The sequence below is a fragment of the Stieleria sedimenti genome (assembly GCF_025060895.1).
In the GTDB taxonomy this organism is placed as follows: Bacteria; Planctomycetota; Planctomycetia; order Pirellulales; family Pirellulaceae; genus Stieleria; species Stieleria sedimenti.
The window spans coordinates 16,196-71,088 of the sequence record NZ_JANZKV010000013.1; the positions used below are offsets into that span (position 1 = coordinate 16,196).

Genomic DNA, 54,893 nt, shown 5'->3' on the forward strand with positions numbered 1-54,893 from the left:
ACCCCACGAGATCCTCGCGGTGTTGATCCGAGATCCTCGGATCCACGGGGACAGACCCCATGATCCTCGCGCGCTGGGGACAGACCCCGGTGGTGATGCAGAGCGGTTGATATCAATTGAATCTCGGCAACTCGCCACCGGGGGAACAGCGCGCGGGGAAAGGTAGGAAAATTTTGGGGGTAGGAAAATTGGGGTGCTGGTCGGGGGAGGTGCTGATCCTCGTAACGTGCAGGGGATCCGCTGGCCCGGATCGGATGTCGCAAGCTGGAAGCTTAGGTGGTGATGCTGGGGACAGACCCCGGTGGTGATGCAGACCCCGGTGGTGATGCAGAGCGGTTGATATCAATTGAATCTCGGCAACTCGCCACCGGGGGAACAGCGCGCGGGGAAAGGTAGGAAAATTTTTGGGGTAGGAAAATTGGGGTGCTGGTCGGGGGAGGTGCTGATCCTCGTAACGTGCAGGGGATCCGCTGGCCCGGATCGGATGTCGCAAGCTGGAAGCTTACGCCACGTCGGACGATTCCTGCTCGACGTCGTCGCGACTTCGTGTTGACATCTGCGCCGGCATTTTGCGAGGTTTGCGTGTGCTGTGCGCTTGCGCGGCCGGGGATCCGCTGGCGCGGATTCGGATCTCGCAAGCGGGAAGCTTACGTCACTTCGTTCCCAATCGGATGTTTCATGGACGACACGTGCCCGACGATTTCGGTGATGATGCCGTGCTGCAACAATGCCCGATACATCGAAGCGGCGGTCGAATCGGTGCTGTCACAGCAGATCGACGTCCCGTTGGAATTGCTGATCATCGACGACGCCTCCACCGATGGCTCCGTCGACCGCATCAAGGCGATCGGTGATTCGCGAATCCGGTTGATCCAAAACAAAAACAACTGCGGCATCTCGCGAGTACGCAATCAGCTGCTCGAAGCGGCTAACGGCCGGTTCTTGACATCGCTCGACGGAGACGACTTGTATGTTGATCCGCAAAAGCTGGCCCGCGAGTGGGAATGGTTGCACACGTGTCCGGATCCCGAACGAACGATCGTCTACAGTGACGTGAGGTGGATCGATGGCAACGGCGAAACGATGCTGCAATCAAGCGCGATCGCGCCGCCAATGGAAGGCATCTTGTACCAGGCGATCTTGGACCGTCGCGTGATGATCCCGCGCGACTTTTTGCTGGCGGCTGAATTGGCTCGCAGCGTCGGCGGATTTGACGTCGATCTGCCGATCTATGAGGACTGGGATTACAAGCTGCGGCTCGCACAGAAAGCGGTTTTCAAATACACCGGTGCGGTCGGGATCGGCTACCGTCGACACGGCAGCGGTCTGTCTGCCGCAGCCGCACCGTTGCATCAACAATGCCAAGCGGTGATCCGAAAGAAACATGGCGTCGAAGGCTGCGACGGCGATCCGATGCGATTGCTCTCCCTGGCCGGGCGACTGCATGGCATCTTGACCCGCAATCGACTACGGGACCGCAAAGCCGCCTAATGCGTTGCTGGGAAATGAATCGTAGGGTTAATCGAGCGCTCGCCTCTCCCGCTTTCGAAGAGTGATTTTGTTGTGACATCTTCAGTCGTTTTTATTGTCTCGCAGCCGCGTGCGGGTTCGACGCTGTTGCAAACCATGTTATCCCGGCACGACGATGTTCATGCCCCCGGTGAAGCTTGGTTGATGTTGCCGCTGGTCCACGCGATTTCTGGATCACGCCGTGACGTCCAATCTCCCTATGACCAGTGTTTGGCCGACGACGCGGTTGGCGAGTTTGTTCGCGAAAACCTGAGCGGCGGATGGAGTGAAATGCAGGCCGAGATCGGTCGTGCGGCGGCGCGGATCTACGAAGCAGCTCGCGTCCGTGCCGGCGCAAGCGTTCTGATCGACAAGACACCCCGCTACTACTGGATCATCGAAGACTTGCTCAGTCTGATCCCCGATTGTCGCATCATCTTGCTGCGGCGCAACCCGCTGGCGGTATTATCATCGATCATGGAAACATGGACACGTCGCACGCGAGTCGGTTTCTTGAAAGATTACCGTGGCGACTTGCTGGAAGCACCGGCGCGGATCGCCGCAGCGATGTCGATCCAGGACGATCGGATCCACTCGCTTCGATACGAAGATTTGGTGCGTGATCCCGCGCAGCACTTGGCGCAACTGCAATCCTTCATCGGCCTCCGCCCCGTCGACGGTCTGCAGCACTACGGCAGTGCCGAGCGACGCACGTACGGCGATCCCAAGGGGGTTCATCAGCATGCTGCGGCGCAACTCGATTCGATCGAAAAGTACCTGCGGGGGGCGGCGACACGAGCGACCGACTGGAGATTGATGGATGACTACCGACGTCATCTCGGCCGCGATCTGCTGCATCGATTGGGATACGACGACGACGTGTTGAAACGACAACTCGATGCCGTCAAACCGCTCGGGACGACGCTGGCCCCGACGCTGTCGTCGCAGGTCAGTCCACGGCCGGCGGAACCGCGACGCAGCGCGATCCGATTGCGACGCATGGCGGCGGATGTCGTGACGAAGTGGGGTAAGGCGGCGTGAGGGTCTCGCTTGCGAATCGCCGCGTTTGGAGATGGGAAGCAAGACGCTGAGCCCGATGCTCGCAGCCACCGTTCAAATCATGACGAACCGTCCGATCGATCCGGACACGATGTCGACGTAGTAGAGCAATCCATCGGGGCCTTGTTGGATGTCGACGGCAAAGTTGGCTCCGGTTGCGAACACCCCAACGGACGTCAAATTGCCTGCCGCGTCGACGTTGCCGTGTCGCACAATGCCGCTGGCAAAATCCGCGTAGAACACGTCGTTGTTGTACTGTGGGCCATAACTCAGGTTCCAGCCGACGCTGCCCAATACGATCACGTCGGTCCCCTCGGTGTGTGGCTGGGCGATGAAGGCGGGGCTGGCGGGTTGGCCCGAATTGTAAAACGCTTGGGCCTGCGGCAATCCCTGATACGACGGCGTGCGGCGATTGACCCCTTGGCCGCCCTCGTAATATGGCCAGCCAAAGTTGGTTCCCGACGGTCCGGTGTTGATCTCTTCAAAACTGACCAGCCCGGTTTCGCCGATGTAGAGTCGTCCGTTGTTTGGGTTCACCGAAAGTCGCCAGGGATTTCTCAACCCGAGCTGATAGACCTTGCTACGGTTGGAATTGACGTCCCCGTCGAAGAACGGGTTGTCGGTGAATCCTTGGCCGGTATTGGGATCGATACGAAGGATCTTGCCCGACAGGCTGTTGGGGTCTTGGACGCGCAAGGCGCGGGGATCGGTTTGATTGAAACTGGCGCCGTCGCCGATTCCGACATACAACGCGCCGTCGCCACCGAATGCCAGTCCGCCGACGGTGTGAGAGCGGCTGTCGCTGTTGATGAAGTCTTGGAGGTAGCTGCCGTCGGGGTTGAGTCCCGCCGGTGGCTCGTTGAAGTTCAAGGTGCTGTCGACGAACGCGTTAAAGTTCTGCCACGTGCTGTTGGCACCCAGCAACGTGATGCCGCTGTCGGGAATGATCGTGGTGTAGTTGGTTGACGCATCCAATGTCAGTCGAATCAGCCGGCCGGCTCGGTTGCCCGCACCGTCGGGACCGGCCAGCGGGTTGCCGACGTGGTTGTATACTTCTGGCGGATCGACCGTGTAGTTGATGTAGAGGTAGGGATTGTTGAACAAATCCGGGTGGAGTTCGAAATCGACCAGCCCCCGATCTTGAACGTTGTTGGTGATCCCGGAGAGATCCATGACTTCGGTCAGCGGTCCGCCGTCGCGGGAGACACGAATGATGCCGGCTTTTTCACCGACGTACAGGTTGCGTCCATCGGGTGACCATTCGACGTTCAGCGGTTGATTCAGTCCCGTGATGATGTCCTCTCGGATGATTTCGCCGGTCGGCACGGTGGGCGGATCAGCCGCCGGCGTATCTAGCGTCACACTCCAGGACCGAATGTAAGTGTTGTTGTAGGCGTTCCCGGTCGAGGCCGCGAACCCGACATACGCCTGATTGCCGACGATGCCATCGAGCTGCAGCGTCGTTTTCATCAACGCAAATTCGGGCTTTTCATTGGTATCGGAAATGTAGACTGACAGGCTGTCACTTTGCCCGTTGTAGTCGACCCAGGTGTAGTAGGTTCGCCCGTCGTTGAGATCGTAGGGTGATTGAATCGTGCGGACCGGAGTGACCAGCACACCGTTGACGGTGATGGTGATTTCGTCGGCGAATTGTTCGTAGCTGTTTTGGAACGTATCCAGTTCGATACCGATGGTGTTTTGTTGGGCATTGTAGCCCAGGCCGCCGGAATAGTTGCCGATGTCTTGCCCGGCGGTACCACCGGGAGAATTCTGGATGATGAAGGCCAATCCTTCACCGCCGGCGGAGCCCTGTCCGCCATCGAATTGCGCGGCAAAGACCGCTTGGAACGAGGTGTCGGCGTTCACGCTGATCGGCGTGGTGTAGTATGCCGAGCCTCGTTGCTGTGAGGCTGCGGCGGTCAGTTGTAGCTTCCCGTTGTTGAGCGTGGCGTTGCGGTTGAGCTGCAGATTGGCGGCGGAGTCAAATGAGGCGTAGGTCGGCAAGCCCTGATCGATGTCCAGGATGTTGATGGTTGCCGTGCGTGGAGCGAGCAGACTGGCGTTTTCCGATCCCGTCAATCGAAAACTGAACGACTCCGTCCCTTCGGCGATGCCGTCTTGCAACAGAACGACGGTGACCGACTTGCTCGTTTCACCGTCGGCGAAGACCAGCGTTCCGGAATTCGCGATGAAGTCGCTACCCGCGGTGGCGGTCTCCGAAGCCGTGGCATACTGGACCGACGCCGTCCCGTCGCTTCCGCCGACACGCGCGATCGTCAGCGTGACCGATGCATCGGATTCGAACACCGATGCAAAATCCTCTGCCAAGACAAAGCTGCCAGCTTCGCCATTGTTTGGAGGGTCGACCGGTGGCGGAGGGGCGTCGGCTAAGTATTGAAAGCGACCATTTCCGTACAACGTTTCGCTTTGATGGAACCCGGACACAATGCCTTGGCCTTCGATGAAAAACCCGGTGGTGTAGGTCGATGGGGCTTCGGTTTCGAAGACCTGGGCTCCGATTCGAATTCGGTCGACTTTCAAGTTGCGATCGATGTCGTTGTCGGGATCATAAAAGTCATTGGTAAATGCGATCTCGATGCGATCGGCAGTGACCGTCTGGTTCGCCGTGTACGAATATGTCGACTGGTTGGTCGAAACATTGTCAAAGGTTTGAACGACGTTCCCGTCGATGAGCAGTTCCATGCGCTCCTGCCCCGTTTTCCCCGACGCATCGATGGAGATCACAGATCCGCTGCCGTTGCCGGTGGACGCGAATTGGAAGTAGCCGTTTGCGTTCAGGTATTCCGATTGACGAAAGCCCGGAACCACGCCGTCCTCGGGTCGCCAAGATCCCGTTGAAAACACCGTCGGATCTTCCGTTTGGTAGGTCACTCCGTCGACGACGATCCGATCGATGCGGAGGTTTCGATCGAATCGGGTTGCGGGGTTCCAAAGGTCGTTGGTGAAGTTGATTCGGATGTCATCGATGGAGGCGTTGTCGATGCCTACGTTGAACTCGCCGAATAACCGATTGCGGGCGTCGGTGCCCGTCATGGTCCACGTGCCGACGACTTCGCTGCCGATTTGCAGCTGCATTTCCTCCTCACCGATTTGACCGGCGGCGTAGATCTGGATCGACAGCTCACCAGGGAACTGCGCCAGGACGGATCGGTCCAGGTCGTCGGCGTGTGTCACCGATCCGATCGTTTGCTCAAGGTCCCAGTCGGCTTCGTGACCGGTGTTGCCGGTGCGATCAACCGACGCGGCAACGTCGAGGCCGGTGACGGTAGCGATCTGGCGCAAGAACGTTTGGCCTTCGGCACTCGCGGCAACGTCACAGCCGTAGATCAGCAAGTCGCCGCCGGGGGCAAACGAGGCTTTCCAACGCATCAATTCGGCGGCCCGATTGGCGACCGTGTCCGCGTCCACCCGAGCATGCCCCAATTGCAATCGACCGGGTTGTCCGTGACTGATCAGGTGCACGCTGTGGAGCCCGGATCGGTTGGAAAGGATCTCAGAGATCTGTGAAACGGCATCGACGGACTGATCGAGCAAGACCAACTCGGCACCGGCGGGGATCGCCTCTGAAAAATCAAAGTCGTCTGCGACGCTGGGATCGATGATCACCAACGCCGTCGCTGGATTGAGGGTCTCCGCTGGGATCTGAAGCGAATCAGCCACGGGGCCGTCGGTGGCAACTTCTGCCGGCTCGGCGACCGGTACCGCGGCGACTGCCGCGCCGGCGTCGGCGGCCAGCATGATCCGCGGCTCCATCGGACCGGCGGTCCATCGGGGGGATCGACGTGTTTGACGGCGTTTGATGCCCGTGGCGGCGCGTGAGCGAACCATTGCAGCGACCGAGCTTTGTGGCTGAGAGAACGTGACAGAAAGATGAGCTTCTGACGTTACTTCCCGAGTCAAGCAAAGCAAGACAGACCCGCTTCATCATCGTGTGAATTGCAACGTCTGGTCCGATCGTATCGGTTTCGCGGCGCGGTTCGTCGCCACACGGATCACACCCGCCGGAAAGACGCGTCAGATTGACGCGGGCGGTGGCGTTTAGGATCCAACGGTAGAACACGTGTCGGATCATGCGAGTGGAATCGGCTTCCAGACGCGACATTCCAGCGTCGACAGTCTGGACGCCAATCCGCAGGTCGTGCTTGGTCAGGCGGCGTGGCGTTTCCAAAACACTCGTTTACTGTTTCGTCGCATCTGCCGCCAATAGTGCTTGGACGTCAACAATCCCGGCTCGTCGGCGGCGAGTGCCAGCAGTGAAAGGAGTCGTCGTTCGGGAGCCGAGTCCGCCGATTCGATGACACGTCGCGTCATCCGACTGTGGCGGAGCAGTCGCTGTCGATGTGCGGCCGAAATTCGATCGTCGTGCGACGTCAGGTAGGGCGCGATTCGGTCGAGCAGCTCCAAAACGCTGGCGTTGCGGGCCGACGTTTTTTGACCGGCGTGAATGCGGAACGCGGCGAGAGGCTGATCGGTCTTGGCGACCTTCATCCCCGTGTCGAAGCCCCGCAACCAATAGTCAAAATCCATCGTGTAGTAGAGCGATTCGTTGAACGTTCCGATTCGGTCGCTCAGTCGTTTGGTCCAGAAGACTTCGGGTTGGATGAAATTTCGATTCGGATTCGGATGAAGCCAGTGGTTCCACAAATCGATGATCTCAGCCAAGCATGAAATGTCCGAGCATTGGTCTCGTAGCGGCTTTCCCTGCGCGTTCACTTTTCGGCAGACACCCGAAAAAAGATCCGCATCGGAGTTTTCATTCCAAAGTGCGACGATTCGTTGAAAGGCCCCCGGCAGGTAATAATCGTCGCTGTTGATGTAGGCGCAGATGTCGCCATCGACTCGATCGAATCCTTTGTTGATCGCATGGGATTGACCGCGATCTTTTTCGCTACACCAGTAGGTCAGTTCGCCGTCGTACTTTTTGATGATGTCGACGGATCCATCCGCGCTGCCTCCGTCTACGACTGCGTATTGCAAGTGAAAGTCGCTGCCACGACCTGCTTGCGTCAAGACGCTCAGGATCGTTTGCTCCAAGTACTCCGCCTGATTGTACGATGGGGTGACGATTCGCAACGTGGGACGGCGATGATTTGACGATGACATGATGACTTACCAGCAGATCGTTAGGCAGCGCGTCGCTGTGTTTGGTTTTCGGATCCGATCAGATTTCGATAAAGTTCCATGTAGCATTGCGCTTGGGTATCCGATTGAAACTGGTCCATGATCAGATCCCTGGCATGGGCACCCATCGTTCGCATGGCTTCCGGGTTGGCGATCGCGCTCTGCAAGCGTCGGGCGAGTTGGTCGGCGTCACCCTTGTCGGCGAGCAGTCCTGTCTTGCCAGGAATCACGTAGTCGGGAATTCCGCCGGCATCGAATCCGATCACCGGAGTACCGCACGCCATCGCTTCCAGACCGGTCAACGGAAGATTGTCTTCGGTCGATGGAAGCACAAAAACGTCGGCCGCGCTATACACCAGACGGCGCGTGCGATCATCTTGAACGTTGCCGACGTGGATCATCTCCGGCAACGTTTTGGTCGCATCGGAAAGCCTTCCGCTGCCGAAGACCAAACCACGGACGTTGGGATTGGATCCCACGCGTTCCAACGCCGTGAGCAATTCGGTCGCGCCCTTGCGGCGGCTGCCCAAGTTCATCGCACCAAAGCCGATGATGAAGCCATCGGGCTCAACGCCGAGCGCTTCACGGGCAAAGTTTTTCTGCATCGGATAGAGCTTGTCGGTCGGCATTCCGTAGGGAATTCGGGTGAACGATTTCGCGTCGGCCAGCAACGGACTCGATTGTGCCAACCCCAACAACCAACGACTCGGCGCGACGATGTGCAGATTGATGTCTTTCAAGGCGCGGCGTTTGGTTTCGAACGCTTGAAAACTGACATCGGTTTGACCGGACCGTTTGACTTGGGGGCAATTTCCGCAGCCGACACGAAACCGTTGGCAGCCACCGGCGAAGTGGCAACCGCCGGTCAGGGCGTTCATGTCGTGGAGCGTCCAGACGACGGGTTGGTCTGGGTGCAGTGAACCGAAGAAGCTGGGAAAGTCGATGAACTTGGAGATCCAGTGCAGATGGATGAGATGCGGCCGGGCTGGGTCGGCGGCCGCGGGGTGATCCAGCGGAGGCCAAGGAGTGAACGGCTGACCGTGTGGCGAGGTAAAGATTTCAGCTCCATCTTTCGCACCACGAGTGGCACGCTTGAACGCTTGTCGATGCACACGAAACCGGACGCGATCGAGGGCATGTTGTAGCGTCCGCCGGCGCGCCCATTGGGTGCTGTAGAACTCGTCGGTGTCGATCTCAGAGCGCTCTTGATCGCTAAAGGACTGACCGGCAAGGTATTGAAACCGGCTTTGGATTCCGCGGTTGCGCAGCGCGGCGTGCAATTGTCGCGCTGCCGTCGCGGCTCCGCCGCGAAGGAAGCTGTTGAAATGACTGACAAACACTGGATCCCACCGGAAAACGAAGCTTAAGAGAGTGTCGGACTCTTTTCACTTCAATCGCCGGAAAGCGTGGCAAACGATGAGTGGTCTGCCGGCGGATTCAGCTGGTCGGGTCTGGCAAACTATGGCGGTCGGGATGGGCCGATCGTAGCAATTAGCGGGGCCGGAGAACGGTCACATCGGTTCGCCCTGATTGACCTTCGTCACCCTCGTTCCCAGGCTCCGCCTGGGCTGTGCCCTGCCGGTGTGGCTCTGCCACACGCGGTCGTCGGGCGGAAGGGCGGAGCCCGGGAACGAGCACGACGGGCCTTACGAATCGAGCAATTTTGCCAGCGTCGTGGCGAGACCACGGAGGGCATCGGTGTCGCTCAGCGTGATCGTCAGTTGTGGCCGTCCCTGTTCGTCTTTGTCGACACACTGAGACAAACGCTCGGTCAGGGTGGCGACCGTTTCATCGCTGGGTGCTTTGTCGCCAGCCGATGGAATCAGTTCGCCGGCCAAGGAGAGTGCCGCGGTGATCAGCCCGCTGGTCGCGGCGGCGACTTTCTCTCGTTTCGCTTGCAAGGCTTGAGCTTCGGCCTCGACCCTTCGCTGTTGGCTTTCGTCGACCGGCGCGGCGGGCAACGGATCCAAGATGACTTCCAATCGGCGTCGCAAGTCTTCCATCCCGCTGACCATCGCGACCTCGGACACGTCGCTGTCCATATCGATCGATGCGTCGGCGAGTTCTTGTTTGGACGCTAGTGTTTCTAGCAACCGTTCTTCGATGGTGTCGCCGACGGTGACCAACTTGTAAATGTGGACGGGGTTCTTTTGGCCCATCCGGTAGGCGCGCGCGATGCGTTGTTCCAGAACGGCGGGGTTCCAGGGCAAATCGACGTTGATGACCGTGTTGGCCGCTTGCAGGTTCAATCCCGTCGACCCGGCGTTGGTCATGCAAATCACGCGGCACTGGGGATCGTTTTGGAAACGCGACACCAGTTCGCCACGTTTCTTTTGCGGCACTTGTCCGTCCAGACGGACGTAATCGCAGGCCATCGTGTCCAACCGTCGTTCGATGCGGTCCAGCATGCGTCGCCATTCACTGAACAACACGATCTTCCGCGTCGGGTCTTCGATCAACCCTTCCAATAATTCGGTCAATCGTTCCAGCTTGCTGCTGTACTCGGTTTCCTCCTGGTCGATCAGATACGTGCTGTCACAGGACATCCGCGCCATCAGCAACGATTTTTGCATCCGCAGCAAGTCCATTTCGGTCATGAACTTTTTGTTGACGATTTGGGCCACGATGGCGACATGGGAATCGTTGATCTCTTTCTGTTCGGCCGTCGGTTCGATACGGATCACTTCATCGATCCGTTCGGGAAGCTGCTTGGCGACCTCGCTGCGCGTGCGGCGGAGCAGGATCGGTTTGAGCGATTCACGCAGTTGGTCCAAGCGGTGGTAGCCCAGCGTCTTGCCGCGCTCATCGACCACGTGGTGTTTGTGAAAGAACTCGTACGCCGGTCCCAAACGGTCTTCATCCACGAACCGCGTGACGGTGAACAAATCGCCGAGTCGGTTCTCGAGCGGTGTTCCCGACAACACCAGTCGGAACGGGCTTTCCAACTGCCGGATCACGTTGCTGGTTTTCGATTCCCAATTTTTGATCCGTTGACCTTCGTCCAAGATGATCAGATCCCAGGGCACCTGTTCGATCGCGGTCAGGTCTCGGAGGACTTGTTCGTAGTTACAGATCGTGAAGAACGCGTCGCTGCGATATTGCTCGTGGCGTTCGGCGCCGGTGCCCAGCACGATTTGGGTGGTTCGGTCACTGAAGCGACGAATTTCATTGCGCCACTGCGTCTTCAACGAAGCCGGAGAAACGATCAGCACGCGTTTGATGTCGGCCAATTGGGACAACAGTTCTGCGACGCCGATGCCTTGAATGGTTTTGCCCAGTCCCATGTCATCGGCCAGGATCGCGCGTCCGGCGCCGGCGGCGAACGCGATGCCGTCCAGCTGGTAGGGCAGCAGGGTCGCATTGAGCAGTTCTGTTCGCAGCGGGTGATTCTCGGTGTCTTTGCGAATCGACTCACAGGCTTGGCGAACACGTTGTTGCGTCAACTGGCGTTGAATCAACGCTTCGGCATCGGGATAGATCGTGACGTCCAGCCCGGCGTTTTCCAGCGCCGCGATCCGTGTCATCGCGTCCGACGCGTCGGTGATCGGGAACGTGTCCGCAGCGCCGACGATCTCTTCCATTTTGGGATCGACCTTTGCGGGCAGATGAAACAGCAGGCCACGATGTTCGCCGTAGCAAATGGCGAGCGAAAGTTTTTTGCGGCGATACGGTGAACGCAGCTTGGCGGCGGAGAAACGTTTTTGAACCTTGGTTTGGACGTGCAGAACATGTTTGCACGTCTGCAGTTTGTTGGTGCGAAAATCGGGACACGTGCAATAGGACTGTCCCGGATCAAACCCTCGCAGCGCGACGCGATAGGTTCGGCCGGATCGTTCGCTGGTGACCAGGTAATCCGTCCACGGCTTGGTGGTGTTGGTCGACCGCACTTTCATGCGTTCTTCGGCGGCGCGTTTGACCCGGTCGGCGATCGCTCGCTGATTCAGCTCTTCCGGCGTCAGGTGTTCCAATGGAACCGACTCGTCGGGCGGTTGGGCCAGACCGAGGTCGCTCTTGGATTGCAACAGATGGTCCAGCGCCGCGCCGACGTGCAGGCAGGGGGTCTCGCATTGGTTGCAGTTGACCAACAACTGCCGACGGCGTCCCGACTGCAGCGTGATGGTTGCGATCGCAACCCCGTTGTCGGCTTCGGCGTCCGGAAGTCGGACGCGGAACAGGTCGCCGCCCAGAAAGACATCGTCGTGGTGCAGCTCGAGAAACTGCGCCCCCTGGCGGATCAGGGTCGCGCCTTCGTCACCGAGCAACTGACAGGCTTGTGAAAACGTCAACGACCCGAGTCGCTGGTGGAAGACGTTGCCTTGTTTGCGTCGGACACCTGATGGTGCCGATCGGGTCTTCGTTTGACTCATCTGCCTTCCGTCCTTTGGTTCCGTGGTCGATTGACGCCGAACGGGAATTAGAACCGGATCGAAGAGGACTGGCAAGTTTGAAGTGGGGTAAGCATCTTGCTTGCCACCCCGCCGGCGCAGCCGGCGGGTTCGTGAGGCGGAGCCTCCGGGACCGTGTGTTCCCGAGTCAGCACCTCACTCCGCCGGAAGCATCTGGACGGCATCGAGGTGCACCAGTCCGTCGGCTTGGTCGGTCAAGATCACGACGTTGATCTCGTCGTCTTTTGCGACGTCGATGGTCGCGACCGGTGTGAACTGGCGGTCCTCGGTTCCCCGATAGTTCACGTTCTCACGTACCACTCGATCACCGATTCGAATCTCAACCGGGGCAGCGGTGGCGCGATTTTTGAAACGCTCATCGGCCGGGGAGCAACCGACCAGGATTTGAAATCGACCGCTTCGAGGGGCCTTCATGGTGTAGGTCGCTTGAGCCCCCGAACCCGGGCCGGCGTACTTGTAGCTGTAGGCGACATAGCGGTCGTTTCGACCGCCGCCGCTGGTCCATTTCCCTGTCAGCTCTGCTTCACGATCGTCGATCACGATGCCTTCGAAGGACGCCGGATCTTGGCCGGTCATCGGGCCGAATTTGGATGCCCGTGGGAGCGCCCCTTCGTCGATCGTGATCGGGGCCGAGGGGGTACTGCGGCGTGCCTTGCCTGGCAATTCCAGCAATTGTAGAAGCTCATCGAGGTGGTTTTGGTAGACGTCACGTGGGGTGCAATCGCGAAGGGCGCAGATCGATGCCGCTTTGCCGACGACTTCGCCCATCATGCCACAGGTCTTCATCACGCGAACGGTGCCGAGGGCTTCGTGGGTGACGCTGACGTTTCGTCCGGCCATGAACAGGTTGTCGATGTTGCGGCTGTAGAAACAGCGATACGGGACGGGGTAGCCGTAGGATCGATCGACGCGGCGGTCATGAACGGCGACGCTGATGAACGGGTTGTCGGGATATTTTTTGGCGTATTGTTCCTTGGGGTAATGCAGGTCGATCGACCAAGTGCTGGGGACACAGCCATCGGGGAAATCGCGTTTGGCGACGATGTCATCTTGGGTCAGCACGACGTCCCCGAGCAACCGATTGCTCTCGCGTGGGCCACCGACGTAGGCGACCCAGCTGAGGATCGCGGTCTTGTGATCGGCGGCGCCGTCGCGATTCTTCATGGCGTTGAAGGCACCGTAAACGGCGCGCAAATTCCAGTCGCGGATGCCTTCGGCGTCACCGATCGCGTCCTTGTCAAAACCGCTCTCCCAGAACCACTGACCGTGGTGGTCGCGGGGATAGGGAAAATCTTGCATTTCCAAGTCCAGCGCCCACGGCGTTTCGGGAAACGACTTCGGCGAATCGGTTTCATCCCAACGCCACATGTTGCTCATCCCCATTCGGCCATCGGGCGCCATGTCGCTATCGGCACCGACAAATTGGCCCAGCCAACCGTGACCGGTGCAGTCGACGAAACGGTCTCCGAGCATCCGCACGACCTCGCCGGTTTTCGTGTTGAGCGCATCGACCGAAACGATGTGATCGTCTTGGACGACGGCATCGAACGCGTGGTGATTGAGCCACAAATCGATCTGGGGCTCGGCGCGAACGACGCGTTCTTTTAGATCATCGCCGAACTCTTCATAGCGGCCGGGTGATTTGGTCGCTTGGTCGGCGAACTCTTCGATGATCTCCCCGATCCGGGGGAACTTACCGCGACGGATATTGCCCATCGCCCAGACCCGTACTTCGCTCGATCCGTTGCCTCCCAACACACCACGGTCTTGGATCAGGGCGACGCGGCATCCCATCCGCGCGGCGCTGATCGCCGAGCCCATGCCGGCGTAACCGCCACCGACGACCACCAGGTCATACGGTCCACGTTCGAGCGGCTCGTCGGGCAAACCCAATTGTTTTCGTCGCCAATCCGACAAGACGTTGTCGGCCGGTGGCGGTGGGTCGCCGTCCAGCTGCGTCGTCAAGTAAAGACAGTCGCAGCGGCCGTCGAATCCGGTCAAGTCTTTCAGCCGCAGCTCCGTTTTTCCTTGAGGCAGTTCGATCGTTCGCCCGTCTTGCCAGCCCCACGTCGCTCCCTCGGTGCCGAAGGTTTCGTCGAGCGTCTGGTCGCCGATCTGAATTTGGAATTTGCCAGGCTGCCCGGGTGCGTCCCAGCGAGCCACCCAATCGAAGGTGCGGACCCAGACGCGGTACGTCCCGGCTTGTTTCACGTCGATCTGGGTCACGGCGTCGTCGACGGGCGTGCCGAGCCCGTGGGCGAGCAGGTAGGGAGACCCCATCTGCTGGATGAACTGGGTGTCCAATTTCCAGCCGCCGGGATCGTCAAAACTCTCGGTTTCGACAAAGATCTCGGCCGCGGGGGCCGAATTCAACACGAGATGCGGCGTGCAAACCGCCAGCAGCACGGCCAACGGTGCCAGGAAGCCCCGGAATCGTGATTCAGAGAGATTGCCAATCATGGTTGTGATTTCGAACCAGCAAGAGGGAGAAAGGGTAACGCTGTAAAGCATATTTTAGCGGCAGGGCGCGAGCCCTCCGCTGTTTGGGCAACGATGACGAACCGGAGGGCTTGCGCCCTGCCGCTAAAACCGAACGAAACAGAGGAAAAAAATGCTTCACCGCGTTGGGGGAACGTGACTCGGGCAGAGTACTTCGATCGTGGAGTAAACGTCCGATTTGGTCATCGATTCTCGGAGATTTCAGCGTTTCGTGCGGCCCAAGAAATCCTACCGCCCAAGGGCAGACTGCCCGATCGCGATGTCGGATTTCAATTAGGGGCTGAGAAAAACGACGTCATCAGCTAAACTACGTGGCCAGACAGGCCGACGGACAGCCTGCGCGCTCCACCACTCCACTGCAAGCCGATCGCCCGAAACGCTTCGATTCTTTCGCATGGACACCCTCGAATCTCAGCCTCATTCTACCATGCCCGAACCTAGCGATTCCCCCCAGGAGCCACCCAAGAAACGGGGCGTGCCCGAAGGCTTGTGGCTGAAGTGTCCCGGTTGTGGGACCAGCGTCTACAAAAAAGAAGTCGAACAGCGACTCAACGTCTGCCCCAAGTGCGACCACCATTTCTACGTTTCGGCGGCCGATCGAATCGTCCAAGTGGTCGATGAAGGCACGTTTGAGGCGATGAACGAGCACCTGCGGCCGACCGATCCGCTGGAGTTTTCCGATCGCAAACGCTACGCCGAACGGTTGGTCGGGGAACAAAAGCGAACGGGTTTGTCCGACGCCGCCATCACGGGGACCGGCATGATTCGGGCCCGCCGCGTCGCGCTGGCCGTGACCGACAGCGCGTTCATCATGGGAAGCATGGGCTCGGTGGTGGGTGAACGTTTGGCACGGTTGATCGAACATGCGACCACGCAAGACCTGCCGCTGATCATCATCAGCGCCAGTGGCGGGGGGGCACGGATGCACGAAGGAATTTTGTCGCTGATGCAGATGGCCAAGGTCAGCGCCGCTCTGGCCCGCTACGACAAAGCGGGCGGCTTGTTCATCAGCGTGCTGACCAACCCCACGATGGGCGGTGTCGCCGCCAGTTTCGCCTCCCTGGGAGACTTGGTGTTTGCCGAACCCAAAGCCTTGATCGGGTTTGCCGGACCGCGAACGATCAAGGCGACCATCGGAATTGAGTTGCCCGAAGGATTCCAGACCAGCGAGTTTTTGCTGGAACACGGCTACATCGATCGAATCGTGCCTCGCAAACATCTGAAAACTGAAATCGCCCGCGCGATCGACTATTGCGGAAAGTAGGTCATCCATGGGGATTTTTGATTCCGTCAAATCGATGCTCGGCGGCAGCGGCGGCAGCAGCAGCGGTGGACGCATCGATATTCAAAAGCGGTTCACGCTGGAACGGACCGCGTTCACCGGCACGATGGCCAAGTTTGTCGTCGCCAAGGACCACGATCATGGTGGCCGCCTGGTCGGGATCAAGATCCTGGACCCGGAAAAGGTGGAGTTGTTCGAAAGCCGGTTTCGCCACCTGAAAAAACCGTCCGAGGGCGAAATCGCCCTGAAAATGCATCACCCCAACGTCGTCGAAACCTATGAAGTCGGCATGTCGACCAAGGGGCAACCGATCCTGATCATGGAGTTCGTCGCCGGGCCGAGCATGCAGAACATCATCGTTCAAAAGCAGGAACATCATGTCGCCGGCAAACGAATGATGCTGATCCGTTCGATGTGTGAAGCACTCAAGTATGTGCACAACCAGGGCTTCATCCACCGTGACATCTGCCCCCGCAACTTCATCCTGCTGCCAGAGTCCAAGGACGTCAAACTGATCGACTTTGGGCTGACGCTGCCGGCCACCCCGCCGTTCATGGTGCCCGGCAACCGCACCGGGACGCCGCTTTACATGTCGCCCGAAATCGTACGCCGGCGGCCGACCGATAAACGCGTCGATCTGTTCTCGCTCGGCGTCACGTTCTACTGTTTGATCGCCTTCTGCCATCCCTGGCAGGGCGATGTCGTCAGCGGACGGGCGGCCCTGCATCACGATACCTCGCCCCCCAAACCGCTGGTCGATGTCTGCCCCAACGTCGATCCCTCGTTGGCCCGCGGTGTGATGCAATTGATGCACCCGAAAGTCGAAGAGCGAACCGCGACGATCGAACAGTTCATTCAGCGAATCGCCAAGATAAAAAGTGTCTATCAAAACGGGGCGCCGAGTCCCGAGTTGAGCTGACAGACCCGCTCGATTCCACTACGCTCTGTCGTTGAACCCTTTCCAAACACGTCTCGGTCGACCGATCGAGACCTCTTTTTCGAGGCAATCAAGCATTGAAGCAAGCTCGTCAGGATCGCTGGACGGTCCAAGATTCGGTGGCAGAATATGGTGTCGATCGCTGGGGCGACGGATATTTTAATATTTCCGAACAAGGCACGGTGGTCGTTTCGCCTTCGCGGGATGAACATACGTCAATCGATTTGAAGGCCCTCGTCGACCAACTCGGCGACCGCGGGCTCAGCCTGCCCATTCTGCTCCGCTTCAACGGCATCCTCCGCGACCGATTGCAACATCTGCATCATTGCTTTGCCCAGGCGATTGAGGAAAACGGGTACCAGAACCGCTATCGCTGCGTGTTCCCGATCAAGGTCAACCAACAGCGCGAAGTCGTTCAACAAATCGTCGCCGAAGGCGCCGCATTGGGGTTCGGCGTCGAAGCCGGCAGCAAGCCCGAATTGCTGGCCGCGATCGCGATGAGCGATACCTCGGTGCCGATCGTTTGCAACGGTTTCAAAGACGAAGAGTACATCCGCTTGGCGATGATGGCCCAGCGGCTCGGGCGAACCGTTTTCCCCGTGGTCGAGAAAGCCAGCGAGTTGGATCTGATCTTCCGCGTCGCTTCGGCCGTCGGCGTGCGTCCGACGATCGGGATGCGGGTCAAACTGGCCACCCGCGGCAGCGGTCGTTGGCAGGCCAGCGGCGGCTACCGCAGTAAATTTGGGCTGACGGTCGCAGAGGTTTTGGCGTCGTTGGACCGCATGATCGAGTTGGGGTTTGAGGATTGTTTTCAACTGCTGCATTTTCACGTCGGCAGCCAGATCGGAAACATCCGGCAGCTGAAGTCGGCGATCTTGGAAGCGGCCCAGATTTACGTCGATCTGCAACGCCGCGGTGCCGCGATGGGTTATCTGGACGTCGGCGGGGGATTGGGCGTCGATTACGACGGCACCCAAACCGACAGTCAATCGAGCATGAACTACACGATTCAAGAATACGCCAACGACGTCGTCTACCACGTGCAGAGCGTTTGTGATGAAGCCGGCGTTCCCCACCCGCAACTGATCTCTGAAAGCGGCCGCGCCGTCGCCGCCCACCACAGCATCCTGGTGATGGAAACCCTGGGTGTCACCAAACAGGGCAACGCCGATCTGCCGCCCTGGGCCGCGTCGCCGGGTAACGGCGAGCCGGAGTCGGAGGGTCCGCCGGAAGATTACGAACAACCGGTCCGTGATTTGTGGGACGCCTACGCGAATCTGACGGCCGACAACATGATGGAAAAGTTCCATGATGCGCAGCTGACGTTGGACATGTGCATGAACCTGTTTAGCGGCGGGTACCTGCCGCTGGAACAGCGTGTTGCAGCCGAAAACCTGTACTTCGCCCTGTGTCATCGCGTTCGTGAACTGGCCCAGGCCGAGGGCGATTTGCCGGCCGAGCTGGAACATCTTGATCGCATGCTTTCCGATATTTACTTCGTCAATTTCTCGCTGTTTCAATCGATGCCCGATGCCTGGGCGATCGACCAATTGTTCCCGATCATGCCGATCCATCGGCTCGGCGAACGCCCGACCCGGCACGCCGTGCTCGGCGACATCACCTGCGACAGCGACGGCAAAGTCGATTCGTTTGTTTCAGAAAATGATTGCTGTGACACCCTGCTGTTGCATCCGCCCGAAGACGGTCAGCCGTATCAATTGGCGGTGTTCATGGTCGGGGCCTATCAAGAAATCCTCGGTGACCTGCACAACCTGTTCGGCGACACACACGCGGTGCACGTCGAGTGCGAGGGATCGGCGGTGAAGATCCGTTCGATCGTCAAGGGCGACACCGTCTCCGAGGTGCTCGGCTACGTTCAATACGACGACCGCGAATTGCTCGATCGGATCGGCCAGTCGGTCGAGGACGCCATCTCGGACGAGCGGATCGATCATCAACAAGCCGGCCGAATCGTTGCCGCGTTTGAAAAAGCCCTCGCCGGATACACCTACCTGGAACCGACCAGCAAGGGTGCCCCGATGGAAGACTTCGAAGTGCCGGTGGAGTTCGTCGACACGCAAGAGAGTCAACCGTCCCCGTTGCAGCGGCAGAACTCGACGACCTAGGGCATGCCGTGCATGCCTTGCCTTGCGTCACGCACAGCGTGACCTACTGAGAAACGAGCAGACGCTCCTCATCGGCGCGGATGACTTTGGCGGTCACCAGGTCTCCGGTCGTGATGTCGGGGTCATCACTGACCCATTCGGCCGGCGCATAGCGGCAGGTCGTCCCGCGTAACAACCGCGATTCACTTTCGCTGCCATCGAGTCGGACCAATTCGCGATCGGATTCGACCAGCACTTGCACGGATTCACCGACCAAGCTGGCAAAATAGTCGCGGCGAAGTTCAGACTCGAGTTCGGCGAGTTGGTGCACGCGTTGGTTCTTAAGATCGCCGGGCAGCTGGTTCGGCATCTCAGCGGCGGGTGTGCCGCGGCGGGCACTGAAGGGAAAGGCGTGAATTTTGGAGAACCCGGCGGCGCGACAGGTCTGCAGCGTCTGCTGGAACTCGGTCTCGGTTTCAGCGGGAAATCCGACGATGATGTCGGTCGTGATCGCCGGTTTGTTGAGTGCTTCGTTGAGCATGCGACAACGGTCCAAAAACATCCGTGTGCCCCAGCGTCGACGCATCCGACGCAACACCGAGTCGCTGCCCGATTGCAGGCACAGATGGACGTGGGGGACGAGGCGATCGGCATACTCGGTCATCACACCGATCAGGCTGCGAGTCACCTCGGTCGCTTCGATACTGGACAGTCGGATGCGGAAATCGCCGGGCAGCTGGCAGAGCTGTCGAACCAGATCCGACAGCCGCGTCCATTCTTCGCGCGGTTTGTTGCGATTCCAATCGACGCCGTAATGCCCCAAGTGAATCCCGGTCAGCACGACTTCGCGATGGCCCGCTTCGGTCAAGCGGCGGACTTCGTCGACGATGTGTTCGAGCGGCCGCGACGTCAGCTTGGGTCGCACGTGGGGGATGATGCAGTAGCTGCATCGAAGCAAGCAACCGTCTTGCACTTTGACATAGGCGCGGTGCCGGCCGGAAAAGCCGTCCAGCCCGGTGGGGACGTCAACGACGCCGAACCGCGACATCAGGTCGGGCAGTTCCCGTTTGTCGGTGACGACTTCGGCCACCCCGGGCAGCTTGGCGACTTCGTCGGGCGCTCGCGTGGCGTAACAGCCCATCACGACGATCCGGGCATCGGGGTTTTCCCGGGCCATGCGGCGGATCACTTGCCGGCTTTTGACGTCACCTTGATTGGTGACGGTGCAAGTGTTGACGATGCATACGTCCGCCTGGTCCCCCTGGGCGCAGTCTTCAAATCCGACACGCTGCAAGCCCTGTCGGACGAGTTCGGTTTCGTACTGATTGACTTTGCAACCGAGTGTGGTGACGCGTAGCTTTGCCGACATGCTTTAGCCGGCCGGTTCGATGGTCGCGCTCATGCTGCCTTTGCAACGCGGGATCAAATCATCTTTGCCGTAGGCGTGAATCTGGTCGCGTTTCAATTCGGCGTGTTCCATGGTGGTGGTCAGACAAATCGCTTTGCCGTGACTGTCGACTTGGGTCGCGATTTGGAAACCTTTTTCGACCGGGTGTCGAAACAGTTTTCGCATCATCATCACGACGTACTGGTAGCTGTGATCGGAGTCATCCCAGAGGATGACGTTGTAGCGAGGCTGTTTCTTCGGTTTCGTTTGCTGCTCTTGCTCAACGGCCGGATCGGCAACTGCGACTTGCTTGTCTGACATTTTCGAAAACTGCTCCGTCGTGTGAACGCCGGGCGAACGATCACGCCCTCTGTTGCTACGATGACACGGCTCCTATTGTAGCGCGGCTGCAGAACCGAAGGCAGACCCGATTTTGATGGTTTTTCCCGTTTTTTTACCCCAAATCACTGAGTCGTTCCCGTGTCTCCATCCCGTGAAAATGCGGCCACCGGGCCGCTCGACGACGCGTCACTGGGCCAATTGATTGAATCCCTCGATACCGACCGCAACGCGCTTTTGGACGACCTTGTGGAGTGGTTACGGATCCCAAGCGTCAGTAGCGACAGCCGGCGGCAGGGGGAAGTTCGCGAGGCGTGTGACTGGGTCAGCCGAAAATTGCAGCAGGCCGGACTGACGGTGGAAACCATCGCGACCGAGGGTCATCCGATGGTGGTTGCCCAAACCGCTCCGATCGAGGGAGCGCCGGTGGTGTTGGTCTATGGACACTACGACGTCCAGCCCGCCGAGCCGTTGGAGGATTGGATCAGTGGACCGTTCGATCCGACCGTTCGCGATGGAGATCTATTTGCTCGTGGCGCGACCGACGACAAGGGACAAGTTCTGACGCACATTCAAAGCGTTTGTCGCTGGCTGTCGGCCGGTCACGCCTTGCCGCTGCAGATCAAGTTTCTGATCGAAGGTGAAGAGGAAGTCGGCAGCGAAAACCTGGAGCGAATGCTGCCGGATCTGGCCGAAAAACTGGCCTGTGATTGCGTCGTCATCAGTGACAGCAGCCAGTACGCCGACGGACAACCGGCGATCACGTACGGGCTGCGGGGCATCGCCACCTACGAATTGATCGTCGACGGCCCCGGCCAAGATCTGCACAGCGGATCATTCGGCGGTGCGGTGATGAACCCCGCCATCGCGCTGTGCAGGATGCTCGCTTCGATGGTCGACGAAAGCGGCGTCATCCAAATCCCCGGCTACTACGATCGAGTCCAGCCGCTGACCGACCAGGAACGGCGGCAGTGGCGTGAGCTTCCGCAATCGGACGAAGCGTTTGCCGCAAACGTGGGTGTCAAGGAGCTGTTCGGCGAACAGGGTTACACGACCGACGAGCGACGCTGGGCACGACCGACGTTCGACATCAACGGGCTGACCTCGGGCCATCAAGGCGAAGGCGTCAAGACGATCATCCCCGCCAAAGCGTCCGCGAAAATCAGCTTTCGCTTGGTCGCCGACCAAGACCCCCGAGAGCTGACGCAGCAACTCGACCAACACTTCAGCGCGATCGCTCCGGCCGGCGTCCGCTGGAAATTAAAAGCCGATCACGGGGCGCCCGGGATGCTGGCCAACATCGACACGCCGTTCGCCAAGGCCGCCGAACGGGCCATCGACGCCGCCTTCGGTGCCAAGCCGGTCTTCATTCGCGAAGGCGGTTCGATTCCGATCGTCACCCGATTCCAAGAAGTCTTGGGCTGCGATTGCCTGTTGCTCGGCTGGGGGCTTTCCGACGATAACGCTCATAGCCCCAATGAAAAATTCCGCGTCGAGGATTACCATCGCGGCATCCAGGCCTCCGCACGACTCTGGAACGAAATTGCCAAACAAGTGGGATAGGCTTCTGCCGGCAGGCGTTGGTAGCGAAACCTGTGAAGCAACCCTCCCTGGCAGGGAGGGTCGAGCGAGGCGAGGGGAGGGGCGATCAGGCGTCACCGAATGATTTCCAGCCTCGATCAACCCTCACCGGCCGCTGAGACGACAACAACACTCTCGAGTTCATTTTTCCCCACCTACCTCAACTCATCATGCTTGATCGGAAATTCATCCTCCAAAACGTCGACCTGGTCCGCGAGAACTGTGAGCGACGCGGCGTGCCGTGTGATGTCGATCGGATCGTCGAATTAGACGCCCAGCGGGTCACTCAACTGCAACTCGCCCAAGACCTCAACCGCCAAGCCAACGAGGTCAGCAAGCAGATTCCCAAGGCATCCGAGAACGCCCAGCGACAAGAACTGATCGCCAAGGGGCGCGAGCTGCGAGAACAAAAGGATGCCGCCCAAAAACAATGCGACGAGTTGGAAGACCAGATCCTGGCGATCCAAACGCTGATCCCCAATCTGACGCACCCCGACGCGCCGACCGGTGGCGAAGAGGATGCCAAGGAATTGTCGTTCGGTGCGACACCGAAACCGGAATTCGATTTCCAGCCGCTCGATCACCTGCAACTCGGTGAGAAGCACGACCTGTTTGATTTCGAAGGCGGTGCGCGGGTCGCCGGTGCCGGGTTCTATTTTTTGCGCAACGCCGCCGTCCGCTTGGACCTGGCGCTGCAGCAGTTCGCCATCGCCTTCCTTTCCGATCGCGGCTTCACCCCGGTCTCCACGCCCGACCTGGCGCTGACCAGCGTGCTGCAGGGCACCGGGTTCAACCCGCGCGGTCCGGAGACGCAGATTTACAGCATCGAGAACACTGAATTGAACCTGGTCGCCACCGCGGAGATCACACTCGGCGGCATGATGGCCGATCAAACGTTGACCGACACCGAGTTGCCGATCAAGTTGTGTGGGCTCAGTCACTGTTTCCGCACCGAAGCCGGGGCGGCCGGTCGCGCGTCCAAAGGTCTGTATCGCGTGCATCAATTCACCAAGGTCGAAATGTTCGCCTTCACGTTGCCCGAGCACAGTGACGCGATGCACGAAGAGATGCGGGCGTTGGAGTGTGAATTGTTCGATGCCTTGGAAGTCCCCTACCGTGTCGTCGACACCGCCAGCGGCGACCTGGGTGGTCCGGCCTATCGAAAGTACGATCTGGAAGCCTGGATGCCGGGGCGGGGCGACGCCGGCGAGTGGGGCGAAGTGACGAGCACCAGTAACTGCACCGACTACCAGGCGCGTCGGCTGAACACGCGTTACAAGGTGACCGGAGAGAAGGGAACCAAGTTCCTGCACACGCTCAACGGCACCGCCGTCGCCACCGGACGCGCGATGATCGCGGTGATCGAAAACCATCAACGCGCCGACGGCAGCATCGCGGTTCCCAAGGTTCTGGAGCCCTGGATGGGTTGCGACGTGATCGGGTAGACAAAACACTTGGTTCTGATTCGATCGAATCGAGACGCCTGGGATTCGCCCGATGCGATTACCTTTGGCGTTGAAGGGGTTAGCGGAACGGCGCGCGCGGGCTGCCGATTTAGTCAGGATCTGCTGAGTCAATGGTGAGCCGCTGGCCGTCAGGCCTCGGGCGGGCGTCGCAATGCCCGGCCGCTAGGAAAAATACTGAGAATCGGATGCCTGGAAGCGTCAGCACGTCCCGCAGCATTCACTGACCGCCGAGGCGACGCTCGGCCTCGACCACCATCCGAACGAGCTGTGCGAGGGACTTCGTGCCGGTCTTTCGAAAGATATGATGACGGCGTGCCTCGACGGTTCGAATGCTCAGACCCAGTCGATTGGCGATCGTTTTGTTCGGGTGCCCTTGAACCAGCAGATCAAAGACGTCGCGTTCCTTGGAAGTCAGTCTTGCCAAACGCTTCCCAACGGCGGCATGCTTTGCATCGATCCGCCGAACGCGTCTTTCATACGCCAGAGCATGCTGGATGGAATCCCACAACGCCTGCTCGCTGACCGGTTTTTCCAGCACGGTGATCGCACCTTGCTTCATCGCCTGCACCGCGAACGGAATTTCTGCAAATGCGGAAACGAAAATGATGGGTAGGGAAGTGCCCTCGGCAACCAGTCGATTTTGCAGCTCGTTTCCGCTGATTCCCAGCAACCGAAATTCTGCGACGATGCACGCCGGAGTGTGGCGCGTGTATGCTTCAAGAAAATCCTCGGCGCTTGTGTAGTGCCGGAAATCGAGGTTCATTTGATCCGCGATTCGGCCGACGATCCGCCGGGCCAACGGATCAGGGTCGATCAGAAAGAGAGTGGTCGTTTCCGGCATCAAACGTATTCCCTGGATCGGTGAGATCGTTGTGGGACGCAACGGGGCGTCAAAGAGGGCGAGCTTGGGTTGATGTCGTTAACGCGACAGCTTCACACCAAATGGGTCATCTGTTCACGAAAATTCTTCGAAAAGCCCCTATGACAACGCCGACTCCGACTCACACCGAACTTCTCCGACGCGTTTCCGGCGGTGAGCGACGGGCGGCCGACGAGCTGCTGGAATTGGTCTATGAGGATTTTCGCTCGATGGCGGCAACCTATCTGCGGCACGAATCCAACGATGTGACGCTGCAGCCGACGGCACTCGTCCACGAGGCGTTTTTGCGACTGATCGATCAAAATCAGGTCCAGTGGCGGGGACGCACGCATTTTCTGGCGATCGGCGCGCAAGCCATGCGCCGCGTTCTGGTCGACAACGCTCGTCGCCGAAATCGCAAGAAACGAGGCGGATCGGCCAACAGAATTTCTTTCGAGGAGCAGCTGTTTCTTTCGCCCGATCACGATCACGACTTGATCGCCGTGGACCAGCTGTTGGCGGAGCTGCAAGAGATCGATCCGCGACAATCGCAAATCGTCGAGCTGCGATTCTTTGGCGGAATGACGAGTTCAGAGGTCGCCCAGCACTTGGGCATTTCCAAATCGACGGTCGATCGCGAGTGGCGCGTCGTCCGCGCCTGGCTTCGTCAGCAACTCAATGAGGACGACAAGGCGTGACGCCGAACCAATACGGTCGAGTCAAAGAACTGTTTCTCCGAGTGGTCGACCTGGGCCGCGGCGAACGTGAACGCGTCCTGGAAAACGCCTGCGCCGACGATCCCGAACTCCGCGCAGCGGTTGATTCGTTGCTTGAGCACGACGATTCGCGGACCATCATTCGATCCGCCGAAACCACCGTCGCAGATTTTTCACCCAAAGTGCTGACCGCCCCAAGGAGGAAGTTGTTTGGCGCCGGCGTTGAGCGTTGGTGGCAGTTCACGCACGGTCTCGGCCGGCAAGGTCAGTTGGCGCTCGGCGGACTGATTTCCTGTTTGGTGCTCGCACTGATCGGCTTTCTCGTCCAACGGTACATCGGACAGTTGCAGAAGGAGGTCCGCCGCGAAACCCTGAATGAAATCGTCGACAGCAACGTCCTTGCACTGAAAATGTGGCTGGATCACGAAGTCGAAAAGGCTGAATCCTGGGCCCGCAGCAACCGCCTTCGCCAGTCCGTTGGCGAACTGATCCGCATCACAGACGATGCGGACGATCTTTCCCAAACCCCTCTCGCTGCGCCGATCCATTTCAAGATTCGCAGCGAAATCACGGCCTTAGCCGGACGTGAGGAACACTTCGCCATTTGGGATCGGCGTTACCGACTGATCGCCGATTCGATCTCAGGGGACAACCGCATCGGTCACAACGCAACCCCATGGGGATCGAGCATTCTTGCCTCCGTGTTTGCAGGTCGCTCGGAGCTTTTTCCACTGGAGAAGGATCGTTCGATCACCCCGCTGGACGAGAGCACCGCCGTCATTCCACATCTCGCGATCGTGACGCCACTTCGCAACGCCGACGGCCGCGTCATTGCCGCGCTGCAGATTCACGACTCCACAAGCCGGGAGAAAGCGATGCGAATCACGCAAGCGTTCCGACTGGGCGAATCGGGTGAAACCTACGTCTTCGACCGCGACGGACAAGTGCTGTCCGCCAGTCGATTCGATCGACAACTCGAGCAAGCCGGGTTGATCCCAACCACAGCGGACACAAGTGTTCGACATACCTACCTACACGACCCCGGCGGAGACACCACGGCGGGCTATCAGTTCGAAGAACCCGCTTCGGCCCTTCCACTGACAAAGATGGCTCGCATGTGTCTCTCCGGTAACGACGGGAGTGACGTCGACGGGTATCGTGACTTTCGCGGCGTCATGGTCGTCGGCGCTTGGCGCTGGCTCGATGATCTCCAGGTCGGCGTTGCGACCGAGTTTGACGCCGATGAAGTTGATCCGTCAGCAGGTGTCACACGCGTCTTTGCCTTCGCGGTGATGGTCCAATCCGCACTCTGCTTGTGCATCGCCGTCGGATCGTACTATTCCATCAATCGCCTCCGCCATCGATTCGGCGAAGACCAAAAACTGGGACAATACCGTTTGGAAAAACAGATCGGTGAGGGAGGGATGGGAAAGGTCTTCAAAGCGCAGCACGAGCTGTTGAAACGCCCCACGGCCATCAAGTTGCTCAAACCCCAATTCAGCGACTCCGACAGCATTGCCAGATTTCAGCGTGAAGCACGATCGGTGAGCCAACTGGAGCACTTCAACACCGTTCGCGTTCTAGACTATGGCGTTTCCGAGGAACGGATCTTCTATTTGGTGATGGAATACATCGACGGCCTAACGCTCTCCCATCTCGTCGAACTTGAAACTGCGATCGAGCCGTCCCGCGCTGTCTTTCTACTGCGGCAGGTGCTCTATTCACTTCGCGAAGCCCACAACGCCGGACTCGTGCATCGGGATCTGAAACCGGGCAACGTGATGATTTGTATTCGCGGGGGGACTTCCGATGTCGTAAAGGTGCTCGACTTCGGTCTTGCGAAACCAATCCATACCACCACATCACAATTGATCACCGAAAGCCATTTGGTGGCGGGAACACCGCAGTATCTGGCGCCTGAACGGCTTCACGACCTGGGGACCAATGATCCCAGATCCGATCTGTTTTCGTTCGGCGCCGTGGCGTTCTTTCTGTTGACCGGACGCAACGCAGTCGACGGGCAATCCATCGCCGAGATCCTCCACCAGCTTGCCAATGTTCCGCCCTCACGGCCAAGCGAACACACAGCCCGATCGATCCCAGCCGCACTCGACGATTTGGTCTTTCGCTGTTTGTCAAAAGACCCGAATGATCGCCCGGGATCGGCCCAACAACTCATCGATCAACTCGACGGCATCACTGACATACCCGTCTGGTCGGAGTCGCAGGCCGACCAGTGGTGGGCCAAGTACCGTCAATTGTAGGCGTGTCGGTCAGCAGGCCCTCCAGCGTTTCGGAGTTCAAATCGACTTGACGCGCCAACCGCAATGCCGGTGAGAATTGGTTGACCTTGCGGCTCATCCAACCGGCCAGATGATCCGCCACGTCCTCCGCATCGATGTCTTGGATCAAATCATGACGTCCACCGGGCCAACGGACAAACTCCGCCCGCTCGCGCATCCGTAGCGCCAAGTTGCGACAGGCGGCATGATCGATCAGCTCGTCTTCGTCCCCCTGCACGATCAACGTCGGTGTTTCGATCGCGGCGGCATGGTCGAGCGCGAAGCGGCCTTGCGCCAACAACTGCGTCGCCAGATACAATGAGATCTGACTGTGTTGCAGCGGGTCGGTGCGGAAACGTTCCGCGGCGGCACCATCACGCGTCAACTGCTCGACGCGAGCCGGTTTGGAAAGTCGGATCCAACGAAACAGTTGGCCCGTGCCCCAAGCGGCGAAGATCTTGGGTCGATCCAGAAAACTCGGAGGCATCAACATCGGCGCGACCAACACCAAGCCCGACAGGTCAGGCGTTTCGACCGCGTCAAACTCCGCGCGACGCAGTGCATAGTTGACCGCCACATTGCCTCCCATGCTGTGGCCGATCACGACCTGATGCTTGACGCCAAAGGATTCCCACAGCAACTGACGCGACGATGCGATCAGTTGCAACAGGGAATCGTAACTCTTGACGGTTCCGCGTCGTCCCGGCGAGCGGCCGTGACCGGGCAAATCGAAGGCGAAAACCGCCCAGCGTCGACGCAGCATCCGCCTGGCAAAGGACGCAAATCGTCCACCGTGATCCCCCAATCCGTGCACCAAGATCACCACGCCGCGCTCCGTGCCATCGCCGCGATGCCAGAGCCGTGCGTACAAATCTTCCGCGTTGGGGACCGTCAAGGATTGGGCGATCATGATCGTCACCTGATGGATGGAGGCGGGGGGGGATTGGAAATTGTGGGATATGGCACGAAATTCGCGTCCCGGTCCGTTCCACAAGGGACATTTGTCAGGATGGCACTCCGACGGACCGGTCCGAAACAGGTTCATCCAGAACGCTGTCGTCCAATTTTCCGCCCTTTTCAGGCGATCGAGATGCTGCTTCGACTTCTTCTGTTGTTCATCACCGTCCCCCTGGTGGAGCTGTACCTGCTGTTGCAGCTTGCCGATTTCACGGGGGCCGGTCCGACATTCTTGCTGGTCATCATTACCGGCATTATCGGCTCTTGGCTGGCCAAACGTGAGGGCCTGATCGCGTGGCAAAAGTTTCAAGTGGCGTTGGGCGAAGGCCGGATGCCGAGCCGCGAGATTCAGGACGGGCTGATGATCGTGTTTTCCGCCGCATTGCTGCTGACGCCCGGTTTGCTGACCGACATGGTCGGCTTTGTGATGCTGGTTCCGGTTGGACGCGATCTGATTCGCAAGTTTGTACTTTCACGATTGTTTCGCGGGTTCGGGTCGGTGCACGTCCACACCACCACGACCTTTGAAAGCACACCCCTGCACCCCTTCGATGACAGCAAAACCATCGAAGGCAGAGCCACCCGCCGCTAGCAAGTGGGATAGGCTTCCAACCTGTCAGCTGCCTCTATCGGGGACAGACCCCGAGCTTCCCGTCACGCTGAGCACCGCGTCTGTTCCGCCGGGGACAGACCCGAGACCATCGCAACACGGGCGATCAGGAGCGTTGTTGCTAGCAAGGGTCGTGATTGGGAGGACGGCTGGTGCCATGTCCCCGATCAATCTGTCCCCGATCAATCTGAATCAGACCACGGATGGTAAGGCGTACCACGGATCCCGACTGCATGACATCCGTGGGTACGCACTGCCATCCGTGGGTTTCTTCTCCATCGATCAAAACCCCCTGGGGACGAGGTTTGCTGCGACACCGTTCGGGGTCGACCAGAGGGATTGGGGGCGTGTTCCGGAGGTAACGCTGCGCTGACCTCCGGCTACTCGCTGAAATCCCTTCGGGATGAAGACAAAACACCGGGGTGTCCCCCCAGTGGACAATCGAACAGCTCGGGGTCTGTCCCCGAGTGGACGCGGGGTCTGTCCCCGAGTGGACGGATGTCTGGGTGTGCGGACGATCACTCTTTGTCGGTCAGGTCTTCGACGTAGCTTTCTTCCAAGGAGGAGGCTTCGGCGGCGGGCGGTGCGGGCGGGACCAAATCCATGGTCGGATCATCTCCGCGGGGGGCTTGGAGCGGTGGGGCTCTGCGCCGCGGAGCATCCGGCAAATCATCAAACCCGAACGGGTCGGCGATCGGCTCCTCCGCCGAGGCCGGCATGACGGGCGTCAAATCGATGATCTTGGTACGCAACTGCCTGGGATCCGGCCCGACTGCACGGTCGACCGTCGACTCCAGATCCGGTGTCTCCGGGCCCCGATCCAACACATCGTTTTGCGACAGCGCCAGCTGTGTGTCCGCCCAGCGTCTCCAATCCGGTCGCGTTTCGATCAACGCCAAATCCTTGAGTTGCTGAACCAGCACGTCATCATGATCACCCAGCCGGACCCGCAACCGGACCAAATTGCCGAGGTAAAGCGGATTAGCGCGATCCATCGCGTTGGCGGTGTAATAAAGCTCCAGCGCTTCGTCGGTTCGTCCGGCCGATTCGAGCGCCAAAGCCAAGTTGTAGACCACCGCCGGATCACCGGGCAAAAACTCCCGCGCGTGCTCAAACGCCATCACGGCCTGATACAAGTTGCCTTGTTCGTAGTGCATCAGACCCAAATTATTGTGCGCCGGACCATACGTCTCATCCGCCTCCACCGCTTCACGAAACTGTTCGGCCGCCCGGTCGATCTGTTGTTTCTGCAGGGATCGGATGCCCGCGTACGTCAGCCGATTGGCACGCTCGGTGTCCCGTTTGGTCTGGACCTTGATGACCGATCGATTCTTGCTCTGAAGCGATGAGCACCCGACGGGCAGCAGACAGACGAAGAACGCGGCGATGTGGCTGAAGATGGCGACGCAACCATATCGCGTCATCCTCAGCGCAGCAGACACCGGACCTACCCGCGATCGATCGCTACGAACTCCATTTCGACGCATTCCAATTCGACTCAGTGCTTTATCATCGCAACAGTATTCGGTTGTCCACGGAAAAAGGATCTAGGAACGAATGGCATAGGCAAAAACCGGATTCAGCTCCCGCTGGTGTTCAGCCTTGAGGCGATGTCCGGTCGCTGCGAGGCAGCGACGGTGGACGGCTAAAGCCTAATACCGCTAAGNNGCCAAACGGCTGATATTCGTTTGACATCAGCCGGTTCGCGCCAGCGTCCGGGCCCCCTCATTCATGTTAACTTAGCGGTATTGGGCTAAAGCCTGCACACCAACACTCATTTCCTCGCCACTTGAGGCAACAACACACGTTCACGTGTCGCTTTTCGGTGAAAAGATGATTTGGGTCAAGGTCAGCTGAGAATTCCAGGTTTCGCGCGAGCCGGATTGCCGGGGATCAAAAAGCTGCAAATCCCTCACCAGACTGCCGGTCGCTTCATCCCTCAACGCCTCACAAAAGGCGATGATCTGGGGGACCGTGGCTGCGTTGAGTTTGATTTCGACCCGCCGGAGTTTGAAATCCGTCTGACCAATCCGCTGCGGTTGGTTGGGAGTTTGGTTTGACAGCAAATCGGAGGATAGATTGGCTTGCTTGAGTGCCGCGTTGATGCGATCCAGGATTTGGTTGGGTTCTTCCAGCTCCAACGCCGCGACGCGGGGCGCGTCGGCGACCCGTTCGATCTCGTCCAGCTTTTGTCGCAGCTCGCGCAAATCTTGGTGATCCAGCTGCAACCGGCTCGCCGCCGACCACGTGTTCATCACACTCGACGCGGCGTAGAGTGCCAACAGCACGATGGCTGCGGCGGCGATCAATCGTTTCGTCGTTGCGGTCACGAATCGACTCCCTCCTCAGCCCGATTCCCGGACGGATTCCAAACGGCCGAGAGGGTCGATTGGTAAGTCGGAATCGGCTCGTCCTTGCTGGGATCGATCTGTTCGGCGGCCGGTGGCGTGACGTCGAACCCGATCGTTTCGAGCGACTTGGCGATGGTGCCGATTTGGACGGCGTCGACCGAGCGAACGGTCAAGGAGCAGACGCCATCGACGATCTTCAAGTCCATCAACCGCAGTCGCACGCCGCCGACACGTTGTGCGTGTTCCAGACCGCGGTAAAGATCTTTGAGCACGCGCGTCGCGGGAACCGGCAAGCGGATCGCATCGCCCCGACCGCGCGAACCGAGCGTCTTGCTGTGTTCGCCTCGGACGGTTCGCATCAACATCACGGGAACGCGTCGTCCCGGATAGGCTTCGGCGAATACGGCGCGCTGTTGCTGTCGAACCGATTCGGATTCGGAGGCCAGCCGACTACCGCGATACCAGGCCGCGATCGAGAGGATCAGAAAGCAACACGTAGCCGCCAACGCGAGCTTGCGTAAGGGGCCGGCGACGGCGAACAGTGGATCGTTCGGTGCCAAGTCACCGCGCCGCAAGTCGGGCCAGCGTCCCCAACGACCGCCCAATGCAAGGCCCGCACCTTCGGCGGCCAGACGTGCGGCACCGCGATCACACCGTTGGACTCGGCCGCGCGGTTGAAACGCCAATTCACTTCGGCCGACAATGACGGTCCTTTCGGATGCGTCGACTTGGTCTGCGACGGTGGCTTGATGTCGACGAAGTTCATCGTCAGCGTCATAGAACTGCCGCCAGCGAAACACTCCACCGCCGTCGACCGACAAGGATTCGGCCGACAAGGATTCGACCGACAAGGATTCGGCCGACAAGGATTCGGCCGATGTCGCGGCGACGATCAACAAGGTGAACGGAGACTTTTCGGCATCGCTGCGCTGCAGGGCTCGGGCGATCAGGAACGCCGTCGGCAGAATCGAAACGACTTCGATCCCCGCCGCTTCAAGCGTGTCGACGGTCGGTTGATGCCGGCGGGTTTCGATCGCGACCGCCGCGATTTGCGTTGACGCGGCACGGACAAAATAGTCCGCGACCATCGATTCGGCGTCGAGCGGAAAATGGCGTTCCAGTTCGAACGTGACGGCACTTCGGTCTTTGGCATCGATCGAATCGGGCAGTTCATCGCAGACGAAAAAGCATTCGCTGCTGGGCACGGCGAGCACGCACCGTCTGTCGGCTCCCTTGACCGAGTCGCACAGTTGGCTAAACCGTTCGGCGACCTCTTGCGGCGGCGTTTCGGCGGCGAGTTCGGTTTGTTCAAAGCCGACTTGGAGGAACCATCCCGATTCGGTGTGCGCGATCAATCCACCGCCATCGATGCAGAACCGATCGCTCATCGAGCCGGTCTCCGGTTCGGTCGATCGGGCTTGCCGCCGCCGGTGGACTGAAAGGAGGATTTCAATCGCAAGGTCGACTCCGATCCGCGAACCTCCAACGTGACCTTTTCGGAATCGATCTTTCGCACCAGCACGCCCGGTGGCGACAACTCGACGACTTCGCCCGCAGCACGGATGTCGGTCTTGCCGGACGCATCGGTCAGGATCGCGACGCTTTGATCAGAGTCGATGATCGTTCCCGTCAATGTCCAATCCAGTCGCGGGGCTTTGACCGCCGGCGGATCGCGGACGACCGCGGGTTTAGGTTTAGGTTGGGGTTTTGGCGGAGGAGGCTGGGGCGGGTCGTAGAGGGGCTGTTGCAGTTTCAACGCCAAGTTGACCTGGGCCGCCGCTTCGACAGTCCGCGGCTCCTGTTGCGGTTGGTCGACCGCCGTTTTCATACCGCGCAGCGATCCGAGTGTGCTGTCGGATTGCGGAGCGGGTGAATCGATACCGCCGAGCGACCAAACAACACCCACCGCTGCAACGGCCAAGAAGCCTGCAGTCAACGCGGTGATCAATCGTCGTTGGGCGGTCAAATCCATCCTTTAGCAATCTCTTTCATTCAACTTCGGGGTCTCTCAAAAAGAAAAGCGTTCGTTGGTCGTCAGACCGTCATCGGTCTTCCGCATCACCGAAAAGGTCCGCATGCTTCCACGGGCCACTGCGGAAGCATCGATCCACAGCGAAAAGTGCGTGCTGGTCTCGGATAACATTCTAAGCAGCCGAAGACGTTCGGTTTCTGTTTTCCCCTCTCGCTGGACCAAAATCGCCAGCGACGTGGTCGGATTGTCTTTGTATCGGCTGGCAAGCCGACGGGCTCCAGCATCGGATAAAACGCAGCCGGCGGCGGCTTGGATCGATGTCTCCGAGGCCCGACGGAGATTCAGCCCGCCGCCACCCCAGCACGTGATGTCGCCGCTCACCGACGGCAGCGCGGCATCGGATCCCAGACTCGCGGAAAGCCTGGACAGGTCAAACACCTCGCCCCAGCTTCGAAAGGCACGCGGGATTTCCGTCATCGGCTGATCCGATTCTTCCACGGATCTGTTTTCGGCCGCCGATTCCAGCAACGCGTCGGTCATCGGCCGGGTGGCGGGTAGCAGTCGCACCGTCCGCGCGGCGACCGGCCCGAGCACCTCGCCGAGCGTCGTCTCGGTCCGCCGCCGGCCGGTCATGTGGTACACCTGATTCAAATTCAACTTGGCGTCTTCATCTGCCAGAACCACGTCAAAGGTCACGCCGCCGATCGTCACCGCACCGCGAATCTGTCTGGGAAAGGGGCTCGCCGTTCCCGTCGATTTTTGGATCGCATCGGCTTGTTCTTCCCGTTGATCAAAGACCTTGCCGGCTTGCGGCAACAGAACTCGTTCAATCGACTCCGCACCCAACCGCTGTTGCAGACGAACCTGCGCATCGGCCGCGGCGAGCGCACGGCGCAGGCTAAGCTTGGACAGCGTCGCCAGCACGGTGACCATCAACACCATCACGGCCAGCACCGCCAGCAGCACGTATCCCGAGCGACCCCGTTCAGTCCGCATGATGGTCAATCACCTCGTTGAACAAGACTCGACCTTGTGCGTCCCGCGCGGCGATGCGAAAGCGACTGGGCATCGGCACCAGCCCGCCGCTCATCTCGGGTACGGGGGTTTCAGCATCGAACTCGTCGTACGTTTCGAAGTCGAAGGCACCGAAATCGATCCAGCAGACATCACGCTGACCACCAGCGCGACGGATCAGCAATCGTCGCGAGCCGATCGTCGCCTGCGTGTAACGGATCATGCCCGGCAGCTGCTGTGGCGAAACATATCCCGACAAGATCAGCGTGTCGGTGCCGGCGGCGATGCCTCGCGCGTTGATCAAATCGTTGCGTAAACGATCGGCCAGAATCCCGGCGGCGACATGATCGATTTGTTCGCGACGCAATTGATTGGACTGGGTCGAGACCGACGCCACGATGCCCAACAAGCCGACCATCATCAACGACGCCAGCACCAGCGCGACGATCATCTCGATCAAGGTGAAGGCGTCGGCGGCGGAGCGTGGACGGTCCGCCGTCTGGCGACGGCAGCTATGAAGCGGCAAACACTCCAACGGAACGGGCATCAATAAAAAGCAATTCCGTAACCGTTGGTGTCTAGCCTTTAGGCGACTCCCGGTCGCTGCGACGCAGCGACATTGGGCGGCTAAAGCCTGCACACCAACCCCTATGCCCGTGCCATTCGGCAGGCATTCCTTTAACGATCTTTGTTTACGTCGCATCGTCATGGAACACCCGCCGGTTTGACCAGATCGACCGTGACCAATGACGTTGATGCGGCACCGAGTTCCATGATTTCAAAACGCACGACCTGCATCTCAACAGTCGCCAACGAGGTGCGACCGACCAGCGACGTCTGCCAGACCCAATCGTCCTTGCCGGCCACCGCGCCGCGCGCGCCGATCGGTAACCCGCCTTGCTGTGCCGAGAGTCCGTGCACCAATTGGTCGGCGACTCGGGTGGCATCGAGTCGTTTTTCGGCCATCGAGAGCTGTTTGCGATGCCGCGAAAACGCGAGTAACGATGCGACCAGCACTGAGCCCATCAGCGCCAACGCGACAATGATTTCCAGTAGCGTGAATGCACGTCGTTGGTTCATCGCATCCCCAACGCCAGTTCGACTGCCGTGTCGTTGAAATCGTCAACGACCTGTCCGCTTCCCCCGACCAAGAAGATCCAGCGCCGCGTGTCACCGCTGGCCAGTCGCAGCGCATAGCTGGGCGACGATCCGTCAGCGTTTGCGATGACTTGGGCACCTGCCGCCGATCTCTGCACGGGGCCGAAGCGAATCGCGTCGATGGAAACTTGTCGCGGCAACGTGTACGTTCTCGATGGATCACCCGACGGATCAACGGTCATCCGTGCACGAGCACGGTCGATGACACCGGCGACTTGGCGGCGCTGGTCGCGTGCGGAGCGCCGCAGCGCGGTATCAAATTGCTCGATGACTTCGACAGCTCGCCCGAGACGTTGCCTGGCGATCACGCCGCGGACCGACAACGTCGCCAGCGAAGCGATCACCGCCATCAGCACCAACACGACGATGAGTTCGATCAGGGAGAAGCCACGGATGATCGTCCCCCCATCGCTGCGCTCGACTCTCCCGCACAGAGGTCGTGCGGTTTTAAAGCGTTGAAAATAAAGGGGGTGATTTCTGAATGAAGCAGGACGCCGGTATGTGATCTTCCGTTGGGTGGACGTACGCATGCGCGAAACGGATGGTCTCATGTTCATTCCACTCATTCTTCCAACATCGCGCTGGAGAAATCGGCGTCCTCTCCGTCACCTCCTTCACGTCCATCGGCACCCAGGCTGACCACTTCGACGCCCTCTTCGCTGACGAAGTACAGGTAGGGGTTCTTCCAAGGATCGACGGGCATCTTGGTCAAAAATCCTTCCGGCCAGGTTTCGGTGTCTTCTCTTAAAATTTCCAGCCCTTCGTCTTCGGTCGGATAACGTCCCTGATCAATGCGAAACGTTTCTAATGCGTTCATGATCGTGGCGATCTCTGCTTTGACCGCGTTCTTCCGCGAGTTGACTAAATAGCCGCGTGTGCGAACGGCGACCAGTCCGGCCAACATGCCCAAAATCACCATCACGACGATCAACTCGACGAGGGAGAATCCGCGTCGTTTCATGACGTCAGAAACCATCCTCCCGCTCAGAGGTCGTGTGGTCTTGAAGTCACCCTCCTGGCAGGAGGGTCGAGCGAAGCGAGGGGAGGTCGAACGGTGAATCGCGGCGTTCATTTCAATCGTGATGGGCAACCCCAAGCAACAACGCAAACCCTCTCCTCGCTGCGCTCGACTCTCCCAGGGGGAGAGTGACGAAAACTCTTTGCTATCAACGACTTTAAAACCGCACGACCTCCTCAAGGGAGGGTTACTTCTTAGCTTGATGCTTAGGGAGCCGAACCCCAGCGACCGTAGTGGCTGACGCAACGAAGTCGTTTGAGAGGGCAATCGTCTCTCACAAAACATTTCCAGCCTCCAGAATCGGAAGGATCGTGGCCAACAACAGAAATCCCACCATGGCGGCCAAGACAAGGATGAGAACCGGTTCGATCAACGAGGTCAGTCGCGCCGACGCCGTTTTGACTTGTTCATCATAGTCTTCGGCGAGACGGAAGAGCATTTCATCGAGTTTTCCCGACTCCTGGCCGATGGAGAACACCCGCACCGCCAGCGGGGGAAACGCCCCGCTTTGTTGCAACGCATCGGAAAGCTCTTCGCCGGCGGAAATCCGGCTGCCGCATTCACGCAGTGCCGATCGGAACACGGTGTTGCGGGTCGAACGCTCAGCCAGATCGAACGCACGCGTCAATTCGACACCGCTTCGCGAGAGCGTTCCGATGATCATCGCGATCCGAGAGACACCTTGTTTGACCAGCATCGGACCGAGAATCGGAACGCGCAACACCAGGCGATCGAAGACCTGTCTGCCCGGGCGGCTTTGGAAGGCCAATGTCAATGCGACCACGCCGCCGACCAGCCCCACGATCCAAAACCAGCGATAGTCGACGAGCAAGCTGCTGAGCGATTTGGCGACCCGCGTCGGGAACGGCAGCTCGTCGAGGGTCTCTTCCAGGTTCTCCAGCAGCGGCGGCAGGACACTGGTCATCAAAAACACGCCGGCCGCGGTCCCAAAGCAAACCAAAAAGATCGGATACACCAGCGCGGTCGTGACCGCATCGGTGAACTGGGATTGACGTTGTTTGAATTCGGCGAGCTGTGAAAGCACTTCCTCAAGCGTCCCGGCATTCTCGCCGACTTCGACCATCTGGACCGAAGCCTCGTCGAACAGATCGGGACGTCCGCCGAGCGCCTGGGCGAACGATTCACCCGCGGCGACTCGATCGCGGACCGCCAGCAATGCCGCGCGAAACGATCCGTGATTCTGCTCCACGATCGTATCGAGCGCATCGAGCATCGGGATGCCGGCGTGCAACAGCATCGACAACTCCGACACGGCGGTTGCCCAATGACTCTTCGATCCGATCAGCGAAAGCCGTGGCAGACGGAACTTCGATTGGCGGTGTTTGCAGGCCGCGATTTTGCGAACGTGGATGCCGCGGCCACGCAGCGAATCGCGGGCTTCGCGAGCGGTGTCGGCGCTGATCGTTCCCTGGACGGATTTGCGAGTCGCGTCGATACCGGAATAGGAAAAGACAGCCATCGGGCTCACAGCGTCGTTACGCGGAGGACTTCATCGAGTGTCGTGATGCCTTGATGGACTTTCAACAAACCGTCCATCGACAACAAGTGCATGCCCGATTGTAAACCGGCTTCGCGGATCGCCGATGCATTGGCACGCGATTGCACCAATTCACGACAGGTGTCATCGATGACCAACAGTTCAAACAGTCCGACCCGGCCGCGGAATCCGGTTCCACGACAGGCATTACATCCGACCGGCTCAAACACACCGACCAAATCCGATCGGCCCAAACCATGGGACTCCAACAGCAACGGGGGCACATCGGGCAACGCCTCGCTGCTGCGTCGTGGGCGTTTACAGTCGACGCACAACTTTCGGACCAGCCGCTGGGCCAGCGAGGCGACCAGCGAGCTGCTGACCAGATAGGGTTCGATCCCCAAGTCCAACAAACGCGTCACGGCGCTGGCGGCATCGTTGGTGTGCAGCGTGCTGAACACCAGGTGACCGGTCAGCGAGGCTTGGATCGCCATGATCGCGGTTTCGGCATCGCGAATTTCGCCGACCATGATGATGTCGGGGTCTTGCCGCAGCACGCTCCGCATGCCCGAGGCGAACGTCATCCCCTTTTTCTCATTGATCTGCGTTTGGCTGATCCCGTCCAACTGATACTCGATCGGATCTTCCAGCGTCAGGATATTCAGTTCTTCGCTATCGAGTTCCTGCAGTGCTCCGTAGAGTGTCGTGCTTTTGCCGCTGCCGGTCGGACCGGTGACCAAGATCAACCCGTGGTCGCGAGCGATCAGCGAAGCGAAGCGGCCGAAATCATGGGCCGGCATCCCGAGTTCGGCCAGCGTGTACAGTCGCGCGCTCTTGTCCAACAACCGAATCACGATGCGTTCGTTGTGGCTGGTCGGCAGCGACGCGATCCGCAAGTCGACCGTGCGGTCACCCAGTTGCACCGTCGCCCGCCCATCTTGCGGCAAGCGTTTCTCGGCGATGTTCATTTTGCCCAGCACCTTGACCCGAGACAGCACCTCTTCTTGGACGGACTTGGGGATTTCAAAGGTATCGAACAAGACACCGTCGATACGTTTCCGCACCATCAACCGGTCTTCGTACGGTTGGATGTGAACATCCGACGCGCCCGATTTGACCGCATCGAACAGGATGTGATTGACCAAGCGGATGATCGGTGCGCGGCCTTCGGTATCCAGCAAGTCTTCCTTCGGCCCCAAGCCGGCCAGCTGGCCCAGCAACTCGTCACGATCGAGCGAATCGATCACGCTTTGCGTTCGACTGGATTGATCGGAATAGGCCGCGTTGATCGCGCGCCCGATGGCGGTTGTCGTCGCCGGCAACGGACGCACACGCAACGGCCGGAGTTTACCGTCGAGGCGTTGGGCGAGTGCGCGGGCGATGATATCCAAGTGTTCGTAACCGGCCATCGAGTCGATCGCCAACCACACGTCTTCGTCCTGCTTGCCGCGAAACCCCATCACGCAATGCTCGCGGGCGTGCGCGATCGGGATGCGACTCAAGAAGACATCCGAGGGCTGCAGCTTTGAGAGATCTTCGGAGATCGGCATCTGAAGCCGCTCGGCGAGCTGCTCGGTCGCCTGCCTGCCGGCGGATTCGTGACGATCATGGCTGAGCGTCTCGGTCATGTCGCTTCCGTCGGCAGGTTCTCAAGGTCCAACAGATCCTTGCCATGCCCCGACGCGCGTTTCATCTTTCGCAGCAGACGCAATGAAACGTGTCCTCCGATGATGACAAGCGGTACCGAATGCGACAGCAGAGTTTCGATGAGGGCGAACGGGCGAGCGGTCATGGAGACGGGGAGGGGTGAGTGATCCCGTGACGTCGAAGCAGCTTGTCCACCTCCGATTGCCTTCGCTTGCGATGGTTTCGCCGGATGAAGTGAGCCATGGCGTCGGGACACGCTTCCAAGACTTCGAACGCTTGCCGCTGCAACTGGACAAACAAACGCATGTTCTCTTCGGGGGTTCGCCGCCACGCCATCTTGCGGCGATAGGCTTCGGCGACTGACTCGTGATCACTCATGGGGTTCACCAAGGCTTTTTCAGCTTTAAATTTTCGGCTTGCGTTTCACGAGTGAAACGAGAGCGGCAAGCTGGAAGCTTACCCCACTTTGAATCCGCGACAAACCATTACGGCGACGGGTAGACCACCTGCGGCTGGCCGATCACTTCGTATTCCTCCACCGGATAACTCTCTCGCATCGGTGACGATAAATGTTCGGATCCGATCGGGTCTAATCCCGCGGGCGTCGGGCAGGGAACCAGCAAGGGTCCACTAACAGGATAGTCGGCCGGCAGTTGTGCGTCTTGGGTTTCAAGGTCGGACAGGAATTGCAGATCCCGGAACTGCGAGTCGCGGAGGATTCGGGGCCGAATGAACAGAAAGAATGAAGTCGTCGTCTGTTCTTCGCTCCGCAGACTGGTCAGATCCCGGATCACGGGGATCTTTTCCAGCCACGGGACGCCGGTGAACGAATTGCCTTCGAGGGTCCGCTTCAGCCCCCCCACAACGATCGTTTTGCCATCGGGAATCGTGACGACACTGCCCACGCGGTCGATCTGTCGTGGCGGCGGCAAATCACCTGCGGCCGAACCGATAAACGTGCTGAACTCGACATCAAATTCTAATTGCAGATGATCGTCTTCGTTGATGTGTGGCGTGACGGAAATCGTCGTGCCCGCTTCTTGGTTGCCGCCCAGGCCCGTCAGCGTGGTCGTTTCCCCCTGGCTGAATGCCTGGAACGGGATGCTGGAAATGCTGTTCAGCGTTCCGGTTTGGTTGTCGTTGACCAAGACCTTCGGCGAGGACAACACGCGACCACGCCGGTGTCGGCTGAGCGCCTGGACGATCACATCGGCGACTTCCGGGTCCACCAAGACGCCGTTGAACCCCAGCGCCGGATTGATCGTCAGTGCGCCGTTGGTGGGATCGACTTCGCTGAGTCCAAACGACGTGAATTCAAACAGCCGTTTGGATCCCTCCCGATCACCGCCGCTGATCTCCACACCCAGCGAAAAATTGTCGCTCGTGTCGATCGCCAAAATGTCGGCTTGAATCAAGACTTGCGGACGGCGCTGGTCGAGTGACCGAATCAGTTTTTCATACAACGACTGAACGTTCGAGGGTGCGAACACGATCAAGCTGTTGGTCGCGACATCGGCCGACACGCGCGCGCCGCCGGGCAACGTGGCCACCGCGGCGCCACCGCCCGCTCCATAGCCGCCATTGCCGAATCCTCCGGCACCGATCCCGGCCATCGAACCGAGTGCGGCGTTCTGATTGGGGACACGGCTGGAGGTCATGTTGTTGCTCAAGTTTTGACCTGCCACGCCGAACGATCCGCCGCCGAGTTCGTCGAGGCGTTGTTGCGCCCGTGATCGACCGCCTTGAAACATGCTGTTCACGCCGCCTCCTGCGGCTCCCATCGGGTTGCCGCCAAAGCCCATCGCGGGACTGACGCCACCCATGTTCGCGCCGCCGAGCGTGCCGAACGCTCCCGCGCCCAAACCGCCGGCTTGGGCAACGCCGCTGCCGGCGGCCTCTTGCAGCGCCAGAAGCGAGTAAAGCACCTCCATCGCGGTCGCGTTTTTGAGCTTATAAAACCGAATCGGACTCTCGTCGGAATCGACCGGTTGGTCGAGTTCCTTGAGCAAGGTTTCGATCTGTTGATGAACTTCCGCGCCGGCACGCACGACCAACAAGTTGCCTTCTTCGTCGATCGTCGTTTCGATCGATTTCGACTCGGTCCCCCGATTACTCTCGCCGGGCATCTCGACGAAGCCTCGAATCAGATTGTCCAGTCGAGACGCGCCGATGTATTCCAGCCGATAAACGCGGGTCAAAAACTCGGTGCCGGAATCCAATCGTTCCAGCAACCCGATCGCCGCCGCGACCAAATCTTTGCGGCCCGCCACGACCACGCGACGGCCGGTCTTGTCGACCAACAGTTTCAATTTGTTGTCCGAGGCGGCTTTCGTTGCCGTGTCGGTTGGTTGGATCGTTTCGTATTGTTCGATCAACATCGATGGCGGTCGACGCCGCGTCTGGTAGAACTCGATCGTCCCCTCAGCGTCGGGGCGATCGATCATCGCCAACAGCTCCGCGACCAACCGCACGTCGGCGGCATAACCGGAGACGATCAAGATGCCTTGATCGCCGAGTGCGACGATGTTGGATCCCGTCTTGCTGAGAAAGGGTTTCAGCGATGTTGATGCGGTGGTGATGTCGATGTGTTTGACCGGCAACACCTGAGTCACCGCAGCGGCGGGGCCGTTGCGACGCGAGATTTCGGCGGCGTCACCGGCCGGCGCGCTGCTGACGATATCGGCGATGTCGACGACGCGTTTCCAACCGGGGACTTCGGAATCGACGACGGCCAAGTTGGCTTCGCGAAGCAGACTGCCCAACAACGTCGGCAGAACTTTCTTGGGCAGTTTGGCCGGCGTGTAAACCGTCACATCACGGCGGGCGATGTCCGCCCCGTGAAGAAAACGAATCCCCAACTGCTTGCTCATCAAATCCAGCAAGGTCGTGACACGGACGGTCCCGGACAAGTTGAGTTCGACGATCTCGTCCCCCTCGTCAACTTGCGCCTGCACCGCTTCACCGCTTGCCCAAACCAAGGCCAGCGCGACCGCGAGCGGCAAACAGCAGCGTCGAAACAAATTGCTAGCAGTCATAGGAGGTGGAGAAGGGGTAAGGAGATTATGGGGTAGGAAGATTAATTGTCGTCTGACGAGGTTGTCGTTGTTCGGCCGAACTCATTTTCCTACCTCCAAATCTTCCTACCCTCCATCAAGAGACGCCTGTTACCGAGCGTGGCGGCTGATCACTTCCATCAGTTCCGGCGTCGGCTGCTGGATGTTCATCACGCGTTGGCCTCCAGGGGCGTTCGGATCGCGGAGGATGATGATCATTTCCGTCGCGGCTGGTTCGTTGGGACGTGAGCGGTTCGGCGATGGTTGTTGAGGAGCGTTGAGCGCGGCCAATCGGGTCTGGGGCTGGCCGGGGTGGCTGTTGGGTCGTCGCGACGGCACGGTCACCCTTGCCGGGGGCTGGGTTTGATAGAGGTGTGCCAGTTGCACGCGATCGAGTTGCCATTTGACGCTTCCCGGTCCGGTGTAGATTCCCACATCGCCCTTATAGTCGGCGGCGTTGCAGACACCGATCAGCTGGCCCATGGCGTCAAACAGTCCGCCGCCGCTGCGCCCGTCGACCGGGGCACCGGCGATTTCGATGTTCGACGCGCCCACATGTTGGTTGTACTTGTTGATTCCGGTGATGGCGGTGTCGCGGCGTGAGGGATCGTCGCCGTGGTCGCAGCCGAAGCTGAACGCGGTTTGACCGGTCTGGGGCGGGTTGTCAGGGTTGGCGATCTGGATCGGTTGGACGTCGAATCCGGGCCGCATCACGACCAGTGCGATATCTCGGTTGTCGGCATCGTAGTCGATGACCTGGCCGGGGACCGTTTTGACTTGCCCGGCGACAAACAGTTGGACTTCGACTTTGGATTGCAGTTTGGTTTCACGGAACAGGTGACCGCACGTCAGCACCAGGGCTTCGTCGCCGTGTCGATCAATGATGGTTCCGGTGCCGACACCGAACCCGTTGCCATCGTGGACCTTCAGTCGCACCGTCGCGGCTCGAGCGCGCTGGACGGCGTCGGCCATCGTCAGACTGGGCATCGCTTCGCCACGGGGGTCGCCGGTGGGAGCCGACGGTGCGGCGGCACGGCGGGCTTGGGCTGCGTCCGGGACCGTTTGGCCGTGGAGATTAGCTTTGGTTTGAAACAGCGTGCCGGCCGGATCAATTGCCAACGCTTGCCGCAGGCTTTGAGCGGACTGCGTTCCGACCAAACGCGTCAATTCGCGACCGGCGGAGAGGATGACGTAGGTCGGCACTTGACGAATCCCATGGCGTCGCGCCAATTCCGGCTCCGCGTTGACGTTGACGTGCCGGATCGGCGTTCCACTTTGCTCCAGTTGCCGCAATGTCGGCACCATGGCCTGGCAATGACCGCAGTGGTCCGAGGAGAACGCCAGGAGCACGCTGTTGGCTGCCGCGGCGTCTGCGGCGGTCACGGTGGCCAGTACAAACGCCGAAACGATGGCCGGGTAAAACCGGCCGAACAAATGCGTGTTCAAAGTGTCTCTCCCTAGACAAGTGCCCGGATCGGCCGATCCTTCAGCCGAATGGTTGTCGTCCCCCGTCACAAATGAGTTCTCACTTGAGACAAACTGACGACAAAGGGACTGTCCGCAATCGGCCGTCGGGGCGACAACCCCAAACTGAACCCTTCCCCTTGGGAAACCCAGTGAAACATTCGGGATTACGTGTTTCACGGCGATCTGTACAATCCGCCCCTGAATCCCCCCGTTTCGACACGCCCATTATTCAAATCATGACCCGACGCATCTTGGTCACCAGCGCCCTGCCCTACGCCAACGGGCCGATCCACATCGGCCACCTGGTGGAATACATTCAAACGGATATTTGGGTGCGTTTTCAGCGTCTGATCGGCAATCGCTGCGTCTACATCTGTGCCGACGACACGCACGGCACCGCGATCATGATCCGGGCGAAAAAGGAAGGCCGCAGCGAAGAGGAACTGATCGCCGACATGAGCGCTCAGCACCAACGCGATTTCGCCGATTTCCACGTCGACTTTGACCACTACGGCAGCACCAACAGCGAGGCCAATCGGGAGTTTTGTCACCTGTTTTGGCAAGCCCTCCGCGACGCCGATCTGGTCACCGAAAAGAGCATCCAACAGCTTTACGACCCCGAAGCGGAGACGTTTTTGGCCGATCGCTTCGTCCGTGGAACCTGTCCGGTCAGCGGTCACAAAAACCAACCGGGGGACAATTGCCAATGCGGGGCGACGTACTCTCCGATCGATTTGATCGATCCCAAAAGCACGCTCAGCGGCGCCACGCCCGAAGTCCGCTCGGCGGTCCACCTGTTCGTCACCCTGGAAAAGCTGCGTTCGTTCCTGATCGAGTGGATCGACAACGGCGACGCACTGCAAAAGGAAACCGCCAACTACTTGAAGGGCTTCTTCTTGGCCGAAGACAAAGAGCTGCGGGACTGGGACATCAGCCGCCCCGGGCCGTATTTCGGTTTCGAGATCCCCGACTCACCTGGCAATTACTGGTACGTCTGGTTCGACGCTCCGATCGGTTACGTGTCCAGCACCAAGGAGTGGTGTGACGCCAACGGGGAATCGTTCGACGATTGGTGGCGCAGTGAGTCGACCGAGATCCACCACTTCATCGGCAAAGACATCACGTATTTCCACACGTTATTCTGGCCGGGCATGTTGCACACCGCCGGCCTGCAGTTGCCGACCAAGGTCCACATCCACGGATTCCTGAACGTCGGAGGCGAAAAGATGAGCAAGTCGACCGGGACGTTGATCAGCGCGGAAACCTATCGCAAACACTCTGATCCGGACTACTTGCGTTATTTCTACGCGACCAAGTTGACGCAGCGTGTCGAGGACCTGGATTTGGGCATTGACGAGTTTGTCGAAAAGGTCAACAGCGATCTGGTCGGCAAGGTCGTCAACCTGGCCAGCCGCGTCGGCAAGTTTGCCAAGCACACCGGGCTGGCGGAAACCTATCCCGACGACGGAGGCTTGTTCGAAAACGCCGCCAAAGCCGGGGATTTGATCGCCGAGGCCTACGAAGTCGGCGACTACAGCCGCGCGATGCGGTTGATCATGGAACTGGCCGATGCCGCCAACCCGTTCGTCGAACACGCCAAGCCGTGGGAGATGAAAAAAGATCCCGAGCGGCAAGACGAACTACGCGATGTGGTCACCGTCGCACTGAACCTGTTTCGACAACTGACGATTTATCTGGCTCCCGTGTTGCCGACGCTCGCCAAAAAATGCGACGCGCTGCTCGGTGAGCCGATCACGTCGTGGGACCAAAGTAAAACGCCGCTGTTGGGCACAGCGGTGGCGAAATTTCAACGCATGATGGAACGCATTCAACCCGAGGATTTGCAAAAGATGATCGAAGAGAGCAAAGAAGAAGCCGCCGAAGAAGCCGCGGCAGAGAATCGACCGACGTTCGCGGATTCGGATCAGCCCTTAAAAGACGAACCGATCGCCGACGAAATCACGATCGACGATTTTGTCAAAGTCGACTTTCGCGTCGCGCGGGTGTTAACGGCCGAGCATGTGCCGGAAGCGAACAAGTTGCTCAAGTTGACGCTGGGTCTGGGCGGCGACGAGACCCGTCAGGTGTTCGCCGGCATCAAAGCGGCTTACGAACCCGAGAGTTTGGTCGGGCGTTTGGTCGTGATGGTGGCGAACCTGAAGCCGCGAAAGATGCGGTTCGGGTTGAGCGAAGGCATGGTGTGTGCCAGCGGTCCCGGCGGTGAAGACGTGTTCTTGCTCTCGCCCGACGAAGGCGCCCTGCCCGGTCAACGCGTGCATTGATGTTGGGAGGGCGGACGTGGACCCCGAGCGGGGTCGCAGCGTTTTCTTCCGGCTACTTGCTTTGATCCGTTCGGGATATCGGGTTTGCTCGCGCGAACCGGCTGATGTCAACTGAAGCTCGGCCGTTTGGCGAGGGACCAGCGTGTCCTATGATTGTTGGAATGACCCCGAACGGGGTCGCAGCGCGTAGCCGGAGGTGAGCGAAGCGACACCTCCGGGTATCTTGCGCTCGAGAGACGCGACCCCGGAGGGTGTCGTAGCAAATCATGCCGGGGCCCTCGGACTCGGTGGGCCGCTCCTGTGATCAAGTACCTCGATCAGGTCGTCTTTAGACGCACTCTCCGGCACCGCCGGCGGACGGGTTCGCTGCGACCCCATCCGGGGTCGACGGACTTCGCCGACGAGCTTCCCGGAGGTGTCGCTTCGCTTACCTCCGGCTACTCGCTTTGATCCCTCCGGGATCGTTTGCTCGCACCGATCACTCCTCCGCGTACGCCTTATACGCCTGGGCAACGTTTGCCGATTCGGCGTCGCCGGTGTGGAACAGGAATCGATAACGGAACGTCATCGTCTCGCCGGCTTTGAGCGTCATGTCGCCGGTGCCGTCGGGTTTGTTTTCGAAATGATTGACGCCGAAGGGATTCGCTGCAACGAGTCCGTAGTCGCGTGCGTGCCACCACGTCGGGTGACGGGGGTTGCCGGGATGGTCGAACATCGCGATGCCGGTCAGTTGGCCGTCGATCTCTCCCCAATAGTCCACCCACGCGGCGCGCTTGCCCCACATCTCTTTTCCTTCGACACCTTCGCTGTTGATCGAGTGACCGCCGGCAGTGTGGTTGCCGCGTTTCGGGTCGGCTTTCAGACGCAATCGCGGATGCGTCCGCATGCCCATCGTGCCTTCTTTGGTATCGCCGATGACGAGGTCACCGGACGACGCGATCCAGGTGACTTCGTAGTCGATGGTGCGGGCGTCACCGTCGGTGCCAAAGGTCAGCGTGCGTTGATCGCTGCAAACCGTTTCCCCGTCGGAACTCTTCCAATCGTTTTGAGCGATGATCGTGTTGCCGTCGATCTTCAGCGAGGTTTGCACCTGGGTGCCGACGTCTTTGGATTTCTTGCCTTCGGCGTCTTCCATCCAGAATCGGATCCCGCCGACTTCGTCGTGGGTGTACCAGATCGATTTGTGGTGCGGGTGGTCGCTGGCTTCGTTGTCGACGTCCTTGACCATCGGGTAGTTGCGGGTCATCGGTTTTTGGCCGGGACCGTACACCGGGTACAAGATCGGCTTGGCGTAGCCGCTGTATCGATATTCGGTAAACGGCTGTCCGTCGATGGTGACAACCGCCTTGGTGCCGTCGTCAGTGATCTGGACGTCGGCGGCTTGGGTAGGGGCGACGAGACAGAGGGACGAAATCAATGCCAAGCAGGCAACCAGGATTCGAGCGGTCATCTTGCGGTGGGGATCGAGGGTGGAATGTGGAAGGACAGCCCCCATAGTTTAGTAGAAGATCCGGCGGGCTGTGGCAGCGGCCTCTCCGGGGGCGACGACTCTTCCGGGCCGTCGCCCAGTGGAAATGAAGAGCGGGATGGCAGAATGATGGAAATGCTAATCGGCCGGCGGTAAACCGCTGATCCCAAAAAAGTTTGTGAACTTGCCGATGTGTCCCGAGAGTCGCCGTGTTCTCCGAACTCGGCGCACGCGAAAGCGAAGCTTTGGCCCGCGCCGACCTCGTAGAGGACGGCGACTGTCCACCCAGGATCTAATCCAGCAACGGGTCGGCGCTGTCAGCGGGGGCCAACAAACTCCGAAATAGGAATCCATCTATGGTGGCGGATAAAAACTCCACCGATCCATCCAGCCGAGTAAAAACAGCGCCTCCGGGGTGCGGCGAGCCCCAATTGCCGGCATACTTGATGCCCGGACCATCACGGAGAATCAATAACCCCTTACGGACGGTCCCGTGGCTACCGCCGGAGAAAATGGGCTCGTCAAAATACCAACTGCTCGCGGTCTGAACCAACGGATCAAACGCTTTTTCGCCCGTCGCCAGCGTTTGACTCATCCCATCGATAATCGCATTGGGCAACAAAGCATCGGGGCGCTCTCGCATCACGCGCTCATTGCCAGCATAGTCTGTTTTAGCCCAAACCCGACCCGCCGCAGTGTATCGACCGTGGTCGTCGTCCGCGGGAACCATCGGATCATCGCGACTACGACTCGGACAACGGAACAGGGGCCCCGCCGACTCCACTTTGATTCGGGAATAGGCCTGACCCTGTTCGATCGATGGCAGAATCGCATAAGCCCAACTACCGGTTTGAGTTTTCGGATCTGCGCCCGGTTGCCCGACGCCCCACCAAAATTGCAACCCGAAATGGCGAGAAAACGTGCCAATCGTCACCTGCTGGCCACTCGGCGATTCGACCGTGCTTTTGCCGTCGTACCCGCCGTTGCTGGGAATGTATCTCAGTTTAGAAAGGTGCGACTGGATCCCCAGCCCTAACTCACGTTGATGGCTCATGCACTGTGTCCGTCGCGCCGCTTCCCGAGCACTTTGAACTCCGCCGGAAAGCAGTGAAATCAATAACCCTACGATGGCGACACAAATCAGCAATTCAATCACTGTAAATCCATGCCTCCGCACGCGACGAACGACACGTTGGTGTCCAGGCTTTAGCCGCCCACTCGACGTCGCAGATGGCAATATTGCTCTTCGGCTTCGATTCTCACATGAAGTTCTCATGGTTCAACCTGATAAAGAAAGTGTGTCGCACCAATCGCCTCGACCGGCGTCGTCGGAAGACTATCCCGGAGTCCCTGATTGAGTGACAGCAACGACTTGCTGACAATCATCCATTTCCGATCCGCCCCTTTGGGCTGCAGAATATCTGCCGGCATCCCAAATGCTTCCGGCTGAAGGTACCGCATCGGGTCACTGGGATGCCATTGAAGTGGGCGGTAGTCTGGATGCGACGCAATCCAATCAGCAAGAAAATAGCAATCCTGGCCCCAATCCGACGCATCATTATGGAGATGGAAATGACCTCGATCTGTTCCACCGGACAAAGCGTTGAACGCACCCATCCAATGGGGCGCGATCGCCAAGGACGCCATTACTGTAAACACGACACCCGCCTTGATGGTCCACTGCACCCATCGTGTCATCCCAGCACTTGGTAACGCTAGCGGCGCGACAACCAATAAGAACAAAAATGGGTACAGCGGAAAAATGTAACGATGCTGCCGAGCAAAACCACTCTTGTACGCGGTGATTTCGATCATTCCCACTGCGACGCAGGCGATCAGTGAATGTTCAAACCTGACGTTCCATGATTGCGTGCGATCCAGCAAGCGCCAGATACCAAACAGTAAACTGGCAAAAACTGCAATCAGCGTCCCCGTCGGCAATTTCACCAGCATGGCATAGAGATAAAACCACCACCAACCCTCCCGCCCGCTTTGACCTGCAGCAAAGCCACGTAACCCTACCTGAAAATCATATTGCTGGCGATCCATCCCGATCACGAAGTGTTCCGGGACGGGAGACGGAATCCCGGCGAACCAACGATCGCGATATCGTGGTGGGATATCGGTCGCAGTGTCACCGGCAAGTCCATCGGAGAGGAACTGTATCTCACCGAGCGGCTTGCCGACTCCGTCAAATCCGTAGGGGATTCCGACGATGATCAATGACATCGCAACCGCTGTCATGGCCTGGACGACAAAAACGGGCGAGCGAACCTGCGTGAAACGCCAGATTGCGAACCCCAAGAAAATGGGCCACAGCAATAGTGAAGTGAATTTACAAAGCGTACAAATACCGAGCAGAACACCACCGATCAACGCTTCTTTCCACCGCCTTGATGACATCCATTGACAAAAGAAATAACAACTGATGATCATTGCCGCCGCCACTGCAATGTCATTGGTGATCAGCGAACCGTGCGAGAGTACTTCGGGCTGAAAAGCCCAGCACGCGGCCGCCGTCAGCCCGGCTGCGGCGCCAAACAACCGAGCACCCCAGTGGTAGAGCATCACCGTTGCCGAAACGGCGAACAGGCTTACCAGCATCCGCCCCAGAAACAAACGCTGCCGGAAAATATCGGGGAACGCATTGAAGAGTTGGCAACCGAACGGCCACTCCCACCGTGCGGTCGGTCGTTCCTCCACTCGGCTTCCCGGAACAAGATGTAGTGCAGCAGCATAGTCGGGACGAAAATCATCCAGTCCAGGCCAATGAGAAACGGCGAATACGCTGCCCAGAGCGCGGACAAGGGGCGGGTTGACGCAGAATAGTTCGGTCTCACCCTGCCTCCAGTACTGGATGCCCGCATACAAATGACCGTACTCATCCGCAACCGGCGAAGAACGAAATGCGTGCCAGCACAGCAGAGCGAATTGAATCGAAATGACGAGTGAAATCCCCCAGCGATAGCGACGCGATCGGTGAGTCGCTTCGCCCTTCACTCGCTCGGATTGTTCCAACGGATCAGTCAACGAAATCCGCTCCAACATTGAGGACCGTTGTCGTTGGCTCACCTGCCAATGTAACTATGATCGGCACGTCTTGAAACACAAATCCCTCGTAGCGGACCTTTGAATTAAGCCCAAACTCCAACTCAAGGTGCTGATTGTTTTCTCCGTAGACCTTCGTGATTGAGATCGAAAACGGATCCGTTTCTTCGACCGATCCAAGCTTCACATCATAGATCGCATTCTTGTAGAAATGAGTCAGTTCTACTTCCAGCACCCGAGCCTTTGTGGAATCTTTCGAATAGGAGAAGGATCCAAAAAAGTGCTTTGCAGGAACGATGTTTAGTGGGCTCGATCCCTCGAAGAAAATCGAGCAATGTGCTTCTTGCCCCTCAAGCCCGATGGCCTTAATCGCATAGCGATTGTCTCCATCGAGAAATGTTGAAAACGCAACGTCCACACCAATCTTTCCGTGCGCGGGCACGACAGTTTCGTTGGGTGTGGCAGTTGTGCAGACACAATCTGTTCGCAACTCTTTAAGCTGAATGTCGCTCCCAGTTGTATTGAAAAGATGAATCCGTTGCGGATCACTTTTCCCCTTAAGCAACTCGCCGAAATCATACTGCGTTCGTTCAAATTGCAGTGGGCCATCGGTCGCATAGGGCTTCGGTTGGTCCTCAATCGATCCAAATCCTACTCGAACAGAGAGGAACGTTAAAAGCAGCAACCCGACTAGCACGGTATACCCCAATAACTCTATGCGTCTTCCGACATTGATAGACTTGAGAAGCAAGCAAACGGCGAGAACTGCAAACGCACCGATCAACCATGGCGATTGGAGTGAGGCTGTGAGAAATGTGGACATGATTTCGGAAGAACTAAGTTCGATCGGCTCACTCGATATCAAGAGTAACGGAATTGGCCGGGCAGATTCTATTTCTTCCAAATAGACCCTTGACGATTCCGCATCGACGAATGCGGCTTCGTTACTCCCCCTTATGCTGTTCAACACGACAAAATGACCGATTTCCAGACCACCATTCTTTGTCATGTCTACGGTCGGAAGCCAACCGATCGCTGATTTCCCGAGTTCAAGCTGACGCTGTACATAGAAGCTTCCAGCTCGATTCAGTTCGATCGGCTTGGCATGGAGCCCCAAAGACTCTACGGCTCCCTTAATCTCAGCGAACGACGCGAAGGGGCGTTGCTCTAAAACGTCTGTCGCTTCAGTCGTCTTCCAAGACACTCCCTGTGCACGGACACATTTGCGTGTCGATTCCAACGCACAGAATCCATCCTCCTCTTTGACCTGAAGACTCTGCTGCGTTTCCGTGGCCAACGAATCCCTTGGAGCGGCAGATGCCGGAGTGAATTGGCCCGCCAACGCGACAACACAAATCACATATAGCCATACACTGTGACTCATACCGGCTCATTGCTCCTCGGCCATAGCCGGTACAGCGCCAGCGCGATGATCACACCGATCAACGCAATGTTGAGATAGAAGTAGGAAGAACTTCCCTCAGAGGTGTGTGATCGAGCTCTTGCAAGTCCCGCTGCTTGAATCTTTCGCAATTGCTCCCTCGTGTAAGGCACTTCAAATCGCTTGACATCCCGTTCACGCTTCCACTCCGTTCCCGCCGGCCAGGGTGGTATCCATTCGAATTGATCGGCATCAATGTTTTCGACGGAAATTAATTCGATGCTCGCCTCCCAGCCAAATGTTCCATCGTGTTTCAATTCCCGATAGGTCGCGCGGCTCGGATAGCGATGGCCGTCGAAAGTTTTCAACTCGCTGACTTGGATCGCAAAAGGCCCATCGGGATAAGAGATTCTCCTCTCCAGGGGGAGATACTCGGGTGCGGAGCTCACAATCGTATAGGATTCGACGTTGGGATCCGTTGACGAAATACGAATTGCGTTTGCATCCGCTGGATGTTCAACCCGCTCCGCTCTGACTTGATCCTTCAATTCAACAAAGTCATATTGCTTCATCGGCAATCCCTGAAACGGTTCCTGACGATTGATTAGCAATCGAACCATCGGATCGGCCGCAAACGCACCGACCGCACAGCCCACTTGTTCCGTACCCGACGAGTTCACATGTTGCTTGATCTCATAGTCGTGTAACAGTTTGCGTACGTAGGTGCTTGTCTTGCGTCCATCGAACCCTTGAAAGAACGTCAACAATGGGTCTTCGTCGGTGTGGGGTTCACCGGCGTTTTTTTGAAAATGCATCAGACGCGACGGAATATAAGAACGGCCTGTTGACGGTCGACCGAGCGTCAATGTTCGTGTCCCGCGTTGCACCACATCAGGGTAACCAGAATAGAACGTTCTACCGTCAGGACTATCGATTGTCCGCGCATCGATTTTGTAAACCAACTCTTTGCCGTAGACATAAGGGCGAACCGCCCATCCCTGACGCCGGATTTCGTCGGCGTCAAGCGGCTCAGCCTGTGCCGAACTCGCGCCCAGCAGACACAGCAATACATTCAGTCCAATCGTGGCACGCCAACCCATTTTAAATCCTCGCCGGTGAGTCACACACAACGGTACAACCGCCGCGAACAGAACTTTCTTGCGATCCTATCGGTTCAGTAACACACAGTGCGCGTACCGCAACCTCCATTTTGGTTTATACTCCATGATGCGCCGGTAGGACTGTATGGATCTGCAATGCATTTTAACTCTCGCCCAGGACAAAAGTCGGGAGTCGGCGGATAATTGCAATCTTCATTAACACGTGGGTAACATTTTTGATCCCAGTAATTGTTCCAGTCACAAACTTGTGTGAAGCTCCCAATTGGCGAACAAGGATTACCTACTACGGTTCCGGTATTCGCCGGCGGACAAGCGTTGGGAGTATCGTCTTAGCAGTAGTGATCCGGCATACCGCCCAGATTTGTTAACCAAGACGGCGTGAATCCATTCACCCTGCTTGTCACTACAAATGCTTCGGATACTGCAGGCAGGAACAACAAAACACTCAGAAGGCAAGCAGGAATCAAGGACCTAAACAACATTTGAACACCCCTCAATTTCGATTTACCAAACCGGACACGTGAAATAACTCAACATTTCCGAAGATAGGGGGGGGTGGGCTCAATCAACCACCCTTCTGGGTTTTTCGACGAAAATTGGCGGGTTCACGTAGGTCTGTTTGGCAGACCGCCCAATCAACTCTATTTCCAATACTGTTCGGCTGGGCGTTTGTAGCAGGCGGGAAAGCAAAGACCCGAACACTCTTGGATCCGTCTCCTGATCCGCACCGACTCAAAAGGGCACGGCAGCTGGGCCGGAGTGGTAAGAAAATTTTGGAGGCAAGAAAATGGGCGCAACCAAGTGAATGGTGCGTTTCATTATTTTCCTACCTCCTAAATCTTCTTACCTGTTTCCCGCACCGGCTTGTCGTGCGAGTTGAAGATTCCCAGTCGCTGCGGGGCAGCGACCATGGGCGGCTAAAGCCTGCACACCAACACTCTGCCTCGCTTGTAAGGCTCCGCCCTACGCCGTGAACGACTTTTTAGCGGTAGGGCGCGAGCCCTCTGGTGTGTTGCAACGATGCGCAAGCCGGAGGGCTTGCGGGCTGTCGGTTTAGTCGGGATCTGCTGAGTCAATGGTGAGCCGCTGGCCGTAAGGCCTCGGGCGGGCGTCGGACTGCCCGGCTGCTTACGCGTCACGGCTCACAAAATCGACAGACCGCTCGCGCCGTCCCGCTAATTCCTTCAGTGCAAAACTTGGTGGCATTGATCGTCGGCTAGATCTCGGGTGAATCGACCGAATGGTTCACCTGCCGTACAATAGAAGTGGTGGCAGGCCG

Annotated in this window: 40 protein-coding genes; 11 read left to right on the plus strand and 29 right to left on the minus strand. The window is 58.8% G+C overall.

Going from position 1 to position 54,893, the window contains the following annotated elements; all coding sequences use genetic code 11:
* The first annotated feature begins 678 nt into the window (after nt 1–678).
* Entirely contained in the window at nt 679–1,491 is an 813-nt protein-coding gene (locus NZK35_RS02335; protein WP_259630991.1) for a glycosyltransferase family 2 protein, read from the plus strand.
* A gap of 72 nt (nt 1,492–1,563) precedes the next feature.
* Nucleotides 1,564–2,550: a sulfotransferase family protein gene (locus NZK35_RS02340; RefSeq protein ID WP_259630992.1), complete on the plus strand. Its 987-nt coding sequence runs from the start codon at nt 1,564–1,566 to the stop codon at nt 2,548–2,550.
* A 72-nt stretch (nt 2,551–2,622) separates the two neighbouring features.
* Here NZK35_RS02340 and NZK35_RS02345 read toward each other — a convergent pair whose 3' ends face one another.
* The 5 genes from NZK35_RS02345 to NZK35_RS02365 form a co-directional block, all read right to left on the minus strand.
* Nucleotides 2,623–6,417, minus strand: a complete 3,795-nt coding sequence (locus tag NZK35_RS02345; RefSeq protein ID WP_259630993.1) for a DUF4347 domain-containing protein — start codon at nt 6,415–6,417, stop codon at nt 2,623–2,625.
* A 318-nt stretch (nt 6,418–6,735) separates the two neighbouring features.
* The gene (locus NZK35_RS02350; RefSeq protein ID WP_259630994.1) at nt 6,736–7,692 is read right to left on the minus strand and encodes a glycosyltransferase family 2 protein; all 957 of its coding nucleotides are present in this window, start codon (nt 7,690–7,692) and stop codon (nt 6,736–6,738) included.
* 20 nt (nt 7,693–7,712) lie between these two features.
* On the minus strand, nt 7,713–9,050 hold the full coding sequence (locus NZK35_RS34555; RefSeq protein WP_259630995.1) for a glycosyltransferase: 1,338 nt from the start codon (nt 9,048–9,050) through the stop codon (nt 7,713–7,715).
* A 306-nt stretch (nt 9,051–9,356) separates the two neighbouring features.
* Nucleotides 9,357–12,077: a DEAD/DEAH box helicase gene (locus tag NZK35_RS02360; RefSeq protein WP_259630996.1), complete on the minus strand. Its 2,721-nt coding sequence runs from the start codon at nt 12,075–12,077 to the stop codon at nt 9,357–9,359.
* A 174-nt stretch (nt 12,078–12,251) separates the two neighbouring features.
* On the minus strand, nt 12,252–14,576 hold the full coding sequence (locus tag NZK35_RS02365) for an FAD-dependent oxidoreductase (RefSeq protein ID WP_259630997.1): 2,325 nt from the start codon (nt 14,574–14,576) through the stop codon (nt 12,252–12,254).
* A gap of 466 nt (nt 14,577–15,042) precedes the next feature.
* Between NZK35_RS02365 and accD the strand changes: the two genes are divergently transcribed.
* The 3 genes from accD (at nt 15,043) to speA (ending at nt 18,960) form a co-directional block, all read left to right on the plus strand.
* Nucleotides 15,043–15,879 carry an acetyl-CoA carboxylase, carboxyltransferase subunit beta gene (accD, locus tag NZK35_RS02370; RefSeq protein WP_259630998.1) on the plus strand — a complete coding sequence of 279 codons (837 nt, stop codon included), beginning with the start codon at nt 15,043–15,045 and terminating at the stop codon, nt 15,877–15,879.
* A gap of 7 nt (nt 15,880–15,886) precedes the next feature.
* Complete coding sequence (locus NZK35_RS02375; protein WP_259630999.1) at nt 15,887–16,816, plus strand: serine/threonine protein kinase; 930 nt, start codon at nt 15,887–15,889, stop codon at nt 16,814–16,816.
* Between the two features lie 95 nt (nt 16,817–16,911).
* A complete protein-coding gene (gene speA / locus NZK35_RS02380; RefSeq protein WP_259631000.1) occupies nt 16,912–18,960 on the plus strand; it encodes a biosynthetic arginine decarboxylase in 2,049 nt (682 codons plus the stop codon).
* A 43-nt stretch (nt 18,961–19,003) separates the two neighbouring features.
* Here speA and mtaB read toward each other — a convergent pair whose 3' ends face one another.
* Nucleotides 19,004–20,308, minus strand: coding sequence for a tRNA (N(6)-L-threonylcarbamoyladenosine(37)-C(2))-methylthiotransferase MtaB (gene mtaB / locus NZK35_RS02385; RefSeq protein ID WP_259631001.1), 1,305 nt, complete (start codon nt 20,306–20,308; stop codon nt 19,004–19,006).
* Between the two features lie 3 nt (nt 20,309–20,311).
* Nucleotides 20,312–20,647, minus strand: coding sequence for an ATP-dependent Clp protease adaptor ClpS (locus NZK35_RS02390; protein WP_259631002.1), 336 nt, complete (start codon nt 20,645–20,647; stop codon nt 20,312–20,314).
* A gap of 210 nt (nt 20,648–20,857) precedes the next feature.
* Between NZK35_RS02390 and NZK35_RS02395 the strand changes: the two genes are divergently transcribed.
* Together NZK35_RS02395 and serS are read left to right on the plus strand one after the other, a co-directional pair.
* On the plus strand, nt 20,858–22,228 hold the full coding sequence (locus NZK35_RS02395) for a dipeptidase (RefSeq protein ID WP_259631029.1): 1,371 nt from the start codon (nt 20,858–20,860) through the stop codon (nt 22,226–22,228).
* 188 nt (nt 22,229–22,416) lie between these two features.
* Complete coding sequence (serS, locus tag NZK35_RS02400; RefSeq protein WP_259631003.1) at nt 22,417–23,691, plus strand: serine--tRNA ligase; 1,275 nt, start codon at nt 22,417–22,419, stop codon at nt 23,689–23,691.
* Between the two features lie 238 nt (nt 23,692–23,929).
* Here serS and NZK35_RS02405 read toward each other — a convergent pair whose 3' ends face one another.
* Entirely contained in the window at nt 23,930–24,553 is a 624-nt protein-coding gene (locus tag NZK35_RS02405) for a response regulator transcription factor (protein ID WP_259631004.1), read from the minus strand.
* Nucleotides 24,554–24,693: 140 nt separating this feature from the next.
* On the opposite strand from NZK35_RS02405, the gene NZK35_RS02410 reads away from it, so the two are divergent.
* Nucleotides 24,694–25,269, plus strand: coding sequence for an ECF-type sigma factor (locus tag NZK35_RS02410; RefSeq protein WP_259631005.1), 576 nt, complete (start codon nt 24,694–24,696; stop codon nt 25,267–25,269).
* On the plus strand, nt 25,266–27,551 hold the full coding sequence (locus NZK35_RS34560; protein ID WP_259631006.1) for a serine/threonine-protein kinase: 2,286 nt from the start codon (nt 25,266–25,268) through the stop codon (nt 27,549–27,551). The genes NZK35_RS02410 and NZK35_RS34560 overlap by 4 nt, the downstream gene beginning before the upstream one ends.
* Here the strand turns inward: NZK35_RS34560 and NZK35_RS02420 are convergent.
* Complete coding sequence (locus tag NZK35_RS02420) at nt 27,484–28,479, minus strand: alpha/beta hydrolase (protein ID WP_259631007.1); 996 nt, start codon at nt 28,477–28,479, stop codon at nt 27,484–27,486. The two genes, NZK35_RS34560 and NZK35_RS02420, sit on opposite strands and share 68 nt — an antisense overlap.
* Nucleotides 28,480–28,659: 180 nt before the next feature.
* On the opposite strand from NZK35_RS02420, the gene NZK35_RS02425 reads away from it, so the two are divergent.
* The gene (locus tag NZK35_RS02425; protein ID WP_259631008.1) at nt 28,660–29,118 is read left to right on the plus strand and encodes an FxsA family protein; all 459 of its coding nucleotides are present in this window, start codon (nt 28,660–28,662) and stop codon (nt 29,116–29,118) included.
* Between the two features lie 536 nt (nt 29,119–29,654).
* Here the strand turns inward: NZK35_RS02425 and NZK35_RS02430 are convergent.
* From NZK35_RS02430 to NZK35_RS02500, 15 genes are all read right to left on the minus strand, one after another.
* Nucleotides 29,655–30,578, minus strand: coding sequence for a tetratricopeptide repeat protein (locus NZK35_RS02430; RefSeq protein ID WP_259631009.1), 924 nt, complete (start codon nt 30,576–30,578; stop codon nt 29,655–29,657).
* A 366-nt stretch (nt 30,579–30,944) separates the two neighbouring features.
* Entirely contained in the window at nt 30,945–31,466 is a 522-nt protein-coding gene (locus NZK35_RS02435) for a type 1 periplasmic-binding domain-containing protein (RefSeq protein WP_259631010.1), read from the minus strand.
* Nucleotides 31,463–32,875: a type II secretion system protein GspL gene (gene gspL, locus NZK35_RS02440; RefSeq protein ID WP_259631011.1), complete on the minus strand. Its 1,413-nt coding sequence runs from the start codon at nt 32,873–32,875 to the stop codon at nt 31,463–31,465. Before gspL ends, NZK35_RS02435 begins: the two co-directional genes overlap by 4 nt.
* Nucleotides 32,872–33,459, minus strand: coding sequence for a type II secretion system protein N (locus tag NZK35_RS02445; RefSeq protein ID WP_259631012.1), 588 nt, complete (start codon nt 33,457–33,459; stop codon nt 32,872–32,874). Before NZK35_RS02445 ends, gspL begins: the two co-directional genes overlap by 4 nt.
* Before the next feature lie 36 nt (nt 33,460–33,495).
* Entirely contained in the window at nt 33,496–34,455 is a 960-nt protein-coding gene (locus NZK35_RS02450; RefSeq protein ID WP_259631013.1) for a hypothetical protein, read from the minus strand.
* Nucleotides 34,445–35,020, minus strand: coding sequence for a PulJ/GspJ family protein (locus tag NZK35_RS02455; protein ID WP_259631014.1), 576 nt, complete (start codon nt 35,018–35,020; stop codon nt 34,445–34,447). Before NZK35_RS02455 ends, NZK35_RS02450 begins: the two co-directional genes overlap by 11 nt.
* 158 nt (nt 35,021–35,178) lie before the next feature.
* Entirely contained in the window at nt 35,179–35,553 is a 375-nt protein-coding gene (locus NZK35_RS02460; RefSeq protein ID WP_259631015.1) for a type II secretion system protein, read from the minus strand.
* Nucleotides 35,550–36,197, minus strand: coding sequence for a type II secretion system protein (locus NZK35_RS02465; protein WP_323379599.1), 648 nt, complete (start codon nt 36,195–36,197; stop codon nt 35,550–35,552). Before NZK35_RS02465 ends, NZK35_RS02460 begins: the two co-directional genes overlap by 4 nt.
* A complete protein-coding gene (gene gspG / locus NZK35_RS02470; RefSeq protein WP_259631016.1) occupies nt 36,194–36,592 on the minus strand; it encodes a type II secretion system major pseudopilin GspG in 399 nt (132 codons plus the stop codon). Before gspG ends, NZK35_RS02465 begins: the two co-directional genes overlap by 4 nt.
* Before the next feature lie 331 nt (nt 36,593–36,923).
* Entirely contained in the window at nt 36,924–38,129 is a 1,206-nt protein-coding gene (locus NZK35_RS02475; protein ID WP_259631017.1) for a type II secretion system F family protein, read from the minus strand.
* A gap of 5 nt (nt 38,130–38,134) precedes the next feature.
* Nucleotides 38,135–39,775: a GspE/PulE family protein gene (locus NZK35_RS02480; RefSeq protein WP_259631018.1), complete on the minus strand. Its 1,641-nt coding sequence runs from the start codon at nt 39,773–39,775 to the stop codon at nt 38,135–38,137.
* Nucleotides 39,772–39,939: a hypothetical protein gene (locus tag NZK35_RS02485; RefSeq protein WP_259631019.1), complete on the minus strand. Its 168-nt coding sequence runs from the start codon at nt 39,937–39,939 to the stop codon at nt 39,772–39,774. Before NZK35_RS02485 ends, NZK35_RS02480 begins: the two co-directional genes overlap by 4 nt.
* Complete coding sequence (locus NZK35_RS02490; RefSeq protein ID WP_259631020.1) at nt 39,936–40,172, minus strand: hypothetical protein; 237 nt, start codon at nt 40,170–40,172, stop codon at nt 39,936–39,938. Before NZK35_RS02490 ends, NZK35_RS02485 begins: the two co-directional genes overlap by 4 nt.
* Before the next feature lie 107 nt (nt 40,173–40,279).
* Nucleotides 40,280–42,829, minus strand: a complete 2,550-nt coding sequence (locus NZK35_RS02495; protein WP_259631021.1) for a secretin N-terminal domain-containing protein — start codon at nt 42,827–42,829, stop codon at nt 40,280–40,282.
* A gap of 129 nt (nt 42,830–42,958) precedes the next feature.
* Nucleotides 42,959–44,293: a trypsin-like peptidase domain-containing protein gene (locus NZK35_RS02500; RefSeq protein WP_259631022.1), complete on the minus strand. Its 1,335-nt coding sequence runs from the start codon at nt 44,291–44,293 to the stop codon at nt 42,959–42,961.
* Nucleotides 44,294–44,550: 257 nt separating this feature from the next.
* Between NZK35_RS02500 and metG the strand changes: the two genes are divergently transcribed.
* On the plus strand, nt 44,551–46,596 hold the full coding sequence (metG, locus tag NZK35_RS02505) for a methionine--tRNA ligase (protein ID WP_259631023.1): 2,046 nt from the start codon (nt 44,551–44,553) through the stop codon (nt 46,594–46,596).
* A 478-nt stretch (nt 46,597–47,074) separates the two neighbouring features.
* Here metG and NZK35_RS02510 read toward each other — a convergent pair whose 3' ends face one another.
* From NZK35_RS02510 to NZK35_RS02530, 5 genes are all read right to left on the minus strand, one after another.
* Nucleotides 47,075–48,046: a DUF6807 domain-containing protein gene (locus NZK35_RS02510; RefSeq protein WP_259631024.1), complete on the minus strand. Its 972-nt coding sequence runs from the start codon at nt 48,044–48,046 to the stop codon at nt 47,075–47,077.
* Nucleotides 48,047–48,356: 310 nt separating this feature from the next.
* A complete protein-coding gene (locus tag NZK35_RS02515; protein WP_259631025.1) occupies nt 48,357–49,241 on the minus strand; it encodes a DUF1559 domain-containing protein in 885 nt (294 codons plus the stop codon).
* 95 nt (nt 49,242–49,336) lie between these two features.
* Nucleotides 49,337–51,094 carry an ArnT family glycosyltransferase gene (locus NZK35_RS02520; RefSeq protein ID WP_259631026.1) on the minus strand — a complete coding sequence of 586 codons (1,758 nt, stop codon included), beginning with the start codon at nt 51,092–51,094 and terminating at the stop codon, nt 49,337–49,339.
* Nucleotides 51,087–52,496, minus strand: a complete 1,410-nt coding sequence (locus tag NZK35_RS02525) for a DUF1573 domain-containing protein (protein WP_259631027.1) — start codon at nt 52,494–52,496, stop codon at nt 51,087–51,089. The genes NZK35_RS02520 and NZK35_RS02525 overlap by 8 nt, the downstream gene beginning before the upstream one ends.
* Nucleotides 52,493–53,593 carry a hypothetical protein gene (locus NZK35_RS02530; RefSeq protein WP_259631028.1) on the minus strand — a complete coding sequence of 367 codons (1,101 nt, stop codon included), beginning with the start codon at nt 53,591–53,593 and terminating at the stop codon, nt 52,493–52,495. The genes NZK35_RS02525 and NZK35_RS02530 overlap by 4 nt, the downstream gene beginning before the upstream one ends.
* Nucleotides 53,594–54,893: the final 1,300 nt, after the last annotated feature.

Excerpts from the sequence above, each read along its gene's own strand:
- NZK35_RS02445 (WP_259631012.1), bottom strand. The coding sequence starts at position 33,459 with ATGGATTTGACCGCCCAACGACGATTGATCACCGCGTTGACTGCAGGC.
- NZK35_RS02480 (WP_259631018.1), bottom strand. The coding sequence starts at position 39,775 with ATGACCGAGACGCTCAGCCATGATCGTCACGAATCCGCCGGCAGGCAG.
- NZK35_RS02475 (WP_259631017.1), bottom strand. The coding sequence starts at position 38,129 with ATGGCTGTCTTTTCCTATTCCGGTATCGACGCGACTCGCAAATCCGTC.
- NZK35_RS02345 (WP_259630993.1), bottom strand. The coding sequence starts at position 6,417 with ATGGTTCGCTCACGCGCCGCCACGGGCATCAAACGCCGTCAAACACGT.
- accD (WP_259630998.1), top strand. The coding sequence starts at position 15,043 with ATGCCCGAACCTAGCGATTCCCCCCAGGAGCCACCCAAGAAACGGGGC.
- NZK35_RS02410 (WP_259631005.1), top strand. The coding sequence starts at position 24,694 with ATGACAACGCCGACTCCGACTCACACCGAACTTCTCCGACGCGTTTCC.
- NZK35_RS02365 (WP_259630997.1), bottom strand. The coding sequence starts at position 14,576 with ATGATTGGCAATCTCTCTGAATCACGATTCCGGGGCTTCCTGGCACCG.
- NZK35_RS02375 (WP_259630999.1), top strand. The coding sequence starts at position 15,887 with ATGGGGATTTTTGATTCCGTCAAATCGATGCTCGGCGGCAGCGGCGGC.
- NZK35_RS02510 (WP_259631024.1), bottom strand. The coding sequence starts at position 48,046 with ATGACCGCTCGAATCCTGGTTGCCTGCTTGGCATTGATTTCGTCCCTC.
- NZK35_RS02360 (WP_259630996.1), bottom strand. The coding sequence starts at position 12,077 with ATGAGTCAAACGAAGACCCGATCGGCACCATCAGGTGTCCGACGCAAA.
- mtaB (WP_259631001.1), bottom strand. The coding sequence starts at position 20,308 with ATGTCGGCAAAGCTACGCGTCACCACACTCGGTTGCAAAGTCAATCAG.
- NZK35_RS02420 (WP_259631007.1), bottom strand. The coding sequence starts at position 28,479 with ATGATCGCCCAATCCTTGACGGTCCCCAACGCGGAAGATTTGTACGCA.
- NZK35_RS02425 (WP_259631008.1), top strand. The coding sequence starts at position 28,660 with ATGCTGCTTCGACTTCTTCTGTTGTTCATCACCGTCCCCCTGGTGGAG.
- NZK35_RS02460 (WP_259631015.1), bottom strand. The coding sequence starts at position 35,553 with ATGAACCAACGACGTGCATTCACGCTACTGGAAATCATTGTCGCGTTG.
- NZK35_RS02405 (WP_259631004.1), bottom strand. The coding sequence starts at position 24,553 with ATGCCGGAAACGACCACTCTCTTTCTGATCGACCCTGATCCGTTGGCC.
- NZK35_RS02485 (WP_259631019.1), bottom strand. The coding sequence starts at position 39,939 with ATGACCGCTCGCCCGTTCGCCCTCATCGAAACTCTGCTGTCGCATTCG.
- gspG (WP_259631016.1), bottom strand. The coding sequence starts at position 36,592 with ATGAAACGACGCGGATTCTCCCTCGTCGAGTTGATCGTCGTGATGGTG.
- NZK35_RS02495 (WP_259631021.1), bottom strand. The coding sequence starts at position 42,829 with ATGACTGCTAGCAATTTGTTTCGACGCTGCTGTTTGCCGCTCGCGGTC.
- NZK35_RS02350 (WP_259630994.1), bottom strand. The coding sequence starts at position 7,692 with ATGTCATCGTCAAATCATCGCCGTCCCACGTTGCGAATCGTCACCCCA.
- NZK35_RS02525 (WP_259631027.1), bottom strand. The coding sequence starts at position 52,496 with ATGAGTCACAGTGTATGGCTATATGTGATTTGTGTTGTCGCGTTGGCG.
- NZK35_RS02455 (WP_259631014.1), bottom strand. The coding sequence starts at position 35,020 with ATGCCCGTTCCGTTGGAGTGTTTGCCGCTTCATAGCTGCCGTCGCCAG.
- NZK35_RS02490 (WP_259631020.1), bottom strand. The coding sequence starts at position 40,172 with ATGAGTGATCACGAGTCAGTCGCCGAAGCCTATCGCCGCAAGATGGCG.
- NZK35_RS02530 (WP_259631028.1), bottom strand. The coding sequence starts at position 53,593 with ATGGGTTGGCGTGCCACGATTGGACTGAATGTATTGCTGTGTCTGCTG.
- NZK35_RS02335 (WP_259630991.1), top strand. The coding sequence starts at position 679 with ATGGACGACACGTGCCCGACGATTTCGGTGATGATGCCGTGCTGCAAC.
- gspL (WP_259631011.1), bottom strand. The coding sequence starts at position 32,875 with ATGAGCGATCGGTTCTGCATCGATGGCGGTGGATTGATCGCGCACACC.
- metG (WP_259631023.1), top strand. The coding sequence starts at position 44,551 with ATGACCCGACGCATCTTGGTCACCAGCGCCCTGCCCTACGCCAACGGG.
- serS (WP_259631003.1), top strand. The coding sequence starts at position 22,417 with ATGCTTGATCGGAAATTCATCCTCCAAAACGTCGACCTGGTCCGCGAG.
- NZK35_RS02450 (WP_259631013.1), bottom strand. The coding sequence starts at position 34,455 with ATGCGGACTGAACGGGGTCGCTCGGGATACGTGCTGCTGGCGGTGCTG.
- NZK35_RS02390 (WP_259631002.1), bottom strand. The coding sequence starts at position 20,647 with ATGTCAGACAAGCAAGTCGCAGTTGCCGATCCGGCCGTTGAGCAAGAG.
- NZK35_RS02465 (WP_323379599.1), bottom strand. The coding sequence starts at position 36,197 with ATGAGTGGAATGAACATGAGACCATCCGTTTCGCGCATGCGTACGTCC.